The 56,687-nt window shown below is 59.9% G+C and carries 51 protein-coding genes and 1 pseudogene; 25 read left to right on the top strand and 27 right to left on the bottom strand.

Annotated features, from left to right (window positions below):
• The first annotated feature begins 35 nt into the window (after window positions 1–35).
• The 5 genes from HMPREF2565_RS08100 (at window position 36) to HMPREF2565_RS08080 (ending at window position 6,196) form a co-directional block, all read left to right on the top strand.
• A complete protein-coding gene (locus HMPREF2565_RS08100) occupies window positions 36–1,055 on the top strand; it encodes a PAC2 family protein (RefSeq protein WP_071407127.1) in 1,020 nt (339 codons plus the stop codon).
• Window positions 1,056–1,154: 99 nt separating this feature from the next.
• Window positions 1,155–3,728 carry a DEAD/DEAH box helicase gene (locus HMPREF2565_RS08095; RefSeq protein WP_071407126.1) on the top strand — a complete coding sequence of 858 codons (2,574 nt, stop codon included), beginning with the start codon at window positions 1,155–1,157 and terminating at the stop codon, window positions 3,726–3,728.
• A 181-nt stretch (window positions 3,729–3,909) separates the two neighbouring features.
• Window positions 3,910–4,935, top strand: coding sequence for a PTS sugar transporter subunit IIC (locus tag HMPREF2565_RS08090; RefSeq protein WP_369816161.1), 1,026 nt, complete (start codon window positions 3,910–3,912; stop codon window positions 4,933–4,935).
• A gap of 28 nt (window positions 4,936–4,963) precedes the next feature.
• Entirely contained in the window at window positions 4,964–5,341 is a 378-nt protein-coding gene (locus HMPREF2565_RS08085) for a hypothetical protein (protein WP_046648216.1), read from the top strand.
• 144 nt (window positions 5,342–5,485) lie between these two features.
• Window positions 5,486–6,196 (top strand): VIT1/CCC1 transporter family protein, encoded by a 711-nt coding sequence (locus HMPREF2565_RS08080; protein WP_071407125.1) that lies wholly within the window; start codon window positions 5,486–5,488, stop codon window positions 6,194–6,196.
• Window positions 6,197–6,333: 137 nt separating this feature from the next.
• Here the strand turns inward: HMPREF2565_RS08080 and HMPREF2565_RS08075 are convergent, their stop codons facing one another.
• Entirely contained in the window at window positions 6,334–6,867 is a 534-nt protein-coding gene (locus HMPREF2565_RS08075) for an alkylhydroperoxidase, AhpD family (RefSeq protein WP_046648220.1), read from the bottom strand.
• A 44-nt stretch (window positions 6,868–6,911) separates the two neighbouring features.
• The gene (locus HMPREF2565_RS08070) at window positions 6,912–7,505 is read right to left on the bottom strand and encodes a peroxiredoxin (RefSeq protein ID WP_046648222.1); all 594 of its coding nucleotides are present in this window, start codon (window positions 7,503–7,505) and stop codon (window positions 6,912–6,914) included.
• Between the two features lie 173 nt (window positions 7,506–7,678).
• On the opposite strand from HMPREF2565_RS08070, the gene HMPREF2565_RS08065 reads away from it, so the two are divergent.
• A complete protein-coding gene (locus HMPREF2565_RS08065; RefSeq protein WP_071407124.1) occupies window positions 7,679–8,638 on the top strand; it encodes a hydrogen peroxide-inducible genes activator in 960 nt (319 codons plus the stop codon).
• A gap of 164 nt (window positions 8,639–8,802) precedes the next feature.
• Here HMPREF2565_RS08065 and HMPREF2565_RS08060 read toward each other — a convergent pair whose 3' ends face one another.
• On the bottom strand, window positions 8,803–9,885 hold the full coding sequence (locus HMPREF2565_RS08060) for a hypothetical protein (RefSeq protein WP_070700476.1): 1,083 nt from the start codon (window positions 9,883–9,885) through the stop codon (window positions 8,803–8,805).
• Between the two features lie 110 nt (window positions 9,886–9,995).
• On the opposite strand from HMPREF2565_RS08060, the gene hrpA reads away from it, so the two are divergent.
• Complete coding sequence (gene hrpA, locus HMPREF2565_RS08055; RefSeq protein ID WP_071407123.1) at window positions 9,996–13,871, top strand: ATP-dependent RNA helicase HrpA; 3,876 nt, start codon at window positions 9,996–9,998, stop codon at window positions 13,869–13,871.
• Between the two features lie 4 nt (window positions 13,872–13,875).
• Here the strand turns inward: hrpA and nrdR are convergent, their stop codons facing one another.
• On the bottom strand, window positions 13,876–14,334 hold the full coding sequence (gene nrdR / locus HMPREF2565_RS08050) for a transcriptional regulator NrdR (protein WP_046648225.1): 459 nt from the start codon (window positions 14,332–14,334) through the stop codon (window positions 13,876–13,878).
• A gap of 777 nt (window positions 14,335–15,111) precedes the next feature.
• Between nrdR and lexA the strand changes: the two genes are divergently transcribed.
• Window positions 15,112–15,834 carry a transcriptional repressor LexA gene (gene lexA / locus HMPREF2565_RS08045; protein WP_071407122.1) on the top strand — a complete coding sequence of 241 codons (723 nt, stop codon included), beginning with the start codon at window positions 15,112–15,114 and terminating at the stop codon, window positions 15,832–15,834.
• A gap of 372 nt (window positions 15,835–16,206) precedes the next feature.
• Window positions 16,207–16,989, top strand: coding sequence for a DeoR/GlpR family DNA-binding transcription regulator (locus HMPREF2565_RS08040; protein ID WP_046648229.1), 783 nt, complete (start codon window positions 16,207–16,209; stop codon window positions 16,987–16,989).
• A gap of 102 nt (window positions 16,990–17,091) precedes the next feature.
• Here the strand turns inward: HMPREF2565_RS08040 and ptsP are convergent, their stop codons facing one another.
• A complete protein-coding gene (gene ptsP / locus HMPREF2565_RS08035) occupies window positions 17,092–18,789 on the bottom strand; it encodes a phosphoenolpyruvate--protein phosphotransferase (protein ID WP_071407121.1) in 1,698 nt (565 codons plus the stop codon).
• 236 nt (window positions 18,790–19,025) lie between these two features.
• On the opposite strand from ptsP, the gene pfkB reads away from it, so the two are divergent.
• Genes pfkB through HMPREF2565_RS08020 form a run of 3 tightly spaced genes read left to right on the top strand, consistent with a single transcriptional unit; the run spans window position 19,026 to window position 22,433 of the window.
• The gene (gene pfkB, locus HMPREF2565_RS08030; RefSeq protein ID WP_071407120.1) at window positions 19,026–19,997 is read left to right on the top strand and encodes a 1-phosphofructokinase; all 972 of its coding nucleotides are present in this window, start codon (window positions 19,026–19,028) and stop codon (window positions 19,995–19,997) included.
• 23 nt (window positions 19,998–20,020) lie between these two features.
• Entirely contained in the window at window positions 20,021–22,105 is a 2,085-nt protein-coding gene (locus HMPREF2565_RS08025) for a PTS fructose transporter subunit IIABC (RefSeq protein WP_071407119.1), read from the top strand.
• Between the two features lie 58 nt (window positions 22,106–22,163).
• Entirely contained in the window at window positions 22,164–22,433 is a 270-nt protein-coding gene (locus HMPREF2565_RS08020; RefSeq protein WP_010190265.1) for an HPr family phosphocarrier protein, read from the top strand.
• A 365-nt stretch (window positions 22,434–22,798) separates the two neighbouring features.
• Here HMPREF2565_RS08020 and HMPREF2565_RS08015 read toward each other — a convergent pair whose 3' ends face one another.
• Both HMPREF2565_RS08015 and hflX read right to left on the bottom strand, forming a co-directional pair.
• A complete protein-coding gene (locus tag HMPREF2565_RS08015) occupies window positions 22,799–24,079 on the bottom strand; it encodes a uracil-xanthine permease family protein (protein WP_071407118.1) in 1,281 nt (426 codons plus the stop codon).
• Window positions 24,080–24,113: 34 nt separating this feature from the next.
• Window positions 24,114–25,592 carry a GTPase HflX gene (gene hflX, locus HMPREF2565_RS08010; RefSeq protein WP_046648239.1) on the bottom strand — a complete coding sequence of 493 codons (1,479 nt, stop codon included), beginning with the start codon at window positions 25,590–25,592 and terminating at the stop codon, window positions 24,114–24,116.
• A gap of 122 nt (window positions 25,593–25,714) precedes the next feature.
• On the opposite strand from hflX, the gene HMPREF2565_RS08005 reads away from it, so the two are divergent.
• Window positions 25,715–26,497: a hypothetical protein gene (locus tag HMPREF2565_RS08005; protein WP_046648241.1), complete on the top strand. Its 783-nt coding sequence runs from the start codon at window positions 25,715–25,717 to the stop codon at window positions 26,495–26,497.
• Between the two features lie 21 nt (window positions 26,498–26,518).
• Window positions 26,519–27,052 carry a hypothetical protein gene (locus tag HMPREF2565_RS08000; RefSeq protein ID WP_046648243.1) on the top strand — a complete coding sequence of 178 codons (534 nt, stop codon included), beginning with the start codon at window positions 26,519–26,521 and terminating at the stop codon, window positions 27,050–27,052.
• 17 nt (window positions 27,053–27,069) lie between these two features.
• Here HMPREF2565_RS08000 and dapF read toward each other — a convergent pair whose 3' ends face one another.
• The 3 genes from dapF to HMPREF2565_RS07985 are packed head-to-tail and all read right to left on the bottom strand — an operon-like array spanning window position 27,070 to window position 29,476.
• Window positions 27,070–27,906 (bottom strand): diaminopimelate epimerase, encoded by an 837-nt coding sequence (gene dapF, locus HMPREF2565_RS07995; protein WP_046648245.1) that lies wholly within the window; start codon window positions 27,904–27,906, stop codon window positions 27,070–27,072.
• A gap of 11 nt (window positions 27,907–27,917) precedes the next feature.
• Window positions 27,918–28,844 (bottom strand): tRNA (adenosine(37)-N6)-dimethylallyltransferase MiaA, encoded by a 927-nt coding sequence (gene miaA / locus HMPREF2565_RS07990; protein WP_070700488.1) that lies wholly within the window; start codon window positions 28,842–28,844, stop codon window positions 27,918–27,920.
• Window positions 28,844–29,476, bottom strand: a complete 633-nt coding sequence (locus tag HMPREF2565_RS07985) for a hypothetical protein (RefSeq protein WP_071407117.1) — start codon at window positions 29,474–29,476, stop codon at window positions 28,844–28,846. Before HMPREF2565_RS07985 ends, miaA begins: the two co-directional genes overlap by 1 nt.
• Window positions 29,477–29,607: 131 nt before the next feature.
• On the opposite strand from HMPREF2565_RS07985, the gene HMPREF2565_RS07980 reads away from it, so the two are divergent.
• Together HMPREF2565_RS07980 and HMPREF2565_RS07975 are read left to right on the top strand one after the other, a co-directional pair.
• Window positions 29,608–30,924 (top strand): DUF349 domain-containing protein, encoded by a 1,317-nt coding sequence (locus HMPREF2565_RS07980; protein WP_071407116.1) that lies wholly within the window; start codon window positions 29,608–29,610, stop codon window positions 30,922–30,924.
• 13 nt (window positions 30,925–30,937) lie between these two features.
• Window positions 30,938–32,023, top strand: coding sequence for a GNAT family N-acetyltransferase (locus tag HMPREF2565_RS07975; RefSeq protein WP_071407115.1), 1,086 nt, complete (start codon window positions 30,938–30,940; stop codon window positions 32,021–32,023).
• Here HMPREF2565_RS07975 and HMPREF2565_RS07970 read toward each other — a convergent pair.
• From HMPREF2565_RS07970 to miaB, 3 genes are read right to left on the bottom strand one after another with little or no spacing between them, the layout of a single operon-like run.
• Window positions 31,996–33,084 (bottom strand): alkene reductase, encoded by a 1,089-nt coding sequence (locus HMPREF2565_RS07970; protein WP_071407114.1) that lies wholly within the window; start codon window positions 33,082–33,084, stop codon window positions 31,996–31,998. The genes HMPREF2565_RS07975 and HMPREF2565_RS07970 overlap by 28 nt on opposite strands.
• Window positions 33,085–33,112: 28 nt before the next feature.
• Window positions 33,113–33,745 carry an Rv2732c family membrane protein gene (locus tag HMPREF2565_RS07965; RefSeq protein ID WP_049157551.1) on the bottom strand — a complete coding sequence of 211 codons (633 nt, stop codon included), beginning with the start codon at window positions 33,743–33,745 and terminating at the stop codon, window positions 33,113–33,115.
• Window positions 33,746–33,765: 20 nt separating this feature from the next.
• Window positions 33,766–35,328, bottom strand: a complete 1,563-nt coding sequence (gene miaB, locus HMPREF2565_RS07960) for a tRNA (N6-isopentenyl adenosine(37)-C2)-methylthiotransferase MiaB (protein ID WP_083295550.1) — start codon at window positions 35,326–35,328, stop codon at window positions 33,766–33,768.
• 138 nt (window positions 35,329–35,466) lie between these two features.
• On the opposite strand from miaB, the gene gluA reads away from it, so the two are divergent.
• From gluA to HMPREF2565_RS07940, 4 genes are all read left to right on the top strand, one after another.
• Window positions 35,467–36,195, top strand: a complete 729-nt coding sequence (gene gluA / locus HMPREF2565_RS07955) for a glutamate ABC transporter ATP-binding protein GluA (protein WP_046649369.1) — start codon at window positions 35,467–35,469, stop codon at window positions 36,193–36,195.
• A gap of 68 nt (window positions 36,196–36,263) precedes the next feature.
• The gene (locus tag HMPREF2565_RS07950; protein WP_070700497.1) at window positions 36,264–37,148 is read left to right on the top strand and encodes a glutamate ABC transporter substrate-binding protein; all 885 of its coding nucleotides are present in this window, start codon (window positions 36,264–36,266) and stop codon (window positions 37,146–37,148) included.
• A gap of 75 nt (window positions 37,149–37,223) precedes the next feature.
• Window positions 37,224–37,910 carry a glutamate ABC transporter permease GluC gene (gene gluC, locus HMPREF2565_RS07945; protein ID WP_049157556.1) on the top strand — a complete coding sequence of 229 codons (687 nt, stop codon included), beginning with the start codon at window positions 37,224–37,226 and terminating at the stop codon, window positions 37,908–37,910.
• Window positions 37,910–38,848 (top strand): amino acid ABC transporter permease, encoded by a 939-nt coding sequence (locus HMPREF2565_RS07940; RefSeq protein WP_070547114.1) that lies wholly within the window; start codon window positions 37,910–37,912, stop codon window positions 38,846–38,848. The genes gluC and HMPREF2565_RS07940 overlap by 1 nt, the downstream gene beginning before the upstream one ends.
• 6 nt (window positions 38,849–38,854) lie before the next feature.
• Here the strand turns inward: HMPREF2565_RS07940 and recX are convergent, their stop codons facing one another.
• The 3 genes from recX to HMPREF2565_RS07925 all read right to left on the bottom strand — a co-directional run bounded on the left by recX (window position 38,855) and on the right by HMPREF2565_RS07925 (window position 41,359).
• Complete coding sequence (gene recX, locus HMPREF2565_RS07935; RefSeq protein ID WP_046649358.1) at window positions 38,855–39,448, bottom strand: recombination regulator RecX; 594 nt, start codon at window positions 39,446–39,448, stop codon at window positions 38,855–38,857.
• Between the two features lie 9 nt (window positions 39,449–39,457).
• Entirely contained in the window at window positions 39,458–40,591 is a 1,134-nt protein-coding gene (gene recA, locus HMPREF2565_RS07930) for a recombinase RecA (RefSeq protein ID WP_046649357.1), read from the bottom strand.
• Between the two features lie 258 nt (window positions 40,592–40,849).
• The gene (locus HMPREF2565_RS07925) at window positions 40,850–41,359 is read right to left on the bottom strand and encodes a hypothetical protein (protein WP_128081875.1); all 510 of its coding nucleotides are present in this window, start codon (window positions 41,357–41,359) and stop codon (window positions 40,850–40,852) included.
• A gap of 111 nt (window positions 41,360–41,470) precedes the next feature.
• Here HMPREF2565_RS07925 and HMPREF2565_RS07920 point away from each other — a divergent pair, with 111 nt between their 5' ends.
• The 3 genes from HMPREF2565_RS07920 to HMPREF2565_RS07910 are packed head-to-tail and all read left to right on the top strand — an operon-like array spanning window position 41,471 to window position 43,360.
• Window positions 41,471–42,043, top strand: coding sequence for a biotin transporter BioY (locus HMPREF2565_RS07920; RefSeq protein ID WP_046649355.1), 573 nt, complete (start codon window positions 41,471–41,473; stop codon window positions 42,041–42,043).
• 5 nt (window positions 42,044–42,048) lie between these two features.
• Window positions 42,049–42,741 (top strand): energy-coupling factor ABC transporter ATP-binding protein, encoded by a 693-nt coding sequence (locus HMPREF2565_RS07915; protein WP_071407113.1) that lies wholly within the window; start codon window positions 42,049–42,051, stop codon window positions 42,739–42,741.
• A 4-nt stretch (window positions 42,742–42,745) separates the two neighbouring features.
• Window positions 42,746–43,360 (top strand): energy-coupling factor transporter transmembrane component T family protein, encoded by a 615-nt coding sequence (locus HMPREF2565_RS07910; protein ID WP_071407112.1) that lies wholly within the window; start codon window positions 42,746–42,748, stop codon window positions 43,358–43,360.
• Between the two features lie 3 nt (window positions 43,361–43,363).
• Here HMPREF2565_RS07910 and HMPREF2565_RS07905 read toward each other — a convergent pair whose 3' ends face one another.
• The 4 genes from HMPREF2565_RS07905 to pgsA all read right to left on the bottom strand — a co-directional run bounded on the left by HMPREF2565_RS07905 (window position 43,364) and on the right by pgsA (window position 45,772).
• Window positions 43,364–44,200 (bottom strand): PspA/IM30 family protein, encoded by an 837-nt coding sequence (locus tag HMPREF2565_RS07905; protein ID WP_046649352.1) that lies wholly within the window; start codon window positions 44,198–44,200, stop codon window positions 43,364–43,366.
• A 106-nt stretch (window positions 44,201–44,306) separates the two neighbouring features.
• Window positions 44,307–44,654, bottom strand: coding sequence for a helix-turn-helix domain-containing protein (locus tag HMPREF2565_RS07900; protein ID WP_049157573.1), 348 nt, complete (start codon window positions 44,652–44,654; stop codon window positions 44,307–44,309).
• Between the two features lie 45 nt (window positions 44,655–44,699).
• The gene (locus tag HMPREF2565_RS07895; protein ID WP_049157575.1) at window positions 44,700–45,185 is read right to left on the bottom strand and encodes a nicotinamide-nucleotide amidohydrolase family protein; all 486 of its coding nucleotides are present in this window, start codon (window positions 45,183–45,185) and stop codon (window positions 44,700–44,702) included.
• Window positions 45,182–45,772, bottom strand: coding sequence for a CDP-diacylglycerol--glycerol-3-phosphate 3-phosphatidyltransferase (gene pgsA / locus HMPREF2565_RS07890; RefSeq protein ID WP_198531099.1), 591 nt, complete (start codon window positions 45,770–45,772; stop codon window positions 45,182–45,184). Before pgsA ends, HMPREF2565_RS07895 begins: the two co-directional genes overlap by 4 nt.
• 47 nt (window positions 45,773–45,819) lie before the next feature.
• On the opposite strand from pgsA, the gene HMPREF2565_RS07885 reads away from it, so the two are divergent.
• Complete coding sequence (locus HMPREF2565_RS07885) at window positions 45,820–46,110, top strand: YciI family protein (RefSeq protein ID WP_010190299.1); 291 nt, start codon at window positions 45,820–45,822, stop codon at window positions 46,108–46,110.
• Window positions 46,111–46,127: 17 nt separating this feature from the next.
• Here HMPREF2565_RS07885 and HMPREF2565_RS07880 read toward each other — a convergent pair whose 3' ends face one another.
• The 7 genes from HMPREF2565_RS07880 to dapB form a co-directional block, all read right to left on the bottom strand.
• Complete coding sequence (locus HMPREF2565_RS07880; protein WP_071407111.1) at window positions 46,128–47,246, bottom strand: TerC family protein; 1,119 nt, start codon at window positions 47,244–47,246, stop codon at window positions 46,128–46,130.
• A 179-nt stretch (window positions 47,247–47,425) separates the two neighbouring features.
• Window positions 47,426–50,656 (bottom strand): DNA translocase FtsK 4TM domain-containing protein, encoded by a 3,231-nt coding sequence (locus HMPREF2565_RS07875; protein ID WP_071407110.1) that lies wholly within the window; start codon window positions 50,654–50,656, stop codon window positions 47,426–47,428.
• A gap of 77 nt (window positions 50,657–50,733) precedes the next feature.
• Window positions 50,734–51,372 (bottom strand): TIGR03085 family metal-binding protein, encoded by a 639-nt coding sequence (locus tag HMPREF2565_RS07870; RefSeq protein WP_070516843.1) that lies wholly within the window; start codon window positions 51,370–51,372, stop codon window positions 50,734–50,736.
• A 43-nt stretch (window positions 51,373–51,415) separates the two neighbouring features.
• Entirely contained in the window at window positions 51,416–53,479 is a 2,064-nt protein-coding gene (locus tag HMPREF2565_RS07865) for a ribonuclease J (protein ID WP_083295551.1), read from the bottom strand.
• 2 nt (window positions 53,480–53,481) lie between these two features.
• A complete protein-coding gene (gene dapA, locus HMPREF2565_RS07860) occupies window positions 53,482–54,390 on the bottom strand; it encodes a 4-hydroxy-tetrahydrodipicolinate synthase (RefSeq protein ID WP_049157584.1) in 909 nt (302 codons plus the stop codon).
• A 71-nt stretch (window positions 54,391–54,461) separates the two neighbouring features.
• Window positions 54,462–55,211 (bottom strand): FAD-dependent thymidylate synthase, encoded by a 750-nt coding sequence (gene thyX / locus HMPREF2565_RS07855; RefSeq protein ID WP_070513046.1) that lies wholly within the window; start codon window positions 55,209–55,211, stop codon window positions 54,462–54,464.
• Window positions 55,211–55,957 (bottom strand): 4-hydroxy-tetrahydrodipicolinate reductase, encoded by a 747-nt coding sequence (gene dapB / locus HMPREF2565_RS07850; protein WP_070513043.1) that lies wholly within the window; start codon window positions 55,955–55,957, stop codon window positions 55,211–55,213. The genes thyX and dapB overlap by 1 nt, the downstream gene beginning before the upstream one ends.
• 307 nt (window positions 55,958–56,264) lie before the next feature.
• On the opposite strand from dapB, the pseudogene HMPREF2565_RS07845 reads away from it, so the two are divergent.
• A pseudogene (locus tag HMPREF2565_RS07845) lies at window positions 56,265–56,687 on the top strand (HNH endonuclease); the annotation flags it as partial.

Below are 56,687 nucleotides of genomic sequence, written 5' to 3'. Positions count from 1 at the left end.
AAAGAAGCGCACGGATAGAAGGAGGAGTCACAATCATGCAGGAAGAACGGGGCCGCATGTATGAGCTGGAGTATCCCGCACCAGTGGTCAAGGACGATTCCGCCCCAGGCAATGGCCCTACGATGATCGTGGCCATGAATGGCTATGCCGATGCGGGCCAGGCCGTCGAAGCCAGTGCTGATCACCTCAAAGCCGCGTTGGAGAACCGCCAGCTGGCTTCGTTTAATAATGACGAGCTTATTGACTACCGCTCTCGCCGCCCCGCCGTCACCATTGACCACGACCGCACGGTAGAAATTGAGAACACCGATCTGGGCATCAAGGTGCTCCGGGATAACTCCGGCACACCTTTCCTGCTGCTTTCTGGACCGGAACCGGACTTGCGCTGGGAGGCATTTACGGACGCGGTGGTGAACTTGGTGGAAAAGTTCGATATCAAGAACACCATCATGCTGTACTCGGCCCCTATGCCGGTGCCGCACACCCGCCCCACCGTGGTCACGGCGCACGGCAATGAGCCGGAGCTCCTTAACTCCATGGTGCGCATGGAATCCACCATGATGGTCCCGGGCGCCGCCGCCCTGTATATTGAGCGAGCCTTGGATAAGAAGGGCCGCCGCGTTGCTGGATACACCGCTCATGTTCCGCACTACCTTGCGGCGTCTCCTTACCCGGCCGCCACGCTACGGCTGTTAGATTCGGTCGCCTCGGCGGTTGACCTCAACATTCCGCTGGGCAGCCTGGAAGCGGACGTTGCTCGCATCAACCAGCAGTTGGAGGAGCAGGTTACCGATTCTGAGGAGATCGCTGGCGTCGTACGTCAGCTAGAAGAGCAGTACGATGCCTACATGGAGCGCTACCGCTCCCGCCACCCGCAGGCCATCATGCCAGGTGAGGAGCACATGCCCACTGGCGAGGAGATCGGTGCGGACTTTGAGGCCTTTCTTGCTGGCCTCGATGACAGCTCGGACATCCTGTCCGAAGATATCGATGACCGCGAAGACAACTACGGCCGCGATGAAGGCCCCGGCTTAGACATGGATGACGACGTCTAAGCATATCTTGCCCAGCCGCACAATTAGAGGCAGGGCAGTGAAGTTGGGGCGCAGGGCCGACGCTCTGGTTAATAGAGCTTTTCGCCTAAGGTGGGACGGGTGAACCTTTCTCAGATGTTGCCCGATCTCGCCGAAGTCCCCGAGTCGATGGTTGATGAGGCCATCTGGGACACATTTTTGTCCTGGACTTCCGGCCGCGGTATCTCGCTTTACCCGGCGCAGGAAGAGGCCTCCCTTGGTGTTCTCGCCGGGGATAACGTCATCTTGGCCACCCCCACCGGATCTGGTAAGTCCATGGTGGCCAACGCCGCCCACTTCACTGCTTTAGCACGCGGCCAGCGCAGCTTCTACACCGCTCCCATCAAGGCCTTGGTGAGCGAAAGGTTCTTCGCTCTCTGCGAGATTTTCGGCCCCGAGAACGTCGGCATGATGACCGGCGATGCCACGGTCAATGGCTCCGCCCCGATTATCGCCGCCACCGCTGAGATCGTGGCCAATATTGCGCTACGCGATGGCGCAGAAGCCGCCATCGATCAAGTGATCATGGACGAGTTCCACTACTACTCCGAACCCGATCGCGGCTGGGCCTGGCAGGTACCGCTCCTGGAGCTACCGAAGGCCCAGTTCCTGCTCATGTCCGCCACCCTGGGTGATACCGCCTGGCTGGAGAAGGATTTGACGGAGCGTACCGGCCGCACGACGACTCTGGTAGCGGGAACAACTCGCCCAGTGCCCCTCGACTTCTCTTATGTCTTTTCCGCGGTCCACGAAACAATCGAAGAATTGCTCGCCGATGGCAAAGCCCCTGTCTATGTCGTCCACTTCTCCCAACGCGAAGCCTCAGAGCGTGCGCAGGCGCTCACTTCGCTGTCGAAGATCATCACCGCAGAGGAGAAGGAGGCCATTGCCGCGGAGCTCGCGGGCTTCCGCTTCACCACGACGTTTGGCAAAGACCTCTCTAAGCTTCTGCGTAAGGGAATCGGTGTCCACCACGCTGGCATGCTGCCGAAGTACCGGCGCTTGGTTGAGCGCCTGGCCCAGAAGGGCCTTCTCAAGATTATTTGCGGCACCGATACTTTGGGTGTGGGCATCAACGTCCCCATCCGTACAGTGCTGATGACGGGTTTGGCCAAGTATGACGGGACCCGCCAGCGCATTCTGAAATCCCGTGAGTTTCACCAGATTGCCGGCCGCGCTGGCCGCGCCGGTTATGACACGGAAGGCACCGTCGTAGTGCAGGCGCCGGAGTATGAGATTGAGAACGCCAAAGCGCGGCGCCGTGTGGGCGATGACCCGGCCCGCCTCAAGAAGCTGAAGAAGAAGTCTGCGCGCGACGGTGTAGTGTCGTGGTCGGAGCAGACTTACGCCCGGCTTATCGACGCCGAGCCGGAGCAATTGACGTCCCAGTTCCGAGTGTCCAACTCCATGTTGCTCAACGTGCTCGCCCGCCACGGCAACGGCTACGAGCACCTTAAGCACCTGCTCCGCACGAGCCACAACACGCGCGCCCGCCAGAACGAGGACATCCTCACAGCGTTGAGTCTGTTCCGAGGCCTCCTCAATTCGGGCGTGGTGCAAAAGTCTACGAAGGGGCTCGATATCTACGGCCGCCCCTACCACGTGGTCCGTGAGATGCCGCGCGATTTCGCCCTCAACCAGCCTTTAGGCCCCTTCGCGCTAGCGGCACTCACCTTGCTGGATCCCGAGTCCGAGACCTATGCCCTCGATGTCATCTCTGTCTTTGAATCGGTGCTGGATGATCCACGCCAGGTGCTTATTGCTCAACAGAAGCAGCGGCGCGGTGAGGAGATAGCAGCTCTCAAAGCGGAGGGCGTGGACTATACCGAGCGCATGGCCATCGTGGAAGACATCACGTGGCCAAAGCCCCTGGAAGAACTCCTCGAACAATCCTATGAGACCTTCTGCCAGACCAACCCATGGGCTAAGGAGTTCGAGCTGCGGCCTAAGTCTGTAGTGCGCGACATGCTGGAGAGCGCCATGACTTTTTCCGATCTCGTCGCCACCTACGGTCTTGCCCGCTCGGAAGGCGTCATTTTGCGCTACCTGACGGATGCCTGGCGCACGCTCAAGCAGTCGATTCCCGCGGAGTTCCTCACAGAAGAACTCGAGGACATCATCGTCTGGCTCGGGGAGCTTATCCGCCAAGTAGATTCTTCGCTTGTCGACGAGTGGGCTGAGATGGCTGGCGAGGACTCCCCCATTTCCCAGGAGGATTTGGACCGCGAGTTGGCCTTTGGAGTTGAGGATCCCACTGCCTTGACCGCGAATCAGCGGGCTTTCAGCATCATGGTGCGCAACTACTTCTTCCGCCTTGCTCAGCTCTTTGCCTTGGAGAAGGAAGAGCGCTTGGCAAACCTATTGGATTACTTGGAGGAGATCCCCGACTTCGGCCGCGCCCTCGATGACTACTTCGATGATTACGATGACATCGACACTGGGCCAGCGGCTAGGGGGCAGGAATATTTTGTCTTGGATAAGGGTGACACGGGCTCGGGCGCTCGTGGAGTTGGCGGCTCGCGGTCGTGGACCGTGCGTCAGATCCTTAAGGACCCAGAGGGTGATAACTCCTATCAGCTCGTTGGCATCGTAGATCTCGATGCCTCCGATGAAGCCGGGGAAGTACGGCTTTCTGAGCTGCGCGTGGAGTACTAGGGCGCATAAGCAGGGACTATTAATACCCCCTTTTCTGAATTAATATTTTCCGTTCATCGCATATTATTCGCATGATTGGAGAATGAGCACGGCACAACAGATAGACGAACGCAAGCTTTCCCCAATTCCTCACGCCAGCGCAGCCCCCGCGGCCGAGCGCCTCACACCCGGTTCCTTCACCATGAAGGTCCTCAACGGCATCTCCATCGCCGTCGTGGTGTCGCTGGTTCCGCAAGCTCTACTGGGCGAACTGGCCAAGGCTCTGCTGCCCTTCTGGTCTGGCGCCGCCACCGTCATGGCCCTCACCGGTTTGGCCGCTAGCCTTTTGCCCGTCATGATCGGTGTCCTCATTGGCATCGAATTCAAGATGACACCCATCCAAACCGCCGCGGTGGGTATTGCCTCCTTCTGCGGCTCCGGCGTGGCCACAGTGAATCCCGAGGGCGGCTTCTTCCTCAAAGGTACTGGCCTTGTGATTAACTCAGGACTTACCGCAGCCATCGCGGTGGGACTGCTTCTTTTCATCGGCGATAAACTCAAGAACTACTCAATCTTGCTGCTCTCCACCATTGTGACTCTGGTCGCGGGCACGATTGGATGGGTAGTCACTTACCCCGTTGTTAAGGTCTTCACCCTGTGGTTGGGCAACTTGGTCAACGGCGCAACCACTTTGCAGCCGGTCCTTATGGGCGTGGTCCTCGCTATCCTCTTCGCCATCATGATTGTCTCCCCAGTCTCCACCGTTGGCATTGCCACTGCCATCTTCATTGACGGTGTTGCCTCCGGTACCGCCAACCTGGGTGCCGTGGCCGCCGGATTTACCCTTCTGGTTGCTGGTTGGCGCGTCAACGGCTTCGCCACCTCCATCCTGCACGTCCTCGGTTCCCCCAAGGTGCAGATGGCCAATATGCTGTCCAAGCCAGTGACCTTCCTCCCGGTACTTTGTTCCGCGGCAGTTTTGGGCGGGGTCGGCGGCGCCCTAGGGATTTCCGGTACCCCGATTTCCGCCGGTTTCGGCATCTCCGGCCTGATGGGCCCCTTGGCCGCCCTCAACTACGAAGGCTGGGGCTGGAGCGCTGGCAACGTAATGATTATCACCTTTGTCTACCTCGTCCTGCCGCTCGCCCTTGCGCTGCTCTTTTGCTGGCTCTTCGAGAAGGTCCTGCATCTCACCAAATCTGAATACTTTTCTCTCGATTTCACATAGCCACGTGGGGAGTACAGTGGGTGGCGCTATGAATACCCCAGACTCCCCAGCCACCAGTATTCGCCTCGCGGGCGTTCACTTTGAAACGCAGGATGACGCCGTCACGGTCCACTGGCTTCTCGGAGGCCTTCCTCACCACCGTGACGTCGTGTTTAAGCTGCACACCCTCGATCTTCAACTCATCATCCACTTCGAGCGAGACCAGCTCGTCTCCATGGAAATCGCGTCTTTTGGTGAGGACACCAGGGATGCCCACCGGCCCGTCGATTATCACTACACGTACACCCCCGAGGAGCTCGTTGTCACCGTGCCAACGGCTCATTTTGAACTCACCGACCAGGTTTTCACCATGGGGCTGTCCGTGGATGGCGCCGCCTGTGGCGAATGGACTGGCACTATTGTCTAAGCCTTCGCTCCCTGCATTCAGCTAAGCCTACACACGCTTTACAGGGCGTTGACCAGCAACAATACTGGAGAGTAAGAAGTTCTCTAGACAATTGCGAGAGCACTAGAGCACGACGCGGCCACTCTGGACATCGAGGAGCTGGCAATGCCCCACCATGGCAACGAACCCCACGGATCTTCACACAACGCGCGCCTCAACTCTTTGCGGGCAGGCGTTCTTGGCGCCAACGACGGTATCGTCTCTGTCGCCGCGCTTCTACTCGGCGTGGTGGGTTCGGGGGCGTCGGCAAGCACCATCCTCACCGCAGGCTTGGCAGCCACCGTGTCTGGCGCCGCTTCCATGGCGCTCGGAGAATACGTCTCGGTGTCCGCTCAGCGTGACTCCGAGCGGATGATGATCGACAAGGAGACCCGCGAGCTGGCGGAAATCCCCGAACAAGAGCATGCCGAGCTCGTTTCCATGCTCGCCAGCTACGGCATGCACACCGAAACCGCGGACACTGCCGCCCGTGAGATCGCTGCCGAGGATAGACTTCTCGAAGCACACCTCCGGCTTGAAATGGGCATCGACGGCGAAGACCTGACAAATCCATGGCACGCGGCGTTCTGGTCGGCCATAGCTTTCCTCGCCGGCGCCGCACTCCCCCTGTTGTCGATCTTCCTCGCCCCCATGAGCATGGCTGCAGCAACAGTCGCCATCGTTACCTTGGTCGCTCTTGCCATCACAGGCTACGTCTCCGCCCGCCTCGCCGACACGAACACTGGGCGTTCCGTGCTCCGCCTCGTCATCGGTGGTGCACTGGGCCTGGCCGTCACTTATGGCATCGGCGTCGCGTCCGGCGGGGTCGTCGGCTAAAGGCAGGAAGAGAACTGTCCCACGCGCCCTCTGCACACCGACGCCCCTCCCCGACGGGCCCCAAAACAGAAAGTCCCACCTCCCGCCAAATGCGGGCAGTGGGACTCTACGGTTAGCTAGGAAAGTGCTAGCTGGCTTTACTCAGCGGAGCGTACAGCTTCGGCCTGCAGCGCCTGGGCCACGGCCTCGATGACGCCAGCTACCTTGATGCCTTCCCAGATCTGCTCCTTGGTCACGCCTTCCTCGAGGAGAGTATTAGCGTGTGCGGACAGGCAGTGCTCGCAGCCGTTGATGGCGGAGACAACGGTGCTCCACAGCTCAAACGTGGCCTTTTCCACGCCGGGCTTAGCAATGATATTCATGCGCAGACCAAACTTGACCTGGGCAAAATCATCGCCCAACCAGCTCTTTGCACGGTAGGCCACGTTGTTCATAGCCATCACCGTGGCGGAGCCAAGAGCTGCGTCAATTGCTTCCTCACTGAGGTGCTCGCGGGCTTCCTCGAGAATCTCCGACAGCACCAGATCATTGCGGGTCGCAGCGGCAGCAGCGACCAAGCTACCCCACAGCTGCTCCTCATTCAGCTCGGTGGTGCGTGTAAGGGAACCAATGTTGAGCTTCTGATCCTTAGCATATGCCGGAAGCGCGGACTTCAGGTTTTCGATAGACACTGATGTAACTCCTTTAAGGTTGGGCGGTTGTGCTTACTGCTGGTTTACAGAGCGGACTGAACAACCTCGAGCTTGTCGATGTTCTTCGTCGGGTCGTTAGCCTCCCAGTTGCAGGCGCAGACCTCTTCGGACTGCAGCGCGTCCAGCACGCGCAGAACCTCATCAACGTTGCGGCCGACAGCATCCGGGGTCACGGACACGAACTGAATGACACCGTCCGGGTCGATGATGAAGGTTGCGCGGTCAGCAACACCGTCGGCGTTCTCCACACCAAGGGCACGGATCAGGTCGTGGCGGATGTCAGAGAACATCGGGAACGGAACTTCCTTCAGCTCCGGGTGGGTTGCACGCCAGTTGAAGTGTGCGAACTCGTTATCGGTGGAGCCGCCAAGCACCTGGGTATCGCGGTCCAAGAACTCCTCATTCAGCTTGCCGAAGGCGGCGATTTCGGTCGGGCACACGAAGGTGAAGTCCTTCGGGTAGAAGAACACGACCTTCCACATTCCCTGGTACTTGTCCAGAGATACCTGCTCGAAGTAGTCCTCCGGCTGGTTAGCGTTAACGTCGTGGAGGTCACCGCCCTTCAGTGCGGTCAACTCGAACTCTGGGAACTTCTCGCCAACGGTCAGGATAGGCATTAAAGGCTCAACTCCTTATAGTGTCACAACAATGCATAACTGTGATGCAAATCTCTACGACCACACGTCAATCTGCCTTTTAGCAGGTACGCGGTCGCTCACCTGCCAAGTATGCCACGGAAGGCTTCGCGCGTCAATAGGACCGACGAATTAGAAGTGTTACAGTTATAGGCATGAACAATAAGGAGTATCGTCCGACCCTCGCCCAGTTGCGCACCTTCGTCACGATCGCAGAGAACAAGCACTTTGGCTCCGCGGCCGCCAAGCTCGATATCTCCCAGCCTTCGCTCTCCCAAGCCCTCGTCGCGCTCGAGCAAGGACTGGGAGTGCAGCTCATTGAACGCTCCACCCGCAAGGTCATCGTGACGTCCACCGGCGAGATGCTCCTGCCCTATGCAAAGGCGGCCCTCGAAGCCTCCGATGCCTTCCTGAGCCAAGCCCGCGGCGCCAACGGCACACTCACCGGTCCCCTCACCATCGGCATCATCCCGACCATCGCGCCCTATATCTTGCCGGGTCTGTTGCGATCCATCGATGATGCTTACCCCGATTTGGAGCCCCGCTTCGTCGAGGAGCAAACCCAGCATCTTCTGAGTAAGCTGCGCGAAGGAAACCTTGACTTAGCCGTTGCTGCACTACCCACTGAGGCTCCCGGCATGGTGGAGATCCCTCTCTACACCGAGGCCTTCACCGCAGTAACTCCAGCGGCGCATCCACTCGCAGGGCGCGATGACCTCACGCTGTCGGAGCTCGAGCATCTCGATTTGCTCTTGCTTGATGACGGCCACTGCCTCCGCGACCAAGTCCTCGACCTGTGCCGCCGCGCGAAAGTGAACCCCTCCGAGGCCACCAACGCCGTCACGCGCGCCTCGTCATTGACCACTATTTTGCAGCTTGTCATGGGAAACCTCGGCGCCACACTCCTACCTGAATCCGCACTCGTTACGGAATGCCAGAACCCGCAGCTTGCCGTTGCTCGCTTTGCCCCTTCGGTAACAGCAGAGCGCCAGGTGGGGCTCGTTTTTCGCTCCTCTGCCGCCCGCGCCGATGAATACCGCACTTTCGGGACACTGGTCACCAGCGCATTTGAGGACGCCGTCGAGCGCTCTCGGGACCTCTTTTCGTCTCCCTAGTCAGCTCCCTCTGATCAACACGCGTGCCCCAGCGCGACACTCAAAACGCCAAAGCCGCCACTGACCGGCCTCCTTGTCTAGGCCCTCCTCTGTGAAAGGGCTATCCGAAGAGGACAGTCAGGGCGGCGGCGCGCGTTAAATGCGCTACGTGTGGCCTTTAGTGTTTAGGCTGCGGGGGCATAACGCCCTTGACACTGGCGGCACAGGTGCGCGGTTGCCAGCTGCATAGCCGGTGCGATGACTACCAGCGCCAAGCCCAACGTGATGAAGGACGCGGCAAACATGAGAGCCGTAAGAACGATGAACAGCAGGATGTGGCTGTAATTCTGTTTGCCTAGCTTGAGCCCCTGCGAGAACGCCTCACCGATTGAGGAGGTATCCGCTGCCAACCAGGGCATGAGGGTAAAGAAGGGCAGGATGAATAGCCCGATCAGCATGAGCACGGCGAGAATACCGAAGATGGAACCGACGAGCGCGAGAATCTCCCCGTCTCCGAGGTTCTCGACGTTCTGCATATCCATTGCAGAGGCCCCGCCGAAGCCCACAGCAAACACAATGACGACAACAATCACGAGGGCTATAGCGCCAAGAATACCCAGGACCAGGTTCACCACAAGCGGCGACACCCAGCGAACACCTTGGAAAAGAGTGCCCCACGTGGGGCTTGGCTTATCGATCTCGCGATAGGCCAAGCGGTACACAATCAAAGAGATAACGATGGAGAGTATAGACACGGCAAAGGAGAAGAAGCTCACCATGACGCTCGCGCCCGTACCATCGGCGTTCTGCTCGCCAACGCTGATGCCAATTTGTGGAATAACCTGAATAAAGAACACCACGACAGCACCCAGCACCCACAGCATCGCATTACCCAGCGCAGCCTTGAAGCCCCATTTGATCGCCTCTAGGGCGCTGACTGGGCCCGTGTAGGCAGGGCCGGCGCCCGGACCAGGGCCCTCATATCCGGAATCGCCTCCGTAGCTTGCCCCGGCGTATCCCGGCTGACCGGCGTTGTAGGCGCCATAGGAATTGCCACCATAGGGCTGAGCGCCGTAGGACTCGCCACCGTAATTGCCATAACTGCCGGACTGGCCGAAGCCAGCCTGATCCTCTGGGTGCGTGGTGGGTTCATACCGCGGCAGGCCGCCATTGTTTCCCGAGGAGTTATTGGCGTTGTTTCCCGGATTGTTGCCGAACCCGCCGTGGGAGCCGTTGTCATCCGGTTTCGGATCAAAAGGATTGGTCATACACTTCTGCCCTTCTGTAATCTCTTTTCACACAGTCACCACAAGAGTACCAATTTCTCCACCTCGACCTGTGAGCGAAAAGCACTTCCGAGTAGACTTCTAGGTCGACTATGACTGCTACTCGCGAAGACCTCTACAACGCCCTCACGACAGTTTCCTTGAGTGATGAGCGTGCTTTCCGCCGCCGCCTCCGCAAGGCTCGCTCCCCCAAAGCGCTTGCAGCTATCGGGGCTGATATTGCATCTGCCCAGGAAAAAGTGAGCGCCATCGACGTAAACGTGCCGTCGATTTCCTACCCCGAGCAGCTTCCCGTTACCGGACGGCGGGACGATATCGCCGAGGCCATCGAGAATAATCAGGTGGTCATCATTGCCGGCGAGACTGGTTCGGGCAAGACCACTCAAATTCCCAAAATTTGTCTAGAGCTCGGCCGTGGACGCCGGGGTCTCATCGGCCATACCCAGCCGCGACGACTCGCAGCACGGACCGTCGCCGAGCGCATTGCGGAGGAACTCGGCCAATCAATCGGGGACTCCGTTGGCTACGCCATCAGGTTCGATGACCGTGTCTCCTCGACCACAGCCGTGAAGCTCATGACCGACGGCATCCTGCTGGCGGAAATGCAACGCGACCGCTTCCTCAACGCCTACGACACGATCATTATTGATGAGGCCCACGAGCGGTCCCTCAATATCGATTTTCTCCTCGGCTATCTCAAGAGGCTGCTTCCCAAGCGTCCGGATCTCAAGGTCATTATCACCTCCGCGACGATCGATCCGGAGCGTTTCGCCGAACACTTCGCTGACGCTGAAGGGAAGCCCGCGCCGATCATCGAAGTGTCCGGGCGCACCTACCCGGTAGAAATCCGCTACCGTCCCCTCGAAGTCGAGTCAGGGGGAAAGACCATTGACCTCGATCCACTGGACGCCCTGTGTGAAGCCATCGAGGAGCTCATGGCGGAAGGCGAAGGAGATATCCTGTGCTTCTTCCCAGGCGAGCGCGATATCCGCGATGCAATGGAAGCGATTGAGGGGCGTCATTGGCGCAACGTGGAAGTCACTCCGCTCTTTGGGCGCCTGTCCAACCAGGAGCAGCATCGCGTTTTCCGCTCACACAAGGGGCGCCGCATCGTGCTCTCCACCAACATCGCCGAAACCTCCCTGACGGTGCCGGGCATTCGCTATGTCGTGGATACCGGAACCGCACGTATCTCGCGCTACTCCACCCGCACTAAGGTGCAGCGATTGCCCATCGAGCCGATTTCCCAAGCCAACGCTAACCAGCGTTCAGGGCGGTGTGGTCGCGTGGCCGATGGCATTGCTATCCGTCTGTATAGCGAGCAGGATTTCCTCTCCCGGCCGGAGTTTACCGACCCTGAGATTCTGCGCACTAACCTAGCCAGCGTTATTCTCCAAATGATTTCGCTGCGCCTCGGCGACATCGCTGATTTCCCCTTCGTCCAGGCCCCAGAGCCCAAAGCCGTGCGTGACGGCCTGCTCCTCCTCCACGAGCTGGGCGCACTCGAGGGCAAGGAGAAAGACGGGCTACCGGTGCTGACACGCATTGGGCGGGATCTTGCCCGCATCCCGGTAGATCCGCGCATGGCTCGCATGCTCGTTGAAGCCAACACCTCCGGATGCCTGCACGACGTCATGGTCATCGTTGCCGCGATGACAATCCAGGATATGCGCGAGCGCCCCATCGACAAACAGGCCCAAGCCGACCAGGCCCATGCTCGCTTTAAGGACAAGTCCTCAGACTTTATGGCGATGCTCAACCTGTGGGACTTTGTCCAAGAAGCTCGCGATGAGATGAGCGGCAATGCTTTCCGCAAGCGGATGAAGGCAGACTTCTTGCATTACATGCGCATCCGCGAGTGGTTTGATCTGGTTCGACAACTCAGGGATGTCGCTAAGCAGCTCGGTTGGACGGCCCAGGAGAGCACCGAGCGCCGAGCGGATGACATCCACATGTCCCTGCTGTCTGGCTTGCTGTCCAATATCGGCGCACGCGATGGAAACTCTAAGGAGTTCATTGGCGCACGAAATACCCGCTTCCTCATCTTCCCCGGTTCAGCACTAGCAAAGAAACCGCCAGAATTTCTCATGGCGGCTGAGCTGGTGGAGACCTCACGTTTGTGGGCCCGCGACGTAGCGGCCATCGACCCCGCTTGGGTAGAAAAGCTGGCCAAGAACCTGCTCAAGCACAACTATTCGGACCCGACGTGGTCGCGCAAGCGGGGCTCCGCGGTAGTCACCCAGCGCTCGACCCTCTACGGAGTCACCGTGGTGGCCGATCGAACCGTTCCCTACCATCGCGTCGATCCCGTTGCGGCACGTGACATGTTCATCCGCAATGCGCTTGTCGACGGCGACTGGACCACCCACCATAACTTCTTCCACGACAACAAGCGCAAGCTTGCCGAGGCTTCCGAATACGAGGAAAAAGCACGGCGCCGCGGCCTCGTTGTGGACGAGGACACGCTCTTCGACTTCTACGATCAGCGCATCCCGGAATCTGTGACCACTGCCCGGCACTTTGACTCGTGGTGGAAGAAACAGAAAAACAAGCATTCTCTGGACTTCGACCCAGAAGCACTTCTCGAGGATGACCACGATGTCACCGAGGACGCCTTCCCGGATCGGTGGTTGAAGGGAAGCATCGATTACGACCTGACCTATAAGTTCGAGCCAGGTGACCCGCTTGACGGCGTCACGCTCAGGGTTCCCGTTCCACTGCTGGCCGGATTGGATACTGAGGGATTCGACTGGCTCGTGCCGGGCCTGCGTCTAGAGCTTGTCACTGAGCTGATCCGCTCGCTACCGAAAGCGCTGCGCCGTACTGTGGTTCCGGCCCCCGAGTTCGCTGAGCGGGCCTTGCCCAAGCTCCTTCCCTATGAAGGAGCGCTCATCGACCAGCTCGCAGCTGTGTTACGGGACATGGGCGGCCAGGGCATCAACGCGGCTGACTTCCGCCCTGATCAGCTCCCGCCCCATTTGCGCATGAACTATGCCGCAGTGGACAAGCGGGGCAAGATCATCGATTCCGATCGCGATTTGAAGGCGCTCGTGCAACGCCAAGCCGGGCATATCTCGTCCTCCGTGTCGCGCGTCGGCCGCGCCGCCGAATCCGCTTCCGTCAAGGAATGGTCGGAAGACACGCTGGGCGCTATCGATGAGGAAGTGACCACGGTGGTTGATGGGCATGAGGTCACCGCTTATCCTGCACTTGTCGCTACGAAGGAGGGCGTGGCGCTGAAGGTGCATCCAACCAAGGCGGCTGCCGACGCCTCCATGATCACCACCACCCTGACGCTGCTACTCCGAGAGATTTCCGTAAACACGCAGCATATGGTCAAGGGCCTGCCCCTGCAGCAGCGGGTTGCTGTCGACGCCTACCCGCACGGCGGGGCCGAAGGTCTCGTCAACGATGCTCGGGTCGCCGCAGTACGCGACATCATGATGGAGAAGGGCGGGCCGGTACGAAGTCCTGGTGAATTCACCACTCTTCTCAACGCGGTTAAACCGGAGGTGCCAGGCCGCGTCCGCCAGGCGGTGGTCGCGATCGCCCCAGGCTTGGCAGAGTATTCGAACCTCAACGCTGAGCTCAATCAGTGGGAGGGGCCGGCAATCGATGATATTCGCGGTCAGCTGAAGTTCTTGTTGCCCCCGAATGCGATCACTATGCACGGCATGCAGCACCTTCGCCACCTGCCGCGTTATATCCAAGCCGCGCGCATCAGGCTCGAGGACATGAATCTAGACCCGGATCGGGATGCCGACCGCCAAGCCGATGTCGACGAAGCGAAGGCATATCTGAACAATCGTTTGCGCACGCTGCCCGCCGGCCGCGAGAAGACCCGTGAGGTCAAGGACATCTACTGGATGATCGAGGAGTTGCGCGTATCGCTCTTCGCACAACGCCTGGGTACCGCGCATGCGGTGTCCGTGCGGAGAATCCAAAAAGCCGCGGACAAGCTGCGCTAAAACGTTAGAAGCTGTCGCGGTCGCGCCGGCGCATGAGGCGAATTTCGGATTCAAAGTCGTCGGCGCTCTCAAAAGACTTGTATACCGAGGCGAAGCGAAGATAGGCCACCTCATCGAGGTCACGCAGGGGTTCCAAGATAGCAAGGCCGATATCGTTGGCGTTGACTTGTGACGATCCGTGACTGCGCACGGTTTCCTCGACCTCTTGCGCAAGCTTTTTCAAGGCATCATCGCTAACATCCCGCCCCTGGCACGCGCGCTTCACGCCGCGGATTAGCTTGTCCCGGCTGAAAGGCTCGGCCAAGCCATTACGTTTGACCACCGACAAGACAGCCTTCTCGATGGTGGTAAACCGGCCTCGGCATGCAGCACACTCGCGACGTCGGCGAATTGACGTTCCACTGTCGATCACTCGGGAGTCAATCACTCGTGACTGTTCGTTGTGACAGAACGGGCAATACACTGTGCCGTATCCTTCCTCTCGACCGCTGCGCAGACGCCTTCCGGCCCCTCGGGAAGTCTAGCGCGAAGAAACAACCGCTGTGGCTGATGCACCGCTAGCGCTAGGGGCCTCACCATCAATACTAAGACCACCCCACACGGTGCCGATAAATACCGCTGCACCGAAAACTGCTCCAAGAACATAGTTACCTACGTTCGAGCCGCTACGGCGAGGTAGGGACGCAGCACGCTGGTATGAAACTGAGGAATCCCCTATTCGATCTGTGCGCCCCTGTGTTCTATCTCTCGGCTCGAGCGTTCGAACACGCGACAAACCACTTTCACGCGTTAACGCGAACGAGTGACACCGCTCAGGTTCCCACACGGCCGCGGGCGGGACGAGCACAGGACCCTTTCCGGACTTCTCGGGAGTTACTCCATGCAGAGCAGAGCTGGTATTAAGTGCAATGGCCATGACAGTTCCTTTCCAGGACTTCTTCTTCATTGTGGTGATGCCTGAAGTGTAAGAGCGAGGTTCGACATCGTCGAACACTTCCATCGACCAACCGTTCGATTTGGTCTGTATGTTCGATTTATAGCAGGCGCTCGAAAGTTTGTCCACATCCAAGCGGCGTTAGTCGAACATTTTTTCTTTACGTGCTAAAAAGGAAACGGAAACACCAATACGGCGCACGCCACGATGAGCAACCAACGAGACGTCACCGCGATGCCCACCAGCGTCCTGCACGCCTCAACCCGACGCGCTGTTTTGCGCACACCGATAGCCCTAGGAGTAAGAATGCCCCGCAAGCCGAAGCGAAGCGACCAACCTACCCTCGACTCACTTTCCGCCCGTCAGCGCCGCATCTTGGAAGTCATCCATGACGCTGTCATGCTGCGCGGGTACCCGCCGAGCATTCGTGAAATCGGCGATGCAACAGGCCTACAGTCCACGTCTTCCGTGGCCTACCAGTTGAAGCAACTAGAGGAGAAGGGCTTTCTTCGCCGCGATCCAAACAAGCCGCGCGCCGTTGATGTGCGCCACTTCCCCGGCGCCGACGATCCAAAGAAGCCGGGCCGCAAAACCGGGCAAGCCAACAGCACAGCAGGGCAGTCCACTCCCGACGTCCCCGAGGATGCAGCAACGCCGAACTACATCCCAGTAGTCGGCCGCATCGCCGCAGGCTCTCCTATCACCGCCGAAGAAAACATCGACGGCTACTTCCCCATGCCAGGTGAGATCCTGGGAAGCGGCGAGCTTTACATGCTGCAGGTCGTCGGCGACTCTATGCAGGACGCCGGAATCCTCAATGGCGATTGGGTTATTATCCGCTCCCAGTCCGTCGCCGAAGAAGGCGAATTCGTCGCTGCACTCCTCGAAGGCGAAGAAGCAACCGTTAAGGAATTCCACCGCGATTCTTCTGGAGTGTGGCTCCTCCCCCACAACGACGCCTACGCTCCCATCAAGGGCGATGAGGCCGAAATCATGGGCAAGGTTGTATCGGTGTTCCGCAAGCTTTAGGCACCCCTAAGCCACAGCTATCCCTCCCCCAACCGGTTGCCCACGCCACCGCTTATTTCCACTCGGTGCGGGCGAACTGGACGGAGGGATTTTTTCTTTTTACCCCCTTGTGTGTGTACATGCCCGAATCGCGCCGTTTAAGCGTCCGACATCACACATTTGCAAACATGCAGTATAAACATTGTTTTTCTCGCACGTTTGCCGCCAGCAATGTGAGCTTTTATTTGTTTGGTTCCGTTTTGTTCGCATTCAGTGGGACAATAGAAGCATCGCCGCAACATTCGTTGCTCTCTTCGCTCACATGCCCCGGCCCCACTTATTATCACCGCCGGGCGCAGCGACTACCACAGGCAAACTTCACTGGGAGGAACTATGTACGCAGAAGAGCGTCGCCGACAAATTGCGTCATTGACCGCCGTCGAAGGCCGAGTCAATGTCACTGAGCTTTCCGAACGCTTCGATGTTACCGCTGAGACGATTCGCCGAGACCTCGCGGTCTTGGACCGGGAAGGAGTTGTCCACCGCGTTCATGGCGGTGCAGTTGCTTCCCAATCATTTCAGACTGCAGAATTTACACTCGATACTCGTCAGCGTTCCGCCACGGGCGCGAAAATGGCTATCGCCCGCGCCGCACTAGAGCAGCTTCCCGACGGAGGCAGTATCTTCATCGACGCTGGAACTACCACCAACGCCCTCGCTGACCTCATCGGACAGCGCTATTCTGCTGGCCAGTTCAGTATTGTGTCGAATAGCCTACCGATCGCCCTCTCGTTGGCCAGCAATGGTGTTTCCGAGGTGCAGCTCCTAGGCGGCACGGTGCGCGCGATCACCCAGGCCGTCGTCGGCGATACCGCCCTTCGCACCATGGCGCTGATGCGCGCAGATGTTGCTTTCATCGGCACTAACGCCCTGACCATCGACCATGGGCTATCCACGGCGGACTCACAGGAAGCAGCTATCAAGTCGGCCTTTGTTACCAACGCGCATCGCGTCGTCGTCTTGTGTGACTCGTCGAAGCTCGGCAATGACTATCTGGTCAGCTTTGCCTCGCTCGATGAGATTGATGTCGTCATTACGGACGCCGCTGCTCCAGCCGCCTACGTCGAAGCCCTGCGCGAGCACGGCATCGACGTGATTATCGCTTCGGAGAAATAGGCGGTTTCACCCCAAGACCGCGTAAGGGAGGTGTGGTTCCCCGAGGGGCCTCTCGGGGAACCACACCTCCCTGTTTCAGCAGCGGCCTAAACCAAGCTAGAGCTACGAGGCAGTCTGGTATTCCTCCAGCAGCGCAATCACTGCGGATCGCGCATCCGCTGGGCTTTCGGCGTTGATAGCCGCCTCCGCCATCTTCTGGCACTGCTCGAGTGTGAGCTCAGCCAGCTGTGCACCAACGCCCGCAACTGCGGTCGACGCTGCGGACAGTGAGGTGACGCCAAGGCCAGTCAGCACGCAAGCGAGCATGGGATCGGCGGCGGCCTCACCACAGACACCAACCGGCACATTGTTATCGCGACCCACCACGCACGTGTGCTGGATCAAACGCAGCACGGCCGGCTGCCACGGATCGGTCAGGTAGGCCAGCTGCGGCGACAGGCGGTCCGCGGCCATCGTGTACTGCGTGAGATCGTTGGTACCGATGGATACGAAGTCGAGGTGCGGCATGATGGTATCGGCCATCAGGGCCGCTGCAGGCACCTCAATCATCGCGCCGGCGATGAGCCCGCGCTCACGGCACAGTTCGGCAAACCACTTCGCCTCTACTGCCGTGGCCACCATGGGAGCCATGACCCAAGTGGTAGCACCATCAGCACGCTTTTCCGTGGCCTGTGCGATGGCGTCGAGCTGACGGGTGAGAAGCGCCTCGTTGTTTCGGGCGATACGCAAACCGCGGACGCCCAAGGCTGGGTTCTCCTCAGAGTCCAACGTGGCGTAGGAAATCGGCTTATCCGATCCGGCGTCGAGCGTTCGAACGACGACCTTGGATTCGGGGAAAGCGTTGAAAACCTTGCCGTAGATGCGTGCCTGCTCCTCCACTGTCGGTTCTTCGCTGGCAGAGAGGAAGGAAAGCTCCGTGCGGTACAGGCCGATCCCCTCTGCCTGCGAATCCGAGGCGATGCGAGCCGCGTTCCCGTCGGCCACGTTGGCCAACAGCTGCACGCGATGACCGTCCTTGGTCTGGGCAGGGCCACGCCACTCGGCCACCCGCGCTGCCTTCTCGCGGTATTCTTCTACCGCCTTGAGGGAGGTAGCGCGATCCGCGCCCAGCGCCACGGTGCCCATCGAACCGTCTACGAAGATCTGGGTTCCCGCTTCAATCGAGCGGAGATCAGCGCCAACTGCGACGATGCACGGGAGGTCCAGCTGGCGGGCGATGATTGCGGTATGGCTCGTCGGCCCACCAAGCTCGGTGACCAGTGCCTTGATATGTGTAGTGTCCAAGGTAGCGGTATCCGCTGGAGCGAGGTCATCCGCCAGCAGCACCGCCTCGCCTTCGACCATGGGCAGGCCCGGTTCCTGTTCACCGCGTAGCTGTGCAATCACGCGATCGCGCACGTCCTTGAGGTCGGTTGTGCGCTCTGCCATCACGCCGCCGGCGGCCTCAAACATGGTGACGAACCTGTCTGTTGCGCCGACGACCGCATACTCGGCGTTCTTGCCGCTACGAATACCCTTGCGCACTGCCTTGTGCCAACCTCGGTCCTTGACCATTCCGGCGGTAGCACCGAGAACCTCAGCAGCCTGGCCTTCAGCCCCAGCTGCACGCTGCTCAAGGCGGCTGGCAACAATGTCCGCCGCTTCGAGGAAGCGATCGTACTCAGCATCGCGCTGCTCCTCCGGCACGGTTTCTCCCGCCGTGGGCAGTTCTGGGCGTGGGCGGACCCACACCGCCTCAGCGTATGCAACGCCGGCGACGACGCCGGTGCCTTTAATGGTGGATGGGGATGCGTTTTCCATGACACATATCCTTACGGAGACGATGTTTTCTCTATCCAGATCATCACAAGTCGGTCAAAAATGCAACGAAAACCACAGTGATTCCGTTGACATTCGGGCACATACGGGCAATAATCAACATTAAGCAACATTAGTTTCACGCTGACCACGGGCAATCTGCACCGAAGTTCTTGTTCGAGCCGCCGCGGCGCTTTTGCCCCAATATACGCACTCCGCGAAAGGGGACATTGTCCACGATGATCCTTACTTTGACCCCCAACCCGAGCATCGACGCCACGGTGCGCCTGAACGAAGAGCTCCAGCCCGGCGCTGTGCATCGCGCCGAGTCTGTCTCCAGCGTTGCTGGCGGTAAAGGCGTCAACGTTACGCATGCCGTAACGCTCGCCAACGTCGACAGCTTGGCGCTGCTTCCCGCCGCCCCCGCTGATCCTTTCTTGGCCCTTGCTGATGACGCGTCCATCCCCGTACATGCAGTACACACGGCCGGCGCGGTGCGCACCAATACCACTCTGACCGAGCCAGACGGCCGGACGACCAAACTCAACGGTCCCGGCCCCACGCTCGATGAGTCAGTTCAGCAAGACGTGGCACAGGCCGTTGCTGAACACTGCGCCAACGCCGAGTGGATCGTCATGGCGGGCTCTCTTCCCCAAGGCGTTCCTACAGATTGGTACACGCAGCTCATCTGTGTCGCGCGCGAAGCCAACCCCGGCATCCGTGTAGCCGTCGACACCTCCGATGCCCCTATGGTGGCTCTCGGAGAAAACCTCGAAACCGCCAGCCCCGACCTCATCAAGCCGAATGGTCTTGAGCTTGGCCAGCTAGCCAACGTGGATGGTCAGGCCCTCGAAGCTGCCGCCGAGAACGGTGATTTTAGCGGTGTGGTCAAGGCCGCGAGGGTCGTCGTCAAGCGCGGCATCCCCGAGGTTCTCGTCACCCTGGGTGGCGCTGGCGCAGTGCTGGTCACTGCCGATGAAGCGTGGGCCGCTACTCCCCCGCCGATTACCCTGCGCTCTACCGTGGGTGCCGGTGATTCTTCACTCTCCGGCTATATCCTCGCCCGCCGCTCGGGTGCCTCCTACTCGGAAGCCCTGCGCCAAGCGGTGGCCTACGGCTCGGCTGCCGCAGCACTCCCGGGAACCCAGATACCAACCCCTGAAGAACTAGATATCGAACACACGACGGTTCAGGCCGTCACCGACTTTTAGCAGTACTGAGGAGTACGTACCCGATGTCATCAGAACTCATCACCACCGATCTTGTGGCGCTCGACGCCGACTTCGGTGACAGCATCGAGACAGTCATTACCAACCTGGCCACGCTTGTCCACGACACCGGCCGCGCCACCTCCGTGGAGGAACTGGCTGGCCCCGCCATCGAGCGTGAAGCAAAGGCTGGCACCGGTGTCCCCGGTGGCGTTGCCATCCCACACTGCCGCTCCGCCGCAGTGTCTGAGCCCACCTTGGCCTTCGCCCGCCTCTCGCGCGGCGTGGACTTCTCCGGCCCCGATGGCGACGCCCACCTGGTGTTCCTCATCGCCGCCCCGGAAGGTGGCGGTAAAGCACACCTGAAGATCCTCTCCAAGCTGGCTCGCGCGCTGGTAAAGAAGGACTTCTTGGAGGCTCTGCGCACCGCGCAGACCAAGGAGGAAATCGTCTCCCTAGTACTCGACGTGGTTAACGCCGAAAAGCCGAAGAAGAAGGCTACGGCCAGCGAATCGGAACCTGCAGCTGCAGCTACAGCGCCTGCGGCGAGCAAGGCTGCGGATTCACAGAAGACCCGCATCGTGGCCGTCACCGCATGCCCGACCGGCATTGCCCACACCTACATGGCAGCCGACGCCCTCACCCAAACCGCCGAGGAGCGCGACGATGTCGAGCTCACCGTAGAAACCCAGGGATCCTCCAATAACACCGCTGTTTCTGCAGACACCATCGCGGCTGCCGACGCCGTCATCTTCGCTACCGATGTCGGTGTGCGCGACCGAGAGCGCTTCGCTGGAAAGCCCGTTATTGAATCGGGCGTCAAGCGCGCCATCAACGAGCCGGGCGTGATGCTCGATGAAGCTATCGCTGCGTCCAAGAACCCCAACGCACACAAGGTCGCAGGCACAGCAGGCGCAGCCTCCTCTACTTCCGCGGAAGAAGGCGAAGGTCTGGGCTGGGGCAAGCGCATTCAGCAGGCCATCATGACCGGTGTGTCCTACATGGTGCCCTTCGTCGCTGCCGGCGGCCTCCTCTTGGCCTTGGGCTTCCTCTTCGGTGGCTACGACATGGCCAACGGTTGGCAGGCCATCACCAGCGATTACTCGTTGACCAACCTGCCGGGGCATGACGTCATGGTTGATGGCGAAATGATGACCTTCAAGAAGGCAGGATTCGCCCTATACATCGGCGCCGTGCTCTTCGCGATTGGTCAAGCATCGATGGGATTCATCGTCGCAGCGCTCTCCGGCTACATCGCCTTCGCACTGGCAGGCCGCCCGGGCATCGCGCCGGGCTTCGCCGGCGGTGCTATTGCTGTTACCTTGGGCGCCGGCTTCATCGGTGGTCTGGTCACCGGTCTCATCGCTGGCTTCGTTGCGATGTGGATTGGCAAGTGGAAGGTCCCGCGCTGGATCGGCTCCCTCATGCCTGTGGTCATCATCCCGCTGCTCGCCACGATGGTTACTGGCCTGCTCATGTACCTGCTGCTCGGTGCACCGCTGGCCGCCATCATGGAAGGCCTGCAGAACTGGCTGTCCTCTATGTCCGGTTCCTCCGCGGTCCTTCTGGGCATCATCCTGGGACTTATGATGTGCTCCGACTTGGGTGGCCCGGTCAACAAGGCTGCTTACCTCTTCGCTACTGCTGGCCTGTCCACGGGTGATGAGGCTTCCATGAAGATCATGGCCGCCGTTATGGCCTCCGGCATGGTTCCGCCGATTGCACTGTCCATCGCTACCTTCGTACGCAAGAACCTGTTCACGCCTGCGGAGCAGGAAAACGGTAAGTCCGCCTGGCTGCTGGGTCTGTCCTTCGTTTCCGAAGGTGCTATCCCGTTCGCTGCTGCCGACCCGCTGCGCGTCATCCCTTCCATGATGCTCGGTGGCGCAGTAACAGGTGCTCTGTCGATGTCCTTGGACGTCATGTCTCGCGCCCCGCACGGCGGAATCTTCGTTATCTTCGCTATCGAACCTGCGTGGGCTTACTTCGTGGCCATCCTCGCTGGCGTCATCGTCTCCGCCATTGCAGTCATCGCGATGAAGCAATTCTGGCCTAACAAGGCTGCTGAAGAAGCTGCTGCGAAGGCAGACAAAGCCAAGGCTGCCGCCTAGCGCTTAACCCGCGTACACTTGTAAGCACGAAATACCGTAATTCGAAAGGATTATCATCATGGCTTCTAAGACCGTCAAGGTTGGCTCCTCCGTCGGACTGCACGCACGTCCGGCCTCCATCATCGCTGACGCCGCCGCTGAGTTCGACGAGGACATCTTCCTCACCCTCGTTGGCGATGAGGACGAGGATGAGACCGATGCCGCTTCTTCCCTCATGATCATGGCTCTCGGCGCCGAGCAGGGCGACGAAGTCACCGTGACCTCCGAGAACGAGGCCGCTGTGGAGAAGATCGCCGGTCTCATCGAGCAGGACCTCGACGCTTCCTAAAGCACTTTCCGTTTATAGAACGGCAGAGCTCCCGCCTCCCTCTTGTACTGAGGGTGGCGGGAGCTTTCTGTTGCTTGGTTGTCTAGCACAAGGTTCTAGTCATCAGGCTCTACTCAAACGGTTCTGTTGGGGGCAAGGAAACCATATGGAGGTGCCTAGAAGGTTCATTTGACCTCAGGAGAACCTTCTGACCCAAACCGTTTGAATGGAACCATGTGTATGCGCGTCTTCATGCCGCAGAGGGACCGAAGCAAACGCACCTTATACAGATTTCTGCACGCAATCACCTGGGGTTTTGCGTAAATACGCGTCCAGATGGTGCCTTTACTCCGGTCCCTTATCCGCACTAGTCGGCGTAAGCGCCTCTAGTACGTCGCGCCGCGGCCCTCACCAATGGTGCCGTAGAGCTTCTTCATCACTGGGTAGAGCACGATAATGCCGACAGAGCCCCAGGCAATACCTTCCAGCGTCACGCCAAAGACGTCAAGGGTGAGGTTGCCAATGCCCGCGATGAGCGCCACTGCCGCCGCAGTGAGGTTCACTGGGTTGTTGAAGTTGACCTTGTTGTCCATCCAGATGCGCACGCCGAGCATGCCGATGAGGCCGTAGAGGACGATGCAAGCACCACCCAGCACGCCGGTAGGGATGGTGAAGATGAGCGCGCCGAACTTCGGGATGAAGGCCAGAGCGATGGCGGTGATAGCAGCTACCCAGTAGGCGGCCGTGGAATAGACGCGGGTCGCGGCCATAACGCCGATATTCTCTGCGTAGGTTGTGGTGCCGGAACCACCGAAACCACCGGCCAAGGAGGTGGCCAGGCCATCCGCGATGAGAGCGTCGCCAGCGAGATCATCGAGATCGCGCTTGGTCATCTCAGAGACTGCCTTAACGTGACCGACGTTTTCCGCAATCAACACCACCAGCACCGGCAGGGCTGCCGCGATGGCGGAGACGTGAAACTCCGGCGCATGGAACTGCGGGAAGCCAATCCAGGCTGCTTCGCGGATGGACTCCACGGCCCCCTCGCCCAGGTTGCCCGTGGCCGCCGCGAAAGCCCAGCCGACGACGACACCGATAAGAATCGACAGACGCGAAACCATGCCGCGACCGGCCACGGTGGCCAGGATGATGACCGCCAGCGTCACCGTGGCAACTAGAGGCTGGCTCGAATAATTGCTGGCAGCATTGGGTGCCAAGTTAAGGCCGATCAGTGCCACAATGGCGCCGGTTACGGCCGGCGGCATGACGGCGTCAAGAACCTTGCGGCCCGCTGCCTTCACCGCGAAACCAATGGCTACCAAGACCAGGCCAGTTACTAAGACGGAACCTGCCTGCGCGCCAATGCCATACTGCTGGGAGGCGCTCAGCGGTGCAATGAACGCGAAGGAGGAGCCCAGGTAGGAAGGCAGGCGGTTGCGGGTAATCAGGAGGAATAGGATTGTTCCCAAGCCTGAAAACAGCAGCGTGGTATTGACCGGGAATCCGGTCAGGGTGGGCACCAGCAGGGTCGCGCCGAACATGGCCACCACGTGCTGCATGCCGATGCCGATAGTGCGGCCCCAGCTCAATCGTTCTTCGGGTGCGACAACCGCGCCCGGCTTAATCGTCTTTCCGTCCCCGTGGACGGCCCAGCCAAAATTACTCACGAACCATAATTATGGCTCACGCGAGCACCGAAACCTAAGCGTCCTCACCAGTCACGCGAAATTCGCTGAGTTCGGCGGCGATGGAGGCGGGCAGGCGGACGTCGACAAGCGTGCCCTCCCCCGTGTACTCCTCGCTGCGCACCGTACCCTGGGTATGGATGCGATCGACCACGTCCCCGCGAGTAAACGGAATGAGCAACTGCACATGCTCGTCCTGAGAATTGAGGAAGAGCTCCACGCGCGTGGTGAGCTCATCGATGCCCTCCCCCGTCTTGGCGGAGACATACACCACGTTGTCACGGTCAAGGGCGTGGCGAAGCTCCGCCAGCACCAGCGGATCGGCCTGGTCTATCTTGTTGATGACGATGATCTCCGGCGGGGCCTCCTCGCCGGTTTCCTTCACGATGTCATAGATGACCGCATTAACCGCCTCAATTTGCTTCAGCGGGAAGGGATCTGAGCCGTCCACGACGTGCAGCATCAAGTCTGCTGCGAGGACCTCCTCCAAGGTGGACTTGAAGGCCTCCACCAACTGTGTGGGAAGGTGGCGGACGAAACCAACGGTATCGGTGAAGACGACCTGGCGGCCATCAGCAAGCTCGGCGCGCCGGGTGGTGGGGTCCAAGGTAGCGAACAGCGCATCCTCCACCAGCACGCCAGCGCCCGTCATTGCGTTGATGAGCGAAGACTTACCAGCGTTGGTGTAGCCGGCGATCGCAATCTGCGGGATCGTCGATGACGCACGGCGCGAGCGCTTAATCTCACGCGCCGTCTTCATCGCCTTAAGCTCCTTCCGCAGCAGCGCCATCTGCGTGCGGATACGCCGACGGTCCGTCTCAATCTTGGTTTCACCGGGGCCGCGCAGACCGACGCCGCCGTTGGAACCAGCACGGCCGCCCGCCTGGCGCGAGAGGTTGCCGCCCCAACCACGGGTATGCGTATAGAGGTATTCCAACTGCGCGAGCGAGACTTGGGCTTTGCCTTCCTTGGACTTGGCGTGCTGCGCAAAAATATCCAAGATGAGCATGGTGCGGTCGATAACTTTGGTGTTGAGAGCGCGTTCCAAGGCAGAGAGCTGGCCGGGGGTTAGCTCGCCGTCGCACACCACGGTATCCGCGCCAGTGGCAGCCACGATATCCTTGAGCTCGTTCACTTTGCCGGAGCCGATATAGGTACCCGGGTCCGGCTTATCGCGCTTTTGATACAGGGCTTCTACTACTTCGGCTCCCGCGGTTTCCGTGAGCGCCGCGAGCTCCGACATCGTGGCCTCAACCTCGGCCACGGTGCCTTCAGTCCACACTCCTACGAGGACTACTTGTTCAAGGCGCAGCTTGCGGTACTCCACTTCGTAGCCGTCGGTGGTGTCTTCTGCGCGAATGGTGGTCTCGCGGGTTACTCGGCGGAAGGCGTTGCGCTCAGCTAGGTCGAGATCACCGGTAGTCGGCTCCGGTGAGGTGGGCGCGGGCTCACCAAAAGCCTGCGCGAGGAGATCATCATGGGTTTCTTTTGTCATATGCTTTCTATTCTTGCACGTCACGCCTCTTAACAGGGAATCTCCGTTGCACACGACCTTGTGCCGATCCCGGCGGCAAGGCTCACCGACAACATTTTTGAGTCATCGCGGCGCCAGATACAATGGGCCGCATGACCGTCAAAGAGACCACTCACCCAGAGATGCAGGCCATTGGCCTCAACTACGAGCGCTGGCAGGACGCCGTCGAAGCAGCCATTTCGACCAACCAGCTGGCAGTCACGGGGGAGGTTCGCGGAGGACAACTCATTCAGTTCTCGGATCCTTCCGGGGCGCAACTCAATATCCTTGCCGTCGAACCTTTCGCCACCTTCATTGGGTTTGAGGGCGTCACCCAAGGCTTCGCCCACGTCTCTATGATCAACGATGTCTTGGCTTACCTGGACATCATCGATCCTTTCGGAAACGTTCTCGCGCAAGCGACGGCGAACTTGGCGCAGGGCCCGCTCTTGGCTGATGAGGACACCCAGCAGTGGCAGCAGGTAGAGCTTACTGCGATGGGTCTCGATGTCACCGCGTTCGACAACGCAGATGCCTACGAAGCCGAGAAGGGCACCTACCCAGCCACGTTTGAATCCACCGGTGCGGCAGTTGTTGCGGCCGGTTCCGGCGCCGAATCCCCTACCCCGGGCTGCACTTTTTCCGCTCGGGTTATGGAGTCCGAGTGGCGCCACAACCAGCTCACCGGTGAGCGCTTCATGCACCTCGTCATGGATGGCACCTTCCCCTTCGATCTGTGTCTGCCGGAGAGCTTTGGCGAGCTGCCGCCGAAGGATTCCGTGCTTGCGGGTTCGGCGATGCTGACCGCCTCTATCGCGCTACCCACCGGCGGCTGTGGCAGCGACGGCGGCTGCGCCTGCGGCTCTGGAGGCTGCGGCGGCCACTAGGCATACCGTAGAGTCGTAAGCATGAGTTTTTCCGCATCTCAGCGTCAGGGTTTTGCCCTGCTCCTTGCCGGGGTTACCGCTACGGTACTGGTTCTGACGCTGAAGCTGCCGGGAGTTATTCTCGCTATCTTTATCTGCGGGGCGCTATGGCTGTTTGTCGGCGCCCGCCCCGATGCCTCGGAACATGCGGCGCTGCGGGCTTCCATTGCGCTCACGGTGGAAGACATCACGGGCGTCCTCGAGGACTACGCCACATTTGCTACGAGCGACGACGCTGAAGCATTGGCGGACCGCACGCTCCACCGCCCAGCGCTTGCCGACGTCGACTGCACGAACCCCACTATCGAAGCGTTCCACTATAAAATGCATGGCGCGCAGCGTTTCTTGCGCCGCCTCGATGCGCGGGTTAACTCGCCAGATACTGGCACCAGCGAACTCGAATCCTTGCTCAAGGTGGCCGATGATCGGGCCGCCGAGCTCAAGGAGTCGTGGCTCGCTGCCCGCCGCGCCGCCTTGGCGCTAGGGACCAACTACAAAAAGGGGGACGGACGCTAAACGCCGTCCCGAAAACCCTATAGTGAGGTTTCGCCTGTGGCTACGATGCGCGAAGGCCCCGTCAGCGTAGATCCGTCCTCAGTGATTTCTACCTGGACCTCGCCGCCGGGGACGACGACGCGGACGCGGCCGGTGGTGTGGGAGGCGTCGGCAAGCGCGGCGCACGCTGCGGCCACCGTTCCGGTACCGCACGAACGTGTCTCCCCTGAGCCGCGCTCGAAGACGCGCATGTGAATCACGCCATCGTGCAGCGGAGTAACCAGCTCCACGTTGACGCCTGCCGGGAAGAAGTCAGTATCGAAGACGGGCTGCTCAAGGCGCTTCGCCGCCAAATCCTCCGCGGTCAGTCCCGGGATAACGGCCGCTAGGTGAGGGTTTCCCATATCTACCCCGAGCCCGGCGAAGCTCTCCCCCGCCATCGAAGCGGTGGAGACACCGAGCACCTGTGCAGGTCCCATCTCCACGCTGACTTCGGCTTCAGTCTCGTTGAAGGAGTGGACGGTGACCTGCTTGGCCCCAGCGCGCGTGCCGACGGTGAAAGTATCGGTGTTCACCAGCCCACGGGAGCGCACCCAATGCGCGAAAACGCGGGTACCATTGCCGCACATTTCCGCCACCGAACCGTCCGCGTTGCGGTAGTCCATGAACCAGTCATCGGTGTTAATACCCGGCGCGAGCTCATCGATTTCTCCAGAGGCGAGCAAGTCACCTGCACGTATGACGCGCAAGACGCCGTCGGCGCCGATCCCTGCGCGGCGATCACACAGTGCCACTACCTTTTCCGGCGGTAGCGACTCGGTTCCTTCCACAATGACGAAGTCGTTTTCCGTTCCGTGGCCTTTAGCAAACTTCATAGGAGTAGAGTCTAACTCTCTTCGAGGACACGCAAAGCCTGCGTTGTCGTATCAGCCGCGGCATCCAGCCAGTGGATGCGCTTATCACGGTTAAACCAGGCACGCTGGCGACGCACATAACGACGGGTTCCAGTGATGGTACGCTCCACCGCTTCTTCCCAGGTGAGCTCTCCACACTGGGCTTGGAGGACTTGGGCATAACCGATGGCCCGCCCCGCCGTCGAGTCAGCCTTCAGGCCGTGCGCCTGAAGGTTCTCGACCTCTTCGACCAACCCCTTGTCGAACATGAGGCGACTGCGCAGCTCGATTCGCGGATTCAGCCAACTGGAGTCCGTGCGCAGCCCAAGGATTCTTGTACCCCACCGGGGCGGTGCGTTCTTCGGCGGCTGGCTGGCCTTGAACGGCTTGCCCGTGAGCTCAATGACCTCCAGCGCGCGCACGGTACGGCGTGGGTCCTTGTCTTCGATGATGGCTGCGGCTGCCGGGTCCACGCTGGCAAGTTCTGCGTGCAAGGCATCGGTGCCGATCTCTTGACGCCGGGCTTCCCAGCGAGCGCGCACCTGCGCATCAGTGGGTGGGAATTGCCAGTTGTCCACGAGCGATTGGACGTAGAGCATGGATCCACCGACGAGGATCGGGGTTTTGCCACGGCCACGAATGCTGTCTATATCCGCGATGGCGGAGGACTGGTAGCGGGCTACTGACGCCGTTTCCGTCACGTCCCACACATCGAGCTGGTGGTGCGGGATACCTTCGCGCTCCTCCATCGTCAGCTTGGCCGTGCCGATGTCCATGCCCCGGTAAAGCTGCATCGAATCGACGTTGACTACTTCCCCGTCAAGCTCGTGCGCCAAGGCGACTCCGAGTGCTGATTTTCCGGAGGCCGTCGGCCCTACGACGGCAATCGGGGTTGGGCCGCTACTGAGAGTCTCTGGCATTAGCACTGCCACCCCGCCACATAGCGGCCCACGCCCAACGTCGAATCTGCAGCCCGGAGTTCTGCATGATGCGGGTGCACGCCTGCTAGCTGCGCCCACAGTGCCGTTTCGAGCACTCCCGTCGAATGGAGCAGCTCTTCGTCACAGTCTTCCTCCGCGCCGGCCAGCACGCTCTCGCACCACAGGTGAGTGTCCCGCGCACCCTCGACAAGAGCGAGCGGCGCGCGCTCCGTCAAGCCTGCAGAGCCATCAACGCACACTATTGTGAAACGTCCGGAACGCACCTCCCCTAGGGAGGCGCGGGAGTCTTCCACCGTGAAAGCGTGGTGACTGCTTTCTGCCCCGAGCGCGTTAGTGAGTACGTAGCGGGCCATGATTTCGGGCAGGTAGTTTCCGCCGCCGACGTCGACCTGGGGTGCGCCCCACGCTCTCAAACTTCCCGTGTGCTCGGTACGCCAGCGCGCATCGCGCGATCCCACGATGTCGACCTTAAGCGGTGCCCTACCGTTGACGCGTGCGGCATCACGTGTGAGCTCGCAGGCGGCGCTAAGGAGCGCGCGCGAAGCGTCATCGCTCGGTGACAATTCTTCCGCCAAGGCCGGTGAGGCTGGCATAACCATGAGATTTTGCATCAACTCCCATCCTATAAGGTTAGTTTTTCGGGGTTAACACGCGGCTGCGCGGCGGAAACGGTAGTGTTGTGTCACATAAGTTCTGGCAGCCGTGTCGCGCGGCGCGATAATACCGAAGGTGGTTTCTTAGCATGTCCGCTATTCCTTCCCCTGGAGCCATGCCTCGCAAGGGCGCTCGTCCCGGCCCGTCTTCCTCTGCTCCGGCAGCACGTCCCGTGCAGCCCGCAAAAAACGATCCGGCCCAGTGGGGCCGCGTTGATGCTGATGGATCGGTATTCGTCAAGGCCCCCGAAGGCGAACGCAAAATCGGCGAGTGGCAGGCCGGCACGCCGGAAGAGGGCTTGGCGCACTTTGGTGCACGCTATGACGATCTGTCCACCGAGATCGAACTGCTAGAATCCCGCCTCACAGCCCATCCGGGCGATGCTGCGTCGATCAAGGCGACTGCTGCGGAACTGCGAGAGTCCCTACCTACACAGGCAGTAATCGGTGATATCGCGGCACTGGACAAGCGCCTAGCCACTATCATCGAACACTCCGTGGAAGCCGGTGAGCAAGCACAGGCTGACAAGGCTCGTCGCCGCGAAGAAGCCATTGCCAAAAAGGAAAAGCTCGCTGCCGAGGCCGAGGACATCGCCGCCAACTCGACGGAGTGGAAGGCTGCCGGCGACCGTATGCGCGCCATCTTGGAGGAATGGAAGCAGATCCGTGGCATCGACCGCCAGACGGATGATGCCCTGTGGAAGCGCTACTCCCGCGCCCGTGACTCCTTCAACCGCCGCCGCGGATCCCACTTCGCCGAACTGGATCGCAACCGCGCGGCCGCCCGCGCCAAGAAGGAAGAACTGGTAGAGCGCGCAGAAGCTATTAAGGACTCCACCAACTGGGGCGAAACGGCGCGCGCGTACCGTGATCTCATGACGGAGTGGAAGGCTGCGGGCCGTGCCCCTCGTGAGATCGACGACAAGCTCTGGGCCCGTTTCCGCGCCGCCCAGGATCACTTCTTCAATGCCCGCAACGCCGTCAATGACGAGCGGGACAAGCAGTTCGCAGAGAACGCCGCCGCCAAGGATGCGCTCATTGCGGAATATGACTCCCTGATTGATCCCGCCAAGTCGATCGACTCGGCGAAAGCCAAGCTGCGGGAGCTGCAGGAAAAGTGGGAGGAGATCGGTTTCGTTCCGCGCAACCAGGTGCGCGAGTACGAGGCCAAGATCTCGGCGCTGGAAAAGCGCGTGAGTGACGCCGAGGATTCACAATGGCGCCGGACGGACCCAGAGGCCCAGGCCCGCGTGGCCCAGTTCCAGTCCAAGGTCGATGATTTCACCGCGCAGGCAGAAGCTGCCGAGGCCAAGGGCAACACCAAGAAGGCGGAAGATCTGCGTGCCCAGGCCAAACAGTGGCAGGAATTCGCCGATGCCGCAGCGGCTGCTGTCAACGACAAGTAGCACCCTAGTCTGAGTGTTCGTTCAGATTGTCGCGCCGCCGGGTTCGGCCTCAGCTGAGCCGGCGGATTGCCTGCGTAGCTTCGTTTTCGACGCCAACCTAGCCGCCCAAGAGGCCAGCGGCGATCCCGCTGCCAGCGGTTCCCCGCGCCGTGTGCTTCAGCGCCTGCAAGGCTCCACAGAGTCTCGCACCTATCTCTTCGGGTTGACTGACTCCGCCTTGGGGCCGGCTGGTGAACTAGGTCTACCCGTTATCTCAGCGGCAGAGCCCAGCCCCGAAGTCGATTTCGATGGCTTCATCCACATCTCTCTTCCACTCTTGGAGGAAACAGAGAACGCCGATATCGAATGCGTCCTCGCCGCGGATCTCCTGCCCTTGCCTGGGGAGGATCTAGAGCCAGAGGCTCTAGAGGTCACGCGGGTCCTCGCCCGCGAGGCACTCCGGCTTACCCGCCAGCTGGGCCGCACGACTGCCCAGGTTGGCATGCTGTACCCGCCAGACGCGGACCATACCTATGACCCAATGTCGCAGGCCTACCTTGAGCTCGGGTTTCGTCGCAAGCATGCCGAGCGCCAAATGTTCGTCGAAATAGCCCCCACTCCTCCAGTGGTTGGTGCGCAGGTGTGGCCCGACTACGACATCCCGGAAGAGCTGCTTGATGATGTCCTGCGCCTGCTCACCCTAGCCTCCACCGACGCGGTCTACGGTGACTTAAGCGTCGAGCCCATCGTGTGGACACGACAGCGCCTGAACGAAGCGCACGCACGGCTGCGCTCCCGCAAAGCGCATACGCTCCTCGTCGGCATTGTCGAACAGGGACGCGTCGTCGCACTCACCGAGCTCTCCCGCCACGGCGATGCGGACCCTGAGGTATGCGAGTGGACTCTTACCGTGACAGAACGCGAACAGCGCCGCCGTGGCCTGGCTACACATGCCAAGCAGCATGCCCAGTATGCGGTGGCGCACCACTGGCCCGACGTCCGCCGAGCTTACTGCTCAGTCGCCCAGGCGGATCCGGCGATGAATGCGCTCTACAAGCGCCTCGGCGCGCACGTCATCTCGGCGAGCAGCGCCTACGAGTTGACCGTGGAGAACGGATAGTCGGTGTAGCCGTGCGCTCCACCCGCATAGAACGTGGTCTCATCCGGCGCAGTGACAGGAAGCTCTTCCTGCCAGCGGCCAACGAGATCCGGGTTGGAGATGGCCAACCGGCCCACGGCCACGGCATCACCGTGGTGTACTAGATCCTCGGCTTCCGCGCGCTGGGTCACCTCTCCAAATCCCGAATTCAGGATGACTCGGGTACGCCCGTTAGCACGCGCTTCGGCGCTCAGCTCAGTAATGAGCTCACCCGTAGGCGCTGCATGCAGGAAGGAGACGTAGGCCAAACCAAGGTCTGCGACAGCGCGCAGCAACCCACCATAGGTGGCACGCACATCCGCAGCGTCGGTTTCCTCAATGCCCTGAATATTGTGCTGCGGGGACAGGCGCAGCGCTACGCGGTCGGCTCCGATCTCCTCGGCCACGGCACGCAGGATCTCCACTACCAGGCGGTAGCGCTTCTCCGGGGTTCCGCCGTAGGCATCCTCTCGGTGATTGGAGCTCGGAGAAAGGAACTGGTGCAGCAGATAACCGTTCGCACCATGAAGCTCCACGCCATCCATGCCAGCATCGATGGCATTGCGGGCAGCTTGGCGGAACTCATCGACAATGCGCGGTAGCTCCTCGATGTCGAGGGCGCGGGGCACTGGGCACTCCGTGCGGGATTCGAAATCTCGGACCGCAGTGCCCGATGCCAGCGCAGAGGGTGCCACCGGTTCTGCACCCTCGAGGAGGCTGGCATGAGAAAGGCGCCCGCCGTTCATCATCTGCATGAAAATGCGTCCGCCAGCTTCGTGGACGGAATCGGCCACTCGCCGCCAGCCGGAAATCTGTTCTGGAGTTTCGATACCGGGCTGGCCAGGGAAAGCGCGGCTGGTCACTGCGGGGAATACGCCCTCCGTCACGATAAGACCCATGGAAGCGCGCTGCGTGTAGTACGTCTCGTGCAAATGCGTGGGGACGCCATCGCGACCTGCCCGTGAGCGGGTCAACGCTGCCATGGTCACGCGGTTTGGCAGGGTCAGTCGTCCCATTTCAAGTGAGTCGAAGAGTGTAGTCATGCACTCCACAACACGAATCTCGTAGCGCTTATTCCTCGTCCTGCTGGCGCCGGTGGCGGGAGGCCGCGCGGGAGCGGCGGTCGTCGATAAGCAGCGGATTCTGTTCTGCCGGCAGCTCGGTAGCGGCTTCGGTCTGCAGGACTCCCACGTGATCGAGCTGGCCGGCGACTTCCCGCACGCGTTCTGCGGCGGCCAACTGCTCAGGACTGCGGCGCAGTGCTACCTGGCAGTACACAAGAAAGGCGACCAACGTTGAGAAGACGCCCACGTACATACCTATGGCAGCGCCATCCGAGGCGCTGTCCCTGTACCAAAATCCCCACAGGTTAGCGAAGAAAGAGATCGTCGTCATCATCCACGCTACGAGAGCCAGCTTGGTCCGGCGAGTGATAATCGTGGCGGTGGTTAAGATCCCCACTCCACCCAGCGCTAGCCATGCGCTGACGGTTTCCATGAGGGAGATACGCACGCCCTCGGCCGTTCCACCGACGAAGAGAGCTTCCCAGCCGCGGGCATCACCGGCATAGGGCAAAACCAAGTAAGCAACCCACGCCACGACGGCCACGATGAGCGCATATTTATGCTTTCCCAATTCGAGAGTCTGCGCTGCGCGCTTCTCAGCAGCAACGGCATCGTGAACGGACTTTAAGTCATCACTCATAAAACGGAGCCTACCCCCTTTTAGCAGCCGCAGGAATCGGCAGGAGCACTGGGCTTGCCGACGCCCGGCAGACCCAGACCCACCCCAATCGGTGCCGTCGTGGGCGTCTGCCCCGCCGCCGACATATCGCCGGCCTTCGTGCGACGGTGCTCGCTCACGCCGGAATCAGCCACCAGGAAAAAGGAGCCTGCATCCGTCACGGTAGCGTGCACAACATCACCGGGGCGAATCTCCGCAGAGATGTCCTTGCCCGCGGCATCGACTGGTGCAAAGTGAACAAGGCGACCATCACGCGCGCGTCCGGTGAGGCGGTGGGTCTCGGCGGCCTTGCGGCCGCCTTCCGCCTGCACCAACAGCTCTACATCAGTGCCGACAAGCTTGGCGTTTTCTTCTGCCTGAATGGAATCCTGCAAGGCGACGAGGCGCTCGAAGCGCTCCTGCACAACTTTCTTGGGGATTTGGTTATCCATTTCTGCGGCCGGGGTGCCGGGGCGCGGCGAGTACTGGAAAGTGAAAGCGGAGGCGAAACGTGCGCGGCGAACCACGTCCATCGTGGCTTCGAAATCCTCCTCGGTTTCTCCCGGGAAGCCCACGATGATGTCGGTGGTAATTGCCGCGTGTGGCATCTTCTCACGGACCTCGTCGAGAATGCCCAAGAATTTCTTCGTGCGATAGGAACGGCGCATGTCCTTGAGGACCTTGTCAGACCCAGACTGCAGCGGCATATGCAGCTGCGGGCACACAGCCGACGTCTCCGCCATGGCATCAATAACGTCGGAGGTGAACTCGGCCGGGTGCGGCGAGGTAAAACGCAAGCGCTCGAGGCCCTCAATCTTGCCTACCTCGCGCAGCAACTTGGAAAAGGCGAAGCGATCACGCGGCAGGTCTGGGTCCGCGAAGTTGACGCCATAGGCGTTGACGTTTTGCCCCAATAGGGTCACTTCGGACACGCCTTGATCTACCAGGGCCTGAACTTCTGCGAGGATATCGCCGGGGCGGCGGTCTTCCTCTTTGCCACGGAGCGAAGGGACAATGCAGAAAGTACAGGTGTTATTACAGCCCACGGAGACCGAGACCCACCCGGCATAGGCGGATTCGCGCTTTGCCGGCAATACGGAGGGGAAAGCCTCGAGGGCATCGACGATCTCCACCTGCGCTTCATTGTTGTGACGTGCACGCTCAAGCAGTGCCGGCAGCGCCGCCATGTTATGGGTTCCGAAAACCGCATCCACCCACGGCGCGTGGTCCAAGACGGTGTCCTTATCCTTCTGCGCCAAGCAGCCGCCAACCGCGATCTGCATGCCGGGATGGTTTTCCTTCGTCTTCTTCAGCGCACCCAGGGTGCCGTACAGGCGCTTGTCGGCGTTCTCGCGCACGGCGCAGGTGTTAAATACGATGAGGTCAGGCTCGGCGCCATCCGGCGCCGCCGAGTAGCCGGCCTCCTCGAGCAGGCCGGAAATGCGCTCGGAATCATGAACGTTCATCTGGCAGCCAAAGGTCCGCACCTCATAGGTGCGGGGCTGGTTATTAGTTACGGGGGAGCTCACGTGGGGACATTCTAACTGGACGACCCCACTACTCATAATGCCCCGACCGCATATAAGAGTTATGGATTTGTTACACAAACCTCCCCGCCTCCACTATCCACACGCCTATTGTTCTACATATGATTCAGCTCACTCTATCTAAGGAGGTGTGATGTGACCGACCATTCCGGTCCGATGATCAAGATGGACGGAGTCAATAAGTACTTCGGTGACTATCACGCGCTCCGCGATATCAACTTGGAGATTGGCCGCGGCGATGTCGTCGTTGTTCTCGGTCCGTCCGGCTCCGGCAAGTCCACCCTGTGCCGCACCATCAACCGGCTTGAAACCATCGACGAGGGTTCCATCGCGATCGACGGCACTCCCCTTCCTGAAGAGGGACGCGAGCTAGCCAAGCTGCGTGCGGACGTGGGCATGGTGTTCCAGCAATTCAATCTCTTTCCGCACAAGACCATCAAGGACAACGTCACTTTGGGGCCTATCAAGGTCCGCAGGATGAAGAAGTCCGAGGCAGAAGAGCGTGCGATGCAACTGCTTGACCGCGTTGGAATTGCTAATCAATCAGAAAAGTACCCTGCACAGCTCTCCGGCGGCCAGCAACAACGTGTCGCCATTGCCCGTGCCTTGGCTATGCGCCCGAAAGTCATGCTCTTCGATGAACCTACCTCAGCTCTCGACCCTGAGATGGTCAACGAGGTGCTTGACGTCATGACGGATCTGGCCAAGGAAGGCATGACCATGGTCGTGGTGACCCACGAGATGGGCTTCGCCAGGCGCGCGGCCGACCGCATCCTCTTCATGGCTGACGGGGCCATCGTCGAGGACACCGACCCGGAATCCTTCTTCACCAACCCACAATCAGAACGAGCAAAGGACTTCTTGGGCAAGATCCTGCAGCACTAAACGGCTACCAGTTCACCTCTTTTCTCTACCTTCATTCATTTTCCACTCACCTCATCAAGGAGAATCTCATGTCCCGCACTTTCAACCGCATTACTGCCACCGCCGCCGCCATCGCCGCATCCAGCGCTCTGCTCGTTGCGTGTGGTGATTCCTCTGACTCCGCCAGCGGAGGCGAGGGCCTTCTCGGCGCTATCGAGTCTGGCTCTGTCACCCTTGGCACCAAGTTCGACCAGCCGGGTCTGGGCCTGCGCGAGGGCGATGGTTCTATGACCGGCCTCGACGTTGACATTGCCACCTACGTGGTCAACCACATTGCCAAGGATAAGGGGTGGGAGGAGCCGGAGATCGAGTGGCGCGAGACTCCGTCCGCGCAGCGTGAAACTCTGATCGAGAACGGCGAGGTTGACCTCATCACCGCAACGTACTCCATCAACGCTTCCCGCGCAGAAAAGGTCAATTTCGCTGGTCCGTACCTCATCACCCACCAAGCGCTTCTTACCCAGGCTGATAACAAGGAGATCACCGGGCTCGAGGGCCTCGACGGCAAGATCCTGTGCTCTGTCACCGGCTCCACCCCGGCGCAGAAGGTGAAGGAGGCTCTGCCCAGCGTGCAGCTGCAGGAGTACGACACCTACTCCTCCTGTGTGGAGGCACTGAGCCAGGGCAACGTCGACGCCATGACTACCGACGCGACGATTCTTAACGGCTACGCCGCCCAGAATCCTGGCAAGTTCCAGGTCGTCGAGTTGGAGAAGGACGGCAAGCCCTTCACCGATGAGTATTACGGCGCGGGTCTGAAGAAGGATGATCAAGAGGCGACAGACGCTGTCAACAAGGCCCTGGAAGAGCTTCATTCCTCCGGCGAGTTCGACAACCTCGTAGCCAAGAACTTGGACAAGGGCGAGGGCATCGACGAGGCCACCGTCGGTGACCTCTCCTTCCTCAACTCCTAAACGCTCGATTAGCCCCCACCTAGCCTGCGCCGAGGACATTCAGCCTCGGCGCAGGCCTGTTAGTAGGAGATTTCTATGGAATCCATGTGGGCCGCACTAGGCCCCGAACTATGGCCAGCCTTTTGGCTCACCATCCAGCTGACGTTCTGGTCTGCCATCGGCGCAATGATCCTCGGCACCATCCTCACTGCCATGCGTGTCTCCCCAGTAAGAATCCTGCGGTGGATTGCCACGACGTACATCACGACGGTGCGCAATACTCCCTTGACTCTCATTATCCTGTTCTGCTCTTTTGGCCTGTACCAGAACCTAGGGCTCACGCTTGCTAGCCGGGACTCTGCGACCTTCCTAGTGGATAACAACTTCCGCCTCGCCATCGTCGGGTTCATCTTGTACACCTCGGCATTCGTTGCGGAATCCTTGCGCTCGGGAATCAACACCGTGGACTTCGGCCAAGCTGAGGCCGCACGCTCGCTGGGTTTGAGCTTCTCACAGACCTTTAGCACGATCGTCTTCCCTCAGGCGGTACGTGCGGCAATCGTCCCCCTGGGAAATACGCTCATCGCGTTGACCAAGAACACCACGATCGCCTCCGCAATCGGTGTGGCGGAAGCTTCCCTACTGATGAAATCCACCATTGAGATGCATGCGAGCCAGCTCTTTGTCATCTTCTTTATCTTCGCGCTGGGCTTCATCATCCTGACCTTGCCCATGGGCTTAGGCCTAGGCAAACTCTCCGAAACTGTGGCGGTGAAGAAATAATGGCTGTACGCGCAACCGTGCTTTATGACGCCCCCGGCCCCAAGGGCAAGCGGCGCAATCTCATCTATACCGTCATCACCGTCGTTCTCTCGCTAGCTGCACTGTATTGGGTGCTGTCTACATTGGGTGAGCGCGGGCAACTCGACTCCGCGTTATGGACCCCTTTTCTTAACAGCCAAACGTGGACCACGTACCTGCTCCCTGGCCTGCGCGGAACGATCCTTTCCGCTGTAGCATCCATCATCTTGGCCATCGTGTTCGGCGTCGTCTTCGGCCTAGGCCGATTGAGCGAGAACGTCATCGTACGCGGCGTATGTGGTGTGGTCGTGGAATTCTTCCGCGCCATCCCCGTCCTGCTGCTCATGATTTTTGCCTACCAGCTTTTCGCCATCTATAACGTAGTTCCGTCGAAACAGCTGGCGTTTAGCGCCGTGGTCTTCGCGTTGACCCTCTACAACGGCTCTGTCGTCGCAGAGATTCTGCGCTCCGGAATCAAGTCGCTGCCCAAGGGGCAAACTGAAGCCGCCCGCGCGCTGGGGCTGTCGCATGGGCAAACAATGCGTACCATCCTGCTCCCGCAAGCAGTAGCCGCAATGCTTCCGGCCCTCATCGCCCAGATGGTTATTGCGCTCAAGGACTCTGCCTTGGGCTACCAGATTGGCTATGTCGAGGTGGTGCGCTCCGGTATCCAATCGGCGTCCTACAACAAGAATTACCTGGCCTCGCTCATCGTCGTTGCGATCATCATGATCCTCATCAACTGGGGGCTGGGCCTCCTGGCCGAACGCATCGAACGTCAGCTTCGAGCGGGCCGTGCGCGCCGGAACATCATCGCTAAAGTTCCGGAGCAACCAGACCAAGGCTTGGACACCAAAGACCAGGTCAACGTTGATTGGCACTCAGAAAGCTATACAGAAATCCGCAACCCGGACGAATAGAAACAGCTAGGAGAGCTCGGCGATGCGCGCATCCAGCACTTCGATGGAAATACGCATCACCAGCTCCTGGCGATAGCCGCGCCGCGCGAGTGTTCCTACAATGCGACGCAGGAACTTGTCCCTCTCATGGCGGTCGGCGGGAACACTCTTCAAGGTTCGCGCCTTTTTCTCCGCTACGCGGCGCGCTACGGCCTCCTCAGATTCCTCGGTAATCTGCTCTAGGGCCGCTGCGCGATCGGCGGCCTCAACACCCTTCTCCTTGAGTTCCACATTGAGGGCACGGGCCGACTTACCGCGCCGCGCGTGGCGCTGCCGCACCCACTCCTTGGCGAAGGTTTCATCATCAACGAGCCCCACCCCTGCAAGGTCATCGACCACGTCCTCGACCACATCGGGCTCAAAGTCCGCCGCGACAAGCCGGTCACGCAGTTCCTTGCGGGAACGTGCACGTTGATCTAGCAAGCCTAATGCTCGGGAGCGCACGGGCGCCTTCGCTGCTTCAGCATTCGCATCAACAAGCTGGCCACCCGCGTCCCCCGATTCATAGGACTCGAGAGCTTGACGTAGCTTCTCTAGCTTCTCTGGTGAAGGTTGTGCCATTGCGCCTGTTTAGTCGTCGTCGAAATCGACGTTCGGTACCAGATCCACAGCCTCATCCGTCAGCGGATCGTCTGCACCCGGCACATCCATGGCGACGTCCTCACCAGCTTCGGCTGCGGCAGCACCCACGCCGAGCTTGACGAAGATCTTCTTCTCAATCTCATCCGCCAGATCGGGGTTGTCCTTGAGGAAGTTGCGGGCCTTTTCCTTGCCCTGTCCCAGCTGATCGCCTTCGTAGGTAAACCACGAGCCAGATTTCTTAATGAACCCGTGTTCGACACCCAAGTCAATGATGGAAGACTCGCGCGAAATGCCTTCGCCGTACATGATGTCGAACTCAGCGATCTTGAACGGCGGGGACACCTTGTTCTTCACCACCTTGAGCTTGGTGCGGTTACCGATGGCATCCTGGCCGTCCTTCAAGGTTTGGATTCGGCGGATATCGCAGCGCACAGAGGCGTAGAACTTCAGCGCCTTACCACCCGTGGTCGTTTCCGGCGAACCAAACATCACGCCGATCTTTTCACGCAGCTGGTTGATGAAGATGGCGGTAGTCCCAGAGTTGTACAGAGCACCCGTCATCTTGCGTAGCGCTTGGGACATGAGACGGGCTTGGAGGCCAACGTGGCTATCTCCCATCTCGCCCTCGATTTCCGCCTTGGGCGTCAAGGCGGCTACGGAGTCAATCACGATGATGTCGATAGCGCCGGAGCGCACGAGCATATCTGCGATTTCCAGAGCCTGCTCGCCGGTATCCGGCTGGGAAACCAAGAGGTTATCCGTGTCCACGCCAAGCAGACGCGCATACTCAGGATCGAGCGCGTGCTCCGCATCAATAAAGGCCGCGATGCCGCCGTTCTTCTGCGCCGATGCGATGGCGTGCAGAGCAACGGTGGTCTTACCCGAGGATTCAGGTCCATAAATCTCTACGATGCGACCGCGCGGGAAGCCACCGACGCCCAGCGCAATGTCGATGGCCGTATTCCCGGAGGAAATGGCTTGGATTGGCGGGCGGTCATCGTCACCAAGACGCATGACGGCTCCTTTGCCAAAATCCTTCTCAATCATCGCCATTGCGGCATCGAGGGCTTTCTGACGATCATCGCCCTTGCTAGCCGCCGAGGACTTCTTCTTCGTAGCCATTTATTTCCTCACTATCGTGCGTCAGTTAGTGTGCAGTGCTGTATGTCATTAAATGGGGGCACCTAGTTAGACTGCCATGAAGCAACTTCGGTTCCCAGGCCCGTCGCATTGTGTTTTCCGGCATCGTTGCGGTTCCATCACATGCCACGAAAGTACCCTAACGTTTCCACCAGACCACAACCCACAATACACACACAAGTGTTCGATTGCCCATTCAAGCAGCGCGCGTGTCTGAGACCTAATCCAACGCCTCGCCACCTAATGAAGTTTCCACGGACCGCCCTGCTCTGCACGGACGAAAGACACCTGCTCATCGGCAGGCAGTACGGCAACTACCCCGCCCAGCGCGCTACAGACATCCAGCTCATCAAGAGAGGCCCTGCTGCTCACATACTTCGACGCTCCACGCCCCTGCGCATCCCGATAAATCTCAACACTCCCCGAGCTTGGCGGCACCCATTCATCATCCTCGTCGGTACCGCCCTGCCAGGTTCCTCCACTAGCGTTTATGACATCCTCCTCGACAGCCCCAGGACAGATAAAGATCACGCGGTGATATTCGGAATCGAAGATGTCGCCGACGCGCATGTCGACGCTGCCAGGCTCCCCCTCCTCCACCCCGGCCGCTTCTTCGATATTTTCGATGACATTCGCGGAACCTATCAACGAACATCCAGCCACGCTCCCCAGCGCTATACCGGAAAGAAGCGCTACCACACTGACACGAGCAAGCCCTAAGACATGCTCCATCTTCTTTCTATTTGCCATGCCTCGAGATTACCCCGTTCGGGGTAGTTTCAAGCCCTAAAAGCCGTGCTTGAACACTGTTCAAAAGTGCCTATTTGCTGCATTATTAAGCTACTAGATAAACTTTGGCCCATGAAAAAGAATTCCGTCGCGACTGATATCGCGTACGTCGCGGTCTTCACCGCGCTCATCATAGTCTTTGCGTTCGTCTCTATCCCTACGCCTACCGTGGGCGTGCCCATCGTTCTTCAAAACGCCGTCATCATCCTGGCTGGCCTCGTCCTTGGTGGCCGCCGTGGCTTTTTCGTCGGTCTACTCTTCATAGCTCTCGGCCTCGTCGGCCTTCCCATCCTTGCCGGCGGCCGCAGTGCCCTGAGCGCCATTGCCGGCCCCACCGTGGGCTACCTTGTCGGTTACGTCGTCTCACCCGCCATCGCCGGCTTCATCGCCTACCGCGCGCCGAGAAGCAAAGGAGGCATGACGGTAGTCCTCGCCATCGCCGGCGTCGTCGGCCTGGCCGTGCAGTACTTGTGCGGCATTATTGGCCTGATGGTCCGCTCTGACATGTCCTTCGGGGCGGCCGCCGTGGCTCAGGGCCCGTTCGTCATCCCCGATCTCATTAAGGTCGCCGTGATGGTTGTCATCGCCGTCGGTGTCCACGCAGCATTCCCCGACCTGATGGGTCGCCGCACCAAGGCAAAGTAGCACCAGTGCCGCAGATTGATTTCCGCAACGTTTCCGTCACCTTCGACGAAACAACGGTGCTCAAGGATATTTCTCTCTCATTAAACGAACAGCGCATCGGCATCATCGGTGCCAATGGTGGCGGGAAATCCACTCTTGTCCGGCTCATCAACGGTCTTGGTGAACCTTCACGTGGTGAAGTCTTGGTGGACAACGTGGACGTCGCCAAGCGCGGCAAGGAGATTCGCCGCCAAGTGGGCTTCGTGTTTTCTGATGCGGAGAACCAGATCGTCATGCCGCACGTGCGCGATGACGTAGAATTCTCCCTTCGCCGGCTCAAGCTGTCTCGTAAGGAGCGCACCGCGCGCGTCGACGCCGTCCTCGAGCGCTTCGGCCTGACGCCGCTAGCTGAGCAGTCCCCGCACACTCTCTCCGGCGGGCAGAAGCAGCTCCTCGCGTTGGCGGCAGTGCTTGTCATGGAACCCACCGTCATCATCGCTGACGAACCCACGACCTTGCTAGATCTGCGCAACCGCGATCGCATTCGCCGCGAATTTGCGCAGCTTGAGCAGCAACTCATCGTGGTTACCCATGACCTTGACTTTGTCTCTGATTTCGATCGCGTTCTGTGCATCGATAACCACCACGTCGTAGCCGACGGATCTCCCGACAAGGTCATTTCCTTCTACACCGAACTCATGAAATCCCGCCCGCTCTAGAGTCATGCCTAAAAACATCCCCCTCGGCTACTACGTCGACGCCGATACCATCATTCATCGCATACCGGCCGCGGTGAAATTCCTCGTGCTCATCGGCTTCATCCTCGTGACCTCGCTCGCCGTGCACACGCTTTCTTGGGCGGCGGCCAGCCTCTTCCTCCCACTCGTGCTCTTTCCCGTCGCCCGCATCCCGTTTCGCGTCGCACTCGGACAGCTTGTTCCTCCGCTCTACCTCCTCGTTGCGCTCGCAGCTTTTCAGTGGTGGCAGAAGGATTTGCTGTCGGCCGCGATCATGTTTCTCACCATCTACGCAGCGATCAGCGCGGCGGTGCTGCTGACGCTGACAACGAAGGTGTCGGAGATGATGGACTCCCTCGACCGCGCCCTCGCGCCCCTAGGGCGGCTGGGCGTCCCTGTTGAGAACATCACGCTGGCCATGTCTCTCACCATTCGTCTGCTCCCGCTCATGCTGGGAACAGTCGTCGAGGTACTGGACGCACGAAAAGCCCGGGGTGCCACGGCATCTCTAACTGCCTTTGGCACCCCGGTTATCATTCGCTCAATCCGCCGAGCACGCGCGATGGGTGAGGCGCTTCAAGCCCGCGGCGTCGGCGACTAAGCCTTATTCTCCGCGCAACTCGCGTAGGCGAGCCTGGACGGCATCGTCCTGCACGTTCGGCTGAGCCTTAGCCTCTGCCGAACCGATTGCCTGCTGGGAGTTTCCCTCCACTGCCTTCGGGTTGTTCATCTCCGCGCGGATCTGCTCGAGACGGGAGTGGCCAGCCAGTTGCACGCCAGCCTGCTCGATCTCCTGCATGCGGTTAGACACTGAGTTCTCGGCGAGCTCTGCCTGGCCCAGGGCCTTGGAGTAGCGGCGCTCAATCTTGTCACGCACAGCATCCAGGGAAGGCGAGTTACCGTTTGCGGAGAGCTCGTTCATCGAGTTGAGGGACTCGGAGACCTTCTCCTGCATCTTGGCCTGCTCGAGCTGCGACAGCAGCTTGGAGCGCTCGTTGACCTTCTCACGAAGCGCCATGCCGTTGCGTTCAACGGCCTTCTTGGCCTGCTCCGCCTGCTGTAGAGCCTGATCGTGGAGCTTCTTAGTGTCCTCAACAGACTGCTCAGCGGTAACCAGCTGGGCAGCGAAGGCTTCAGCCGCGTTTTCGTACTCGGTCGCCTTCTGTGCATCGCCTTCGGCACGGGCCTTGTCCGCAAGGCTCAGGGCGTTACGGGTATTCTGCTGCAGCTTTTCAATCTCACTCAAACGACGGTTCAGCTGCATCTCCAGCTGGCGCTGATTACCAATGACCGCAGCGGCCTGCTGTGACAGCTCCTGGTGCTGGCGCTGCGCCTCCTCGATTGCCTGCTCAATCTGAACCTTCGGGTCGGCGTTCTCCTCGATCTTGGAATCAAAGAGAGCCATCAAGTACTTCCAGGCTTTTACGAATGGGTTCGCCATAACAGGAGGTGCCTTTCTCAGCAGTTCGTTGTGTCAATAAGGTGTGTAACAAGAATATTTCCTGCCTGCCTAATAGTAGCGAAGCAGACAGTATTCCGTTGCGGTTCTATAGTTCCGATGCAGCGGGTGCGGTGGATGCGAGCTCCTCATCCATCGACGGCAACGCCATGTAGCCGGCCGCCTCAATGAGGACATCGGAGACGCTGACATCGAGTGCATGGCAGACAGAGGCCAGCAGCTCGGAGGAAACCTCCTTGCGGCCACGCTCCAGCTCCGAAAGATATCCCGGGGAAACACGCGCCACACCGGCGAGTTCGCGGAGGGTCACGCCTTTATCCGCGCGGAAGGCGCGAAGCGTTAATCCGAGGGCCTCACGCAGCAGCGGTTCAGGAGTCCGCGTCGACCGCGCCGGGGACTGGGTGGGTTTATCGAGTAGTGCAACTGAAGTGTTCATCACCCCGTACAACGGCTCAGCAGTCGTACTTGTTCCCACAATCAACTAATTTTCTTCAAGAGTTGATAGGAGAAGACTCAATGCCGCCTCAATGGCAGCGAAACGAATCGCGTTGCGCCCCTCAGCAGGAAGCTCATAAAGGACGCCGCGCTTGGCGACGCCCCCGCCACCCCTCCCGCATAACCCCACGTACACCGTGCCCGCGGGTTTGCCTTCCTGGAGGTCCGGCCCGGCTACACCAGTCAGCCCTACCCCCCAATCTGCACGCGTTTCAACGACCGCCGCCTCAGCCATCTGCGCAGCAGTCGCAGCAGACACCACGCCTTGCTCCTCAAGTTCTTCCACGGTGGTGTTGAGAAAATGAGCCTTGACCTCTGTCGCATACGTCACCAGCCCACCCCGCAGCACCGCCGAGGCTCCCGGGATGCACGCCACAGTCGCAGCGGCTAGACCAGCAGTAAGGGACTCACAGAACGCCACAGTTTCACCGCGTTCGCTGAGCGTGGATACTAGTTGCGCCTCGATGCTCATTGGTTCTCCCTATGGCCATCAATGAGGTACTGGATGCCGGTCAGGACGGTAACGAAGGCGGCGGCCAACATAACGAGGAGGCTCGGAAGGTCCATCCACCCTGGCAGCGGACAAAGATACAACGCCACCGCCACAGTCTGCAACGCTGTCTTGAGCTTTCCGCCTTGGGAAGCCGGCACCACCTTCCCTTGACGCAGCAAGAAGAAGCGCCAAATCGTAATGCCGAATTCGCGAAACAGAATCAGCACGGTGATCCACACCGGCAAAGCCCCGGTGATATTGAGGCACACGAGGGCCGCGGTCATCAGGGCTTTATCCGCGATCGGGTCCGCAATCTTGCCAAAGTTAGTGATGAGTCCCCGCGCGCGTGCAATATCGCCATCCAACTTATCCGTGAGCATCAAGAGCGCGAAGCAGAGGAAAGCCCACCATTCATGGCCGGCGAGCACCAGCCAGGCAAACAGGGGGATAAAGAGGATGCGCAAACTAGTCAGGATGTTGGGCAGGTTCCAATTGGAGACCTCGGGGTTTACATCCGTGGTTCGAGATTGGTTGCGCGCAGCCTGAGAATCATTCACGCTCTTCATCCTACCGTGGCCTCCCTGCCACTCGAGCGAGCACTACCATGGTCGGTATGAAGTATTTCGCAGTTTCCTATGAATACAATCCGTCTAACCCGGTTATTGCTGAGGTTCGCCCGAAGCACCGCGAATTCATCGGCGCACTCCACGACAAGGGCCAGATCTGTGGCTCTGGCCCCTACACCGATTCCAAGGGCGGGGCGCTCATCGTCCTGCAATTTGAGGATGAGTCCGTAAAGGTGGCCGATGTCATCGCCCTCATGGACCAGGATCCCTTCTACACCGAAGGCGCTGTCACTGGGCGCGCTTTCCGCGAGTGGAATCCCGTTATTAATTCCTTCTAAATCCCCGCGGCCCGAGTTTAAGGCAGCTCGGACTTGGGAAGTTCGTCCGCCTTGCCGACGAGCTCGCCCTCCTTGTTGCGAACGATCTTGTTGCCATAATCGTCCCAGTCGTAGTGGTTGTGGGAAATCACCACACCACCCTGGGCTTGGTCGCGTTTGTCCTTCCACACCGACAACAACACCGTCACGAAGAGGACGCCAACGATGACCAGCAGCGACACCATGGTCGTAATTTCCGGTACCGCACTGACATTCTCGCCGCCGTTGATGAAGGGCACGTTGTTCTCATGCAAAGCGTGGAAGAGCAACTTGACACCGATGAACAGCAAGATGATACCCAGGCCATAAGGCAGGTAGACCAGGCGGTCCAACAGGCCATCAATGAGGAAGAACATTTGGCGCAGCCCCATGAGAGCGAAGGCATTGGTGGTGAAGACGAGGAAAGGCTCCGAGGTAATGCCGTAGATAGCTGGGATGGAGTCGAAGGCAAACATAACGTCGATCAGCCCGATAGCCGCCAAAGCAACGAAAAGCGGCGTCAGGGCGAATTTGCCCTTCTTCTCACCGGATTCCTCACGGTGGGTGAGCTTGTCACCGTGGTAGCGCGGGGTCACATGGATCACTTTGCGCAGCCACTTGACTACCAGCATGTCGTTGGGGTCGGTCTCGGGCGTCCCGTTGATCTCATCGATGAGCAGCTTGACTGCGGTGTAAATAAGGAAGATGGCAAACAGGTAGAAGACATCCGACCATGCCGCGATGATGGCCGCGCCCATCAAGATGAAGACAAGGCGGAAAACCAGCGCTAGGACGATACCGATGAGCAATACCTTCTGCTGATACCTGCGGGGAATCTTGAAGGAGCCCATGATGAGCGAGAACACGAATAGGTTATCCACGCTCAAAGCCTGTTCCGTCACCCAACCGGTGTAGAACTGTGCCGCGTGTTCGCTGTCCCACAGCACCCATACAACTCCGCCAAAGACAACGGCGGTGGCCATGTAGAACAGAGTCCACCCACCGGATTCCTTGATGCTGGGCTCGTGGGGTGAGCGGACGTGGCTATAGAAATCGAAAATAAAGAAGCCCAAGATCACCGCGATGGTGATGGCCCAGACCCATAGTGGCACATGCATAATGAGTTATCCCTCCGGTCGACGAGACAATAAAGACCGGAGGTCTCCCCCGCTAACGGGCTCTATGCGAAGTCCCGCTAGCCGGCGCGACCGGGAACTGTACCGCAGTTGCCGTGTTGACGATCGACGCCGTGGATTGGGGTACTCCCCTCCAAGACTCGTCCTATCCTACACGGAACTTAGAACGCACCTGTGGAGGGGTTAGCGGAGATTTCTACGGTGCGGGTATCGGCTGCAGCGTCGTCCGTCCCGCCGGCACCTTCAGCGTCCTGAACCTCCTTCGGGGCCTCGGCTGGGTCAGCGCCCTTGATCATCCAGATGATGGTGTCGAGCTCCTCCGGCTTAACCAGCACCTCACGGGCCTTGGAGCCCTCGGACGGGCCCACCACGCCGCGCGATTCCATGAGGTCCATGAGTCGGCCAGCCTTGGCAAAACCGATGCGCAGCTTGCGCTGGAGCATCGACGTCGAGCCCAGCTGGGAGGTGACCACGAGGTCGACGGCCTCCAAGAGGTCATCCATATCCTTGCCGATCTCCTCGTCGATCTCCTTCTTGGCCTCCGACGCCTTATCGTCCGTCACACCTTCGGTGTAGTTCGGTGAGCCCTGTGCCTTCGCGGCGTCGACAACCGCCTGCACCTCCTCGTCTGAGACGAACGCACCCTGCATACGCACTGGGCGGCCGCCCTGCGGGATGAAAAGGCCATCGCCCATGCCGATGAGTTTCTCGGCACCACCCTGATCCAGGATGACTCGGGAGTCCGTAAGCGAAGACGTCGCGAACGCCAGGCGGGAAGGAACGTTGGTCTTGATCAAGCCGGTGACCACGTCCACGGACGGGCGCTGTGTTGCGAGCACGAGGTGGATACCCGCCGCACGGGCCTTCTGGGTAATGCGGACGATGGAGTCCTCGATCTCCTTCGGTGCCGTCATCATGAGGTCTGCGAGCTCGTCCACGACACACACAATGTACGGGTACGGGCGCATCTCCCGCTGGGAACCGGCAGGAGCCTGGTATTCGCCACTGCGGACCTTACGGTTGAAGTCCTCAATCTTGCGCACGCGGGCAGCCTGCATGTCCATGTAACGCTGCTCCATCTCCTCCACCAGCCACTGCAGGGCCGCCGCTGCCTTCTTTGGCTGCGTAATGATCGGGGTGATGAGGTGCGGAATACCTTCGTACGGTGTGAGCTCCACCATCTTCGGGTCCACGAGGATGAGGCGAACGTCTTCCGGCGTCGCGCGGGTCAACAGCGAGACCAGCATGGAGTTCACGAACGCCGACTTACCAGAACCGGTTGCACCAGCCACGAGCAGGTGAGGCATCTTCTTTACGGAGAAGGAGGTGTACTCGCCTTCGATATCCTTGCCCAAGCCAATCAGCATCGGGTCATGGTCGGCGCGCAGCGCCGGGGAATCAAGCACATCGCGCAGGCGCACCATCTCGCGGTCCGCATTGGGCACCTCGATACCGACGGCGGACTTGCCCGGAATCGGGGTCAGCAGGCGCAGATTATCCGTCGCCACAGCATAAGCCAGGTTGGACTGGAGGTTTGTAATCTTCGAAACCTTAACGCCTGGGCCCAGCTCGATCTCGTAGCGCGTCACTGTCGGACCACGGCTAAAACCGGTGACCTGGGCATCGACTTTGAACTCCTCGAAGACCTCGGTGATGGCCTCGATGATGCGATCGTTAGCCTCCGTGCGTGCCTTCGCAGGTTTGCCGGCGGTGAGCAGGTCCGTCGTCGGCACATCGTAGCCGCCGCCCAGGGCAGTGTCTTCCGCACCACTCGGGGCTGCGGGTGCTTCTTCGGCTACGCTCTGGGCTTCATCCTCAATCTTGGCACCCGTTCGCGCATCACGTCCGGATCGTTCCTGGAACATGCGCACTGCCTCGGAATGAGCGGCGGAGACCACGTCCTCTCCCGCTGAGCCAGCCGACGCTGCGCTTGCCGACGCCTCGGCAGCCGCCGCTCCCAGTGCTGCACCGGCGGCACCGCCGACGTCCACGCGGGGACGCTTCATCGGTGTTGGCTTGGGCTCTGGCTTTGGTTCGACTTTCTGCTCCGGTTGCGGAGTTGGCTGCGGGGCTGGCTCAGGATCCGGTACGACGGGGAACTCGTCGGTATCATCCGCGCGGCTATCAAAGCTCGGGCGGCCGTGCTGTACGGGCTCCTGGCTTACTGGCTGAGCTGCCGAGTCGAAAGAGACGGTGGCATTGTCATCCAGAATCTGCTTTGGCATCGGCTTCGGTGTCTGCTTCGGGCGCGGTCGCGAAGTGTATGCCGGGCGCACAGGACGCTCACGCCCCTCGGCGATGGCGTCGATGTCATCGCTGACGTAGTCGTAGTCGTCCGCGGGGGCGTCGTCAAGCAGCTCCTGATCTGAACGATTCTTCCTGTCACGCAGGCCGCCGACGAGCGCCGCACATTGCGCGGCCACAAAATCATATGCTTCACGCAGGGTGATGCCCGTGATATTGAGTGCCCCATACACAATGAGCAAGAAAAGCAAAGGCACCGCGACATAACTAGAAAAGGCCGCCACCAGCAGCTCGCCGACTCCAAAGCCGATGGCACCGCCTGCCTCCCCGGCGGCGTTGTTATTCCAGGTCAGCTTCGGAAGACCGGCAAAGATGTGAATGAGGCTCAGCATGCACACGACGATGAGGGCCGTGCCGCCCACCACTCGTGGCTTGAAATGGCCCGCCGGACCGGACAGATCCATCATGAGCGCAATGGCGACGGCGACCAGCGCAACGGGAAGAACATAGGCGCCCGCGCCAATCACATAGCGCACAGCGTTGGTGAGGTACTCACCGATAATGCCGGCCACCTGGAACCACGTCGCGCAAGCAAGGATGATGGCCACGCCGATAAGCACAAGAGCCACCGCATCTGGATTGGAGACGCGGATGCTCTTCTCAGTGTGAGCTGGACGCCCCATGACCGTCGTCGGCATCTCACTGTCGACGTCGCGTGCTCGCGTTACCTTGCTCTTTGCCGGAACAGCGCTATCGGCCTTGTTGCTCTTTTTCTTGTTCTTCGCGCGTCCAGAAATTTCCCCTGGCTCCCTCAACTCGTCGTAATCATCGTAGGCACCCTCGTCATGAGCAGCATCGTAGGCGGAGTCATAGAGGTCGTCATCTCGACTCCCCGCATCTACCGGCTTGAGACCGGCAAGGCCGTGCCCGACCCCTCGCGCCATGCTTCCCACGCCTCGGGCGGTAGCGCCAAAAACGGTTCCCAGTCCTCGGCCAACGGCGCGAAAGGCGCTGCCGGTCCTCTCTTCGGAGGTCTCGGCAGCGCGGGTTGCGGAGGTCAGCGAATAGCTTGTGCGGCCGGACGGCCGCGACCGATTGGCGGTGCGACCTCGGCCGGAGGCGCGAGACGGAGCGTTCTTGACAGACATGCCTGCCACTTTAGTAGCAAACACACCATTAACAACATGCGCCACACGCGTGCACTGAAGATTTTAGACAGTTCAGCCTACAGACTTGACCTAACGACGGCGGATGAATCCCCGTCAATCTCAACGCGAGCCGCCTCGCGGCCGAACGCCCATAGGAGCAACTCGGAAACTGCCCCACGGACCCGCACCACGTTGTCCCCCTTCGCTGCCACACGATGTTTATCCGCCGCGACGAGTGGCGCAAACCCAGCCGGCTCCAGCACTACCGGGAGGCGAGAGTGCGCCAACAGCCTTAACCCGAGAAACTTTAGCGGTGCGAGCAACTCCTTCTGCACCGCTAGCGAGAAATCACGCGGTTCGCTGTGCGCATTGGCCCGGCGTAGGTCTTCGTGGTGCACAAAATGCTCTGCGGTGTTGAGCACTGAATCCACGTAGCGCAGAGGGTTGAGCTTTCCCAATCCCCTACCCCAGTCATCCACCAGTTCCTCAAAATCTCGCGCACGGACTTCCTCCATGATGCTGTCCGCATGGGAAGTCAGCGCTGGAACAAAAGAACTGATGACGACGTCGGGCCGGTTTTCGCGGATCCAGAGGTGCGACACGAGGTCGCGGGCCGTCCACCCTTCGCACAACGTTGGAGCATCGGGACCAAGTTCACGGAATAACGCCACCATCTTGGCGCGTTCTGCTGAGGAAAACGACATGCGCCCCAGCATACCTACCAGAAGCAGGAACGCTGGGGCACTGTCTACCTAGACGTTAGAGCGATTCACGGGAGGCGTGAACTTCATCGTCGTCAGGCATCAGGACATCCGAGTTCGTCGGCACGATGGTCGGCAGAATGACCGGCTCGCGCTTGTACTTGGAATCCATGAGCTTGGATACCTTGCGGCGCAGCTTCTGCACCATGCGGTAGGTATCGTTCTCGCCCTCAGCGGCGAGATCGTTCATCGTGGACTCAACCAACTTGGCAACCTCCGGCACGATGCCGCGGTCATCGTCAGAGAAACCAGTGGTGGATACAGCCGGATGCTCAAGCAGCCGGGACGTGCGGTTATCAATCACACAGGTGATGGAAACGACGCCGCCAGAGCCGAGGTTGGTGCGGTCTGCCAGGGTATCTGCGTCGACGTCACCCATGGAGACGCCATCGACGTAGAGGTTACCCACGGTAATCTGGCCAACAACCTCTGCACGGCCGTTGCGCAGATCAACGACAACGCCGTTCTGTGCCAGAACCACGCGGTCGCGGTCAACGCCAGTGGAGACTGCCAGTTCCTTGTTTGCACGCAGGTGACGCCACTCGCCGTGGACCGGCATAACGTTCTTCGGACGCGCAGCGTTGTACAGGAAGAGCAGCTCGCCGCCGTAGCCGTGGCCGGAGGCGTGAACCTTGGCTTCCTTGTTGGTGATAACTTCAGCACCAATCTGGGAGAGCATGTTCATGACACCGTAAACGGCCTCTTCGTTGCCCGGAATCAGGGACGAGGAGAAGATGATGAGGTCGCCGTCGCGGACGGTGATCTGACGGTGCTCACGGCGTGCCATGCGTGACAACGCAGCCATTGGCTCGCCCTGGGTACCGGTGGTGATGAGCAAGACCTTGTGCGGTGCCATCTTGGCAGCCTCGTCGATCGAGATGATGGTTCCGCGCGGAACCTTCAGGAAGCCCATCTTCTCGGCGATTTCCATGTTGCGCATCATCGAGCGGCCGTTGAAGGCAACCTTGCGGCCAGCATAAACGGCGGCGTCGATAGCTGCCTGTACACGGTACACGTTGGACGCGAAGGTTGCGATGATGACGCGCTGCTTAGCATTGGACACCAGGCGGCGGAAGGTAGCCGGGATATCTCCCTCGGATGCGGAAACGCCCGGGATGTTCGCGTTGGTGGATTCGCAGAGCATCAGGTCGACGCCCTCATCACCGTAGCGAGATAGCGCCGGAAGGTCGGTCGGACGGTTATCCAGCGGGGTCTGGTCCAGCTTGATGTCACCGGTGTGGATGATATTGCCAGCCGGGGTGCCCAGCATGATGCCCAGTGCATCCGGAACGGAGTGGTTAACTGCCCAAAAACGGCAGCGGAACGAACCGTAGTTCACATCCGACTTCTCGTTGACCTCAACGAACTTCGGCTTCTGGCGGTGCTCCTTACACTTCGCCGCAATCAGCGCGATGGTAAAGCGCGATGCCACGATTGGAATATCCGGGCGCAGCTTCAGCAGCCACGGGATAGCACCAATGTGGTCCTCGTGAGCGTGGGTTACAACGAGAGCCTTGACCTTGTGAATCTTCTTCTCGATCGGGCCAAAGTCCGGCAGGATCAGGTCAACGCCAGGCTCACCGGAGGACGGGAAGAGCACGCCACAGTCGATGATGAGCATCTCGTCCTGGTACTCGAAGACGGTCATGTTACGACCGATCTCAGAAATACCGCCCAGGGCATAAATACGCAGCGAATCCTTCTGCTGCTTCGGCGGCTCCGGCAGACGCTTCGTCAGATCCGCGCCCTGCATGGACTTGGGAACGTTGCGGCGGCCACGGTTGTTATTACGGTTGCGATTGTTGTTGCGGCCACCGTTGTTGTGGTTGTTGTTGCCGCCGCGACCGCGACCACGGCCGCCACGGGAACCACGGGAGCGAGAACGGCGGTTGCCGTCCTCAGAATTCGAGTTATTAGACTCGTTCGAATTATTGCCGGATGCAGCCGATTCGTTCGGCGCTTGAAAAACCGGCGAAGCCGCCTCATTCGAGGCGGTCTCAGTCTCCGAAGGCGGACCCGCCTTACGGGTTACCTTGCGGGAGCGATTACGGGATTCAGTCATTCTTAAAGGACTCCAGCCTTTTCCAAATCGTGGCGGAGAGCCTCGATCTCCTCCGCGTCAGCCGCGGTAACTGGGAGACGAGGTTCTCCAACTTCAATACCCTGCAGACGCAGGGCAGCCTTAACAAGAGTTGCTCCTCCGAGGCGGCCTTGCGCCTCGACGAGCGGGGACAAAGTTTTCGCGTTAATCTCTCGTGCACGTGCAATATCGCCTTCATCGAAGGCCACGTAGAGATCAGCCAGGGCGCGCGGAGCGAGGTGACCAATCACGGAAATAACGCCCGAAGCACCGAGGGCCAGCCACGGCAAGTTCAGTCCGTCATCTCCGGAGTACCATGCCAAACCGGTTTCCTGGATAAGCGGTGCGGCTGCTACAAGGTCGCCCTTGGCGTCCTTAACAGCCTTGATGTTCGGCACCTCCGCGAGGCGAAGAAGGGTCTCCGTCTCAATCGGAATGCCCGAGCGGCCAGGGATGTCGTACAGACAAATGGGGAGGTCCACGGCGTCAGCCACAGCAGTAAAGTGCGCGTACACACCAGCCTGGGAAGGCTTGGAGTAATACGGGGTCACGACCAGAAGGCTGTCTGCTCCCGCATCAGCGAAAGCGCGCGCGGCCTCAATACTGGTGGCGGTGTTATTAGTTCCCGCACCAGCGCACAACTTAGCGCGGCCGCCTACCTCTTCCTTTACAGCTGCGAACAGCTCCAGTTTCTCATCCAACGACGTCGTCGGTGATTCGCCCGTGGTCCCAGACAAAATGAGCGAATCAACGCCGTTATCAACCAAATGAGCTGCTAGGCGACGACCAGCGGACACGTCCAAGGCGCCGTCCTGGTCAAATGGAGTGACCATAGCTACGCCTACGCGTCCGAAGGTGTCGACGCCTGCCTGTGCTGTCATACCTGTGCTCATAGGCGTCAAGATTACCTGCTTTCGCCCCTATTGGCCGCATCGGGGTCGTGCGCGAGTCTCCTGCAAAGCCTTTAAGCGTACGGGCTCGAAGCCATTTCGGTGCCGTCAGCCAGGGTGGTGATATGGAAGTCGTCGAAAAGCACCGGCGATTGCTCCCGCAACAGCTTCAAGCACGTGACGGCGAGCTGGCGCATCTCTGTATCGGCTTGTTCAGTCGCCCGCGCGCCAATAAAGTGACGCCACGCGCGATAGTTTCCCGTCACGACGATGCGGGATTCCGTGAGATTAGGTAATACCGCACGCGCTGCTTGTCGAGCCTGTTTCTTGCGCAGCAATGCATTTGGCTCCTCTTCCAACTTGGACTCGAGAGCGTCGAGGAGCTCCTCGTAGACAAACCTCGCTTCGTCGGCCGCCTGGAGGGTCAACCGCGTTAGCTGTTCATCTTCCGCAATGAATTTGGGCAGGACTACCTCCGCCTCCTCGGAATGCACGAAACGTTGCGAGAGCTGCGAGAAGGAGAAATGACGGTGGCGAACCAGCTCATGCGACGCCGACCGCGATAGTCCCCGTATATAGAGCGTCGCCGTAGCATGCTCCAGCAATGCATCGTGGCCTACCTCCAGAATGTGGTGCAGATAGGCCTGATTTGAGGCGGTACGGGGATTCGGCTTGTCGAAGGACTCATAACAGGCGCGTCCGGCAAATTCGACTAGAGCCTCGCTTTCCGACGCCCCCTCATCAACCTCCCAGTCCACTCCTCGCGGCGCATGGAATGCGGTTGCCGCAATGAGCTGGACATCAAGCTCAGAGACCTTTGCCATTACAGCCCCAAGTACTTCTCAAGTCCCACGGTCAAGCCTGGGTGGGATGCGATTTCTCGTACACCCAGCAGAACACCGGGGGTAAAGGAAGAGCGGTCATAGGAATCCTGACGGATGGTCAAGGACTGGCCTTGAGTGCCGAAGATAACTTCTTCATGAGCCACCATTCCCTGCATACGGACTGCGTGGACGTGAACACCATCGACGTCTGCGCCGCGCGCTCCATCGAGAGACTGCTCGGTCTTGTCCGGCATAGCGTCCAAGCCTGCCTCCTGGCGAGCCTTCGCAATACCCTGCGCAGTGTGAACCGCGGTACCGGACGGCGCATCGAGCTTGTTCGGGTGATGGTATTCAACTACCTCGGCACTGTCGAAGAACTTCGCCGCCTGCGCGGCAAACACCATGGTCAGTACAGCTGAAATAGCGAAGTTCGGGGCAATGAGAACGTTGCCGGCGCCCTCTTTCTTAGTCCACTCCTCCACCTTGGCTAGGCGTCCTGCATCGAACCCCGTGGTACCCACAACAGCGTGGATGCCATGTGCGATGCAAAACTCTAGATTGTCCATGACCGATGCCGGCTGGGTGAAGTCGACGGCGACCTCGGCACCCGATTCAACCAGCTTCTCCAACGGGGTCTCGCGGTCGATGGAAGCAACTAGCTCCAAATCCTCTGCCGCATTAACGCCTTCCACGATTGCTTGGCCCACGCGCCCTTTAGCCCCCAAGACGCCTACCTTGATAGTCATTGACAATCCCTTCATACGTGTTCGTGCGGTTAACTGTGCCCAGTCTATCCCTGACACCGGCGAGGTTTCAGACAGGGCTCATTCGGTTGCCTGAGATCCGTAACTTTCCTTCTCTTCGCTACGTCCTTGAGTAGAACCCTTCAACTGGAGTCCATCGAATGTGCTGGCCAATGTGCGGTGGCTACCCCCATTTATAGTAACGACTTGACACGAATTCACTGCAGGCTATGGCCATACGGAGTGTGTGATACTAGAATCATGGTTAGAACATTTCTTCTACAACATGTTTATCTCGGGGGAGATACCCATGACCACTGCCACACGCCCACCAACCTTTTTCTTCTCGACTACTAACCCGAATAACCCACACGCCATGGCCCGCGCGAAAGCACGGCGAGCTGCCTATGACACCTGGGTCGGGGCTATGCCCAGCCTGCAGGCTGATATCAACACCACCGCACTATCCCTAGTTGCTGCCTGGTCACTGCCCGAAGGCCACATCAAATCCGGCCTGCGTGCTATCCACCGGCTAGAAAGTCTGCCGAAAGTCAAAGCCATACAAGACACCCACTGCCTGCTCGACATCGAGTCCCTTATTGCTATTGATCAACCCATGTCAGCATTGACAGCCTTAACAGATGAAACCCTAGACTTTATCGACACTCTTCTGGCTGACTTCTTCACCCCTTCTAAACCGAACCAGGCTTTTCCCACGCGTAGTCAAATCAGG

It is taken from the genome of Corynebacterium sp. HMSC072A04 (genome assembly GCF_001809235.1).
GTDB classification, from domain to species: Bacteria; Actinomycetota; Actinomycetes; order Mycobacteriales; family Mycobacteriaceae; genus Corynebacterium; species Corynebacterium hiratae.
This window is presented reverse-complemented; position numbering and strand designations above follow the sequence as displayed.

Coding starts and splice junctions, on each gene's coding strand:
- HMPREF2565_RS08100 (WP_071407127.1), top strand. CDS start 36: ATGCAGGAAGAACGGGGCCGCATGTATGAGCTGGAGTATCCCGCACCA.
- HMPREF2565_RS08090 (WP_369816161.1), top strand. CDS start 3,910: ATGAAGGTCCTCAACGGCATCTCCATCGCCGTCGTGGTGTCGCTGGTT.
- HMPREF2565_RS08085 (WP_046648216.1), top strand. CDS start 4,964: ATGAATACCCCAGACTCCCCAGCCACCAGTATTCGCCTCGCGGGCGTT.
- HMPREF2565_RS08080 (WP_071407125.1), top strand. CDS start 5,486: ATGCCCCACCATGGCAACGAACCCCACGGATCTTCACACAACGCGCGC.
- HMPREF2565_RS08070 (WP_046648222.1), bottom strand. CDS start 7,505: ATGCCTATCCTGACCGTTGGCGAGAAGTTCCCAGAGTTCGAGTTGACC.
- HMPREF2565_RS08065 (WP_071407124.1), top strand. CDS start 7,679: ATGAACAATAAGGAGTATCGTCCGACCCTCGCCCAGTTGCGCACCTTC.
- HMPREF2565_RS08060 (WP_070700476.1), bottom strand. CDS start 9,885: ATGACCAATCCTTTTGATCCGAAACCGGATGACAACGGCTCCCACGGC.
- hrpA (WP_071407123.1), top strand. CDS start 9,996: ATGACTGCTACTCGCGAAGACCTCTACAACGCCCTCACGACAGTTTCC.
- lexA (WP_071407122.1), top strand. CDS start 15,112: ATGCCCCGCAAGCCGAAGCGAAGCGACCAACCTACCCTCGACTCACTT.
- HMPREF2565_RS08040 (WP_046648229.1), top strand. CDS start 16,207: ATGTACGCAGAAGAGCGTCGCCGACAAATTGCGTCATTGACCGCCGTC.
- ptsP (WP_071407121.1), bottom strand. CDS start 18,789: ATGGAAAACGCATCCCCATCCACCATTAAAGGCACCGGCGTCGTCGCC.
- pfkB (WP_071407120.1), top strand. CDS start 19,026: ATGATCCTTACTTTGACCCCCAACCCGAGCATCGACGCCACGGTGCGC.
- HMPREF2565_RS08025 (WP_071407119.1), top strand. CDS start 20,021: ATGTCATCAGAACTCATCACCACCGATCTTGTGGCGCTCGACGCCGAC.
- HMPREF2565_RS08020 (WP_010190265.1), top strand. CDS start 22,164: ATGGCTTCTAAGACCGTCAAGGTTGGCTCCTCCGTCGGACTGCACGCA.
- hflX (WP_046648239.1), bottom strand. CDS start 25,592: ATGACAAAAGAAACCCATGATGATCTCCTCGCGCAGGCTTTTGGTGAG.
- HMPREF2565_RS08005 (WP_046648241.1), top strand. CDS start 25,715: ATGGGCCGCATGACCGTCAAAGAGACCACTCACCCAGAGATGCAGGCC.
- HMPREF2565_RS08000 (WP_046648243.1), top strand. CDS start 26,519: ATGAGTTTTTCCGCATCTCAGCGTCAGGGTTTTGCCCTGCTCCTTGCC.
- dapF (WP_046648245.1), bottom strand. CDS start 27,906: ATGAAGTTTGCTAAAGGCCACGGAACGGAAAACGACTTCGTCATTGTG.
- miaA (WP_070700488.1), bottom strand. CDS start 28,844: ATGCCAGAGACTCTCAGTAGCGGCCCAACCCCGATTGCCGTCGTAGGG.
- HMPREF2565_RS07985 (WP_071407117.1), bottom strand. CDS start 29,476: ATGCAAAATCTCATGGTTATGCCAGCCTCACCGGCCTTGGCGGAAGAA.
- HMPREF2565_RS07980 (WP_071407116.1), top strand. CDS start 29,608: ATGTCCGCTATTCCTTCCCCTGGAGCCATGCCTCGCAAGGGCGCTCGT.
- HMPREF2565_RS07970 (WP_071407114.1), bottom strand. CDS start 33,084: ATGACTACACTCTTCGACTCACTTGAAATGGGACGACTGACCCTGCCA.
- HMPREF2565_RS07965 (WP_049157551.1), bottom strand. CDS start 33,745: ATGAGTGATGACTTAAAGTCCGTTCACGATGCCGTTGCTGCTGAGAAG.
- miaB (WP_083295550.1), bottom strand. CDS start 35,328: ATGAGTAGTGGGGTCGTCCAGTTAGAATGTCCCCACGTGAGCTCCCCC.
- gluA (WP_046649369.1), top strand. CDS start 35,467: ATGATCAAGATGGACGGAGTCAATAAGTACTTCGGTGACTATCACGCG.
- HMPREF2565_RS07950 (WP_070700497.1), top strand. CDS start 36,264: ATGTCCCGCACTTTCAACCGCATTACTGCCACCGCCGCCGCCATCGCC.
- gluC (WP_049157556.1), top strand. CDS start 37,224: ATGGAATCCATGTGGGCCGCACTAGGCCCCGAACTATGGCCAGCCTTT.
- HMPREF2565_RS07940 (WP_070547114.1), top strand. CDS start 37,910: ATGGCTGTACGCGCAACCGTGCTTTATGACGCCCCCGGCCCCAAGGGC.
- recX (WP_046649358.1), bottom strand. CDS start 39,448: ATGGCACAACCTTCACCAGAGAAGCTAGAGAAGCTACGTCAAGCTCTC.
- recA (WP_046649357.1), bottom strand. CDS start 40,591: ATGGCTACGAAGAAGAAGTCCTCGGCGGCTAGCAAGGGCGATGATCGT.
- HMPREF2565_RS07925 (WP_128081875.1), bottom strand. CDS start 41,359: ATGGCAAATAGAAAGAAGATGGAGCATGTCTTAGGGCTTGCTCGTGTC.
- HMPREF2565_RS07920 (WP_046649355.1), top strand. CDS start 41,471: ATGAAAAAGAATTCCGTCGCGACTGATATCGCGTACGTCGCGGTCTTC.
- HMPREF2565_RS07910 (WP_071407112.1), top strand. CDS start 42,746: ATGCCTAAAAACATCCCCCTCGGCTACTACGTCGACGCCGATACCATC.
- HMPREF2565_RS07905 (WP_046649352.1), bottom strand. CDS start 44,200: ATGGCGAACCCATTCGTAAAAGCCTGGAAGTACTTGATGGCTCTCTTT.
- HMPREF2565_RS07900 (WP_049157573.1), bottom strand. CDS start 44,654: ATGAACACTTCAGTTGCACTACTCGATAAACCCACCCAGTCCCCGGCG.
- HMPREF2565_RS07895 (WP_049157575.1), bottom strand. CDS start 45,185: ATGAGCATCGAGGCGCAACTAGTATCCACGCTCAGCGAACGCGGTGAA.
- pgsA (WP_198531099.1), bottom strand. CDS start 45,772: ATGAAGAGCGTGAATGATTCTCAGGCTGCGCGCAACCAATCTCGAACC.
- HMPREF2565_RS07885 (WP_010190299.1), top strand. CDS start 45,820: ATGAAGTATTTCGCAGTTTCCTATGAATACAATCCGTCTAACCCGGTT.
- HMPREF2565_RS07880 (WP_071407111.1), bottom strand. CDS start 47,246: ATGCATGTGCCACTATGGGTCTGGGCCATCACCATCGCGGTGATCTTG.
- HMPREF2565_RS07875 (WP_071407110.1), bottom strand. CDS start 50,656: ATGTCTGTCAAGAACGCTCCGTCTCGCGCCTCCGGCCGAGGTCGCACC.
- HMPREF2565_RS07870 (WP_070516843.1), bottom strand. CDS start 51,372: ATGCTGGGGCGCATGTCGTTTTCCTCAGCAGAACGCGCCAAGATGGTG.
- HMPREF2565_RS07865 (WP_083295551.1), bottom strand. CDS start 53,479: ATGACTGAATCCCGTAATCGCTCCCGCAAGGTAACCCGTAAGGCGGGT.
- dapA (WP_049157584.1), bottom strand. CDS start 54,390: ATGAGCACAGGTATGACAGCACAGGCAGGCGTCGACACCTTCGGACGC.
- thyX (WP_070513046.1), bottom strand. CDS start 55,211: ATGGCAAAGGTCTCTGAGCTTGATGTCCAGCTCATTGCGGCAACCGCA.
- dapB (WP_070513043.1), bottom strand. CDS start 55,957: ATGACTATCAAGGTAGGCGTCTTGGGGGCTAAAGGGCGCGTGGGCCAA.